The 57,671-nt window shown below is 48.2% G+C and carries 55 protein-coding genes, 1 pseudogene and 1 riboswitch (2 of these 57 only partly in view); of the genes and pseudogenes, 37 read left to right on the top strand and 19 right to left on the bottom strand.

Translation table 11 applies throughout. The features are described 5' to 3' along the window. The 3 genes in view from JNUCC22_RS18690 to JNUCC22_RS18680 are tightly spaced (each overlapping or abutting the next) and all read left to right on the top strand, a layout consistent with a single transcriptional unit that may run on beyond the window. A protein-coding gene (locus JNUCC22_RS18690; protein WP_216061998.1) for a xanthine dehydrogenase family protein molybdopterin-binding subunit crosses the window boundary here: on the top strand, positions 1-266 show its final stretch. The gene continues 2,065 nt to the left of window position 1, outside the view; the window shows 266 of its 2,331 coding nt (coding positions 2,066-2,331); its start codon lies beyond the left edge, outside the window; its stop codon occupies positions 264-266. Further along, the gene (locus JNUCC22_RS18685) at positions 253-1,095 is read left to right on the top strand and encodes an FAD binding domain-containing protein (protein WP_191974000.1); all 843 of its coding nucleotides are present in this window, start codon (positions 253-255) and stop codon (positions 1,093-1,095) included. Before JNUCC22_RS18690 ends, JNUCC22_RS18685 begins: the two co-directional genes overlap by 14 nt. Beyond that, on the top strand, positions 1,088-1,546 hold the full coding sequence (locus tag JNUCC22_RS18680; RefSeq protein WP_015418586.1) for a (2Fe-2S)-binding protein: 459 nt from the start codon (positions 1,088-1,090) through the stop codon (positions 1,544-1,546). Before JNUCC22_RS18685 ends, JNUCC22_RS18680 begins: the two co-directional genes overlap by 8 nt. A gap of 39 nt (positions 1,547-1,585) precedes the next feature. On the opposite strand, the gene fbp is transcribed toward JNUCC22_RS18680, so the two are convergent. After that, positions 1,586-3,511: a fructose-1,6-bisphosphatase gene (gene fbp, locus JNUCC22_RS18675; protein WP_007407862.1), complete on the bottom strand. Its 1,926-nt coding sequence runs from the start codon at positions 3,509-3,511 to the stop codon at positions 1,586-1,588. 298 nt (positions 3,512-3,809) lie between these two features. Beyond that, positions 3,810-3,890: riboswitch (glycine riboswitch) on the top strand. A 145-nt stretch (positions 3,891-4,035) separates the two neighbouring features. On the opposite strand from fbp, the gene JNUCC22_RS18670 reads away from it, so the two are divergent. Together JNUCC22_RS18670 and JNUCC22_RS18665 are read left to right on the top strand one after the other, a co-directional pair. Next, positions 4,036-5,382: an amino acid permease gene (locus JNUCC22_RS18670; protein ID WP_007614904.1), complete on the top strand. Its 1,347-nt coding sequence runs from the start codon at positions 4,036-4,038 to the stop codon at positions 5,380-5,382. A 140-nt stretch (positions 5,383-5,522) separates the two neighbouring features. Then, complete coding sequence (locus JNUCC22_RS18665; RefSeq protein WP_038464495.1) at positions 5,523-6,755, top strand: Fic family protein; 1,233 nt, start codon at positions 5,523-5,525, stop codon at positions 6,753-6,755. Positions 6,756-6,799: 44 nt separating this feature from the next. On the opposite strand, the gene ahpF is transcribed toward JNUCC22_RS18665, so the two are convergent. Beyond that, positions 6,800-8,329: an alkyl hydroperoxide reductase subunit F gene (gene ahpF / locus JNUCC22_RS18660; RefSeq protein WP_007614902.1), complete on the bottom strand. Its 1,530-nt coding sequence runs from the start codon at positions 8,327-8,329 to the stop codon at positions 6,800-6,802. A 13-nt stretch (positions 8,330-8,342) separates the two neighbouring features. Then, complete coding sequence (gene ahpC, locus JNUCC22_RS18655; protein ID WP_004393188.1) at positions 8,343-8,906, bottom strand: alkyl hydroperoxide reductase subunit C; 564 nt, start codon at positions 8,904-8,906, stop codon at positions 8,343-8,345. A 298-nt stretch (positions 8,907-9,204) separates the two neighbouring features. Here ahpC and JNUCC22_RS18650 point away from each other — a divergent pair, with 298 nt between their 5' ends. Further along, complete coding sequence (locus JNUCC22_RS18650; protein ID WP_064108017.1) at positions 9,205-9,891, top strand: VOC family protein; 687 nt, start codon at positions 9,205-9,207, stop codon at positions 9,889-9,891. 36 nt (positions 9,892-9,927) lie between these two features. Here JNUCC22_RS18650 and JNUCC22_RS18645 read toward each other — a convergent pair whose 3' ends face one another. The 3 genes from JNUCC22_RS18645 to JNUCC22_RS18635 all read right to left on the bottom strand — a co-directional run bounded on the left by JNUCC22_RS18645 (position 9,928) and on the right by JNUCC22_RS18635 (position 12,009). Further along, complete coding sequence (locus JNUCC22_RS18645) at positions 9,928-10,383, bottom strand: RDD family protein (protein WP_014419310.1); 456 nt, start codon at positions 10,381-10,383, stop codon at positions 9,928-9,930. A gap of 69 nt (positions 10,384-10,452) precedes the next feature. After that, positions 10,453-11,619 carry an MFS transporter gene (locus tag JNUCC22_RS18640; RefSeq protein WP_216061997.1) on the bottom strand — a complete coding sequence of 389 codons (1,167 nt, stop codon included), beginning with the start codon at positions 11,617-11,619 and terminating at the stop codon, positions 10,453-10,455. A gap of 78 nt (positions 11,620-11,697) precedes the next feature. After that, on the bottom strand, positions 11,698-12,009 hold the full coding sequence (locus JNUCC22_RS18635; RefSeq protein ID WP_042635642.1) for an ArsR/SmtB family transcription factor: 312 nt from the start codon (positions 12,007-12,009) through the stop codon (positions 11,698-11,700). A 142-nt stretch (positions 12,010-12,151) separates the two neighbouring features. Here JNUCC22_RS18635 and JNUCC22_RS18630 point away from each other — a divergent pair, with 142 nt between their 5' ends. Continuing rightward, complete coding sequence (locus JNUCC22_RS18630; protein ID WP_216061996.1) at positions 12,152-12,571, top strand: DUF5391 family protein; 420 nt, start codon at positions 12,152-12,154, stop codon at positions 12,569-12,571. Between the two features lie 130 nt (positions 12,572-12,701). Then, positions 12,702-13,922, top strand: a complete 1,221-nt coding sequence (locus JNUCC22_RS18625) for an outer membrane protein assembly factor BamB family protein (RefSeq protein ID WP_216062340.1) — start codon at positions 12,702-12,704, stop codon at positions 13,920-13,922. A gap of 37 nt (positions 13,923-13,959) precedes the next feature. Here JNUCC22_RS18625 and JNUCC22_RS18620 read toward each other — a convergent pair whose 3' ends face one another. Then, positions 13,960-15,297 carry an aldehyde dehydrogenase family protein gene (locus JNUCC22_RS18620; RefSeq protein WP_038460485.1) on the bottom strand — a complete coding sequence of 446 codons (1,338 nt, stop codon included), beginning with the start codon at positions 15,295-15,297 and terminating at the stop codon, positions 13,960-13,962. A gap of 141 nt (positions 15,298-15,438) precedes the next feature. Here JNUCC22_RS18620 and JNUCC22_RS18615 point away from each other — a divergent pair, with 141 nt between their 5' ends. The 4 genes from JNUCC22_RS18615 (at position 15,439) to JNUCC22_RS18600 (ending at position 19,743) form a co-directional block, all read left to right on the top strand. Continuing rightward, positions 15,439-16,596: a TetR/AcrR family transcriptional regulator gene (locus JNUCC22_RS18615; protein ID WP_216061995.1), complete on the top strand. Its 1,158-nt coding sequence runs from the start codon at positions 15,439-15,441 to the stop codon at positions 16,594-16,596. Between the two features lie 246 nt (positions 16,597-16,842). Beyond that, on the top strand, positions 16,843-17,892 hold the full coding sequence (locus JNUCC22_RS18610) for a Delta(5) desaturase DesA (RefSeq protein WP_150941584.1): 1,050 nt from the start codon (positions 16,843-16,845) through the stop codon (positions 17,890-17,892). A gap of 118 nt (positions 17,893-18,010) precedes the next feature. Continuing rightward, entirely contained in the window at positions 18,011-19,147 is a 1,137-nt protein-coding gene (locus JNUCC22_RS18605) for a sensor histidine kinase (RefSeq protein WP_025285539.1), read from the top strand. After that, a complete protein-coding gene (locus tag JNUCC22_RS18600) occupies positions 19,144-19,743 on the top strand; it encodes a response regulator transcription factor (RefSeq protein ID WP_122504292.1) in 600 nt (199 codons plus the stop codon). The genes JNUCC22_RS18605 and JNUCC22_RS18600 overlap by 4 nt, the downstream gene beginning before the upstream one ends. Before the next feature lie 56 nt (positions 19,744-19,799). On the opposite strand, the gene JNUCC22_RS18595 is transcribed toward JNUCC22_RS18600, so the two are convergent. Further along, positions 19,800-20,621: an SDR family oxidoreductase gene (locus JNUCC22_RS18595; protein WP_007407847.1), complete on the bottom strand. Its 822-nt coding sequence runs from the start codon at positions 20,619-20,621 to the stop codon at positions 19,800-19,802. Between the two features lie 128 nt (positions 20,622-20,749). Between JNUCC22_RS18595 and JNUCC22_RS19580 the strand changes: the two genes are divergently transcribed. Then, entirely contained in the window at positions 20,750-20,998 is a 249-nt protein-coding gene (locus JNUCC22_RS19580; RefSeq protein WP_007614882.1) for a hypothetical protein, read from the top strand. Positions 20,999-21,169: 171 nt separating this feature from the next. After that, positions 21,170-23,050: a molecular chaperone HtpG gene (htpG, locus tag JNUCC22_RS18590; RefSeq protein WP_216061994.1), complete on the top strand. Its 1,881-nt coding sequence runs from the start codon at positions 21,170-21,172 to the stop codon at positions 23,048-23,050. Between the two features lie 42 nt (positions 23,051-23,092). Here htpG and JNUCC22_RS18585 read toward each other — a convergent pair whose 3' ends face one another. The 3 genes from JNUCC22_RS18585 to JNUCC22_RS18575 form a co-directional block, all read right to left on the bottom strand. Beyond that, positions 23,093-24,481, bottom strand: coding sequence for a sugar porter family MFS transporter (locus JNUCC22_RS18585; protein WP_007614880.1), 1,389 nt, complete (start codon positions 24,479-24,481; stop codon positions 23,093-23,095). Positions 24,482-24,602: 121 nt separating this feature from the next. Continuing rightward, positions 24,603-25,535 (bottom strand): aldo/keto reductase, encoded by a 933-nt coding sequence (locus JNUCC22_RS18580; protein ID WP_216061993.1) that lies wholly within the window; start codon positions 25,533-25,535, stop codon positions 24,603-24,605. Between the two features lie 77 nt (positions 25,536-25,612). After that, the gene (locus JNUCC22_RS18575; RefSeq protein WP_007614879.1) at positions 25,613-26,368 is read right to left on the bottom strand and encodes a DeoR/GlpR family DNA-binding transcription regulator; all 756 of its coding nucleotides are present in this window, start codon (positions 26,366-26,368) and stop codon (positions 25,613-25,615) included. Between the two features lie 444 nt (positions 26,369-26,812). Here JNUCC22_RS18575 and iolA point away from each other — a divergent pair, with 444 nt between their 5' ends. The 15 genes from iolA to JNUCC22_RS18500 all read left to right on the top strand — a co-directional run bounded on the left by iolA (position 26,813) and on the right by JNUCC22_RS18500 (position 42,985). Continuing rightward, entirely contained in the window at positions 26,813-28,276 is a 1,464-nt protein-coding gene (gene iolA / locus JNUCC22_RS18570; RefSeq protein ID WP_014419295.1) for a methylmalonate-semialdehyde dehydrogenase, read from the top strand. 74 nt (positions 28,277-28,350) lie between these two features. Further along, entirely contained in the window at positions 28,351-29,166 is an 816-nt protein-coding gene (iolB, locus tag JNUCC22_RS18565) for a 5-deoxy-glucuronate isomerase (protein ID WP_216061992.1), read from the top strand. Positions 29,167-29,189: 23 nt separating this feature from the next. After that, positions 29,190-30,182, top strand: a complete 993-nt coding sequence (gene iolC / locus JNUCC22_RS18560) for a 5-dehydro-2-deoxygluconokinase (RefSeq protein ID WP_042635638.1) — start codon at positions 29,190-29,192, stop codon at positions 30,180-30,182. Positions 30,183-30,206: 24 nt separating this feature from the next. Beyond that, positions 30,207-32,120 carry a 3D-(3,5/4)-trihydroxycyclohexane-1,2-dione acylhydrolase (decyclizing) gene (gene iolD / locus JNUCC22_RS18555; protein WP_216061991.1) on the top strand — a complete coding sequence of 638 codons (1,914 nt, stop codon included), beginning with the start codon at positions 30,207-30,209 and terminating at the stop codon, positions 32,118-32,120. A gap of 15 nt (positions 32,121-32,135) precedes the next feature. Beyond that, entirely contained in the window at positions 32,136-33,032 is an 897-nt protein-coding gene (gene iolE, locus JNUCC22_RS18550; protein ID WP_216061990.1) for a myo-inosose-2 dehydratase, read from the top strand. A gap of 12 nt (positions 33,033-33,044) precedes the next feature. After that, positions 33,045-34,340, top strand: a complete 1,296-nt coding sequence (locus JNUCC22_RS18545; RefSeq protein ID WP_216061989.1) for an MFS transporter — start codon at positions 33,045-33,047, stop codon at positions 34,338-34,340. Positions 34,341-34,362: 22 nt separating this feature from the next. Next, a complete protein-coding gene (locus JNUCC22_RS18540) occupies positions 34,363-35,397 on the top strand; it encodes a bifunctional inositol 2-dehydrogenase/D-chiro-inositol 1-dehydrogenase (RefSeq protein WP_007614868.1) in 1,035 nt (344 codons plus the stop codon). A 19-nt stretch (positions 35,398-35,416) separates the two neighbouring features. Next, positions 35,417-36,286, top strand: coding sequence for a sugar phosphate isomerase/epimerase family protein (locus JNUCC22_RS18535; protein ID WP_216061988.1), 870 nt, complete (start codon positions 35,417-35,419; stop codon positions 36,284-36,286). 87 nt (positions 36,287-36,373) lie between these two features. Continuing rightward, positions 36,374-37,216 carry a 2-keto-myo-inositol isomerase gene (gene iolI / locus JNUCC22_RS18530; protein WP_038460454.1) on the top strand — a complete coding sequence of 281 codons (843 nt, stop codon included), beginning with the start codon at positions 36,374-36,376 and terminating at the stop codon, positions 37,214-37,216. 2 nt (positions 37,217-37,218) lie between these two features. Beyond that, complete coding sequence (gene fba / locus JNUCC22_RS18525) at positions 37,219-38,091, top strand: class II fructose-1,6-bisphosphate aldolase (RefSeq protein ID WP_038460451.1); 873 nt, start codon at positions 37,219-37,221, stop codon at positions 38,089-38,091. Between the two features lie 107 nt (positions 38,092-38,198). Then, the gene (gene yxdJ / locus JNUCC22_RS18520; protein WP_038460449.1) at positions 38,199-38,888 is read left to right on the top strand and encodes a two-component system response regulator YxdJ; all 690 of its coding nucleotides are present in this window, start codon (positions 38,199-38,201) and stop codon (positions 38,886-38,888) included. Beyond that, complete coding sequence (gene yxdK, locus JNUCC22_RS18515; RefSeq protein ID WP_038460446.1) at positions 38,885-39,862, top strand: two-component system sensor histidine kinase YxdK; 978 nt, start codon at positions 38,885-38,887, stop codon at positions 39,860-39,862. Before yxdJ ends, yxdK begins: the two co-directional genes overlap by 4 nt. Positions 39,863-40,007: 145 nt before the next feature. Continuing rightward, on the top strand, positions 40,008-40,781 hold the full coding sequence (yxdL, locus tag JNUCC22_RS18510) for an ABC transporter ATP-binding protein YxdL (protein ID WP_007614823.1): 774 nt from the start codon (positions 40,008-40,010) through the stop codon (positions 40,779-40,781). After that, positions 40,756-42,624: an ABC transporter permease YxdM gene (yxdM, locus tag JNUCC22_RS18505; protein ID WP_038460444.1), complete on the top strand. Its 1,869-nt coding sequence runs from the start codon at positions 40,756-40,758 to the stop codon at positions 42,622-42,624. Before yxdL ends, yxdM begins: the two co-directional genes overlap by 26 nt. Positions 42,625-42,637: 13 nt before the next feature. Then, positions 42,638-42,985 carry a YxeA family protein gene (locus JNUCC22_RS18500; protein WP_012118831.1) on the top strand — a complete coding sequence of 116 codons (348 nt, stop codon included), beginning with the start codon at positions 42,638-42,640 and terminating at the stop codon, positions 42,983-42,985. A 40-nt stretch (positions 42,986-43,025) separates the two neighbouring features. Here JNUCC22_RS18500 and JNUCC22_RS18495 read toward each other — a convergent pair whose 3' ends face one another. Further along, positions 43,026-43,988, bottom strand: a complete 963-nt coding sequence (locus JNUCC22_RS18495) for an iron-hydroxamate ABC transporter substrate-binding protein (RefSeq protein ID WP_150941523.1) — start codon at positions 43,986-43,988, stop codon at positions 43,026-43,028. Between the two features lie 129 nt (positions 43,989-44,117). Here JNUCC22_RS18495 and JNUCC22_RS18490 point away from each other — a divergent pair. Continuing rightward, positions 44,118-44,509, top strand: a pseudogene (locus tag JNUCC22_RS18490) (hypothetical protein). 50 nt (positions 44,510-44,559) lie between these two features. Here the strand turns inward: JNUCC22_RS18490 and JNUCC22_RS18485 are convergent. Together JNUCC22_RS18485 and JNUCC22_RS18480 are read right to left on the bottom strand one after the other, a co-directional pair. Beyond that, on the bottom strand, positions 44,560-44,922 hold the full coding sequence (locus JNUCC22_RS18485) for a hypothetical protein (RefSeq protein ID WP_007407823.1): 363 nt from the start codon (positions 44,920-44,922) through the stop codon (positions 44,560-44,562). Positions 44,923-45,082: 160 nt separating this feature from the next. Further along, positions 45,083-45,469, bottom strand: coding sequence for a hypothetical protein (locus tag JNUCC22_RS18480; RefSeq protein WP_007407822.1), 387 nt, complete (start codon positions 45,467-45,469; stop codon positions 45,083-45,085). 110 nt (positions 45,470-45,579) lie between these two features. On the opposite strand from JNUCC22_RS18480, the gene JNUCC22_RS18475 reads away from it, so the two are divergent. The 7 genes from JNUCC22_RS18475 (at position 45,580) to JNUCC22_RS18445 (ending at position 51,768) form a co-directional block, all read left to right on the top strand. Next, on the top strand, positions 45,580-45,999 hold the full coding sequence (locus tag JNUCC22_RS18475; RefSeq protein WP_007407821.1) for a lipocalin family protein: 420 nt from the start codon (positions 45,580-45,582) through the stop codon (positions 45,997-45,999). Next, positions 45,989-46,513, top strand: a complete 525-nt coding sequence (locus JNUCC22_RS18470; protein ID WP_007407820.1) for a hypothetical protein — start codon at positions 45,989-45,991, stop codon at positions 46,511-46,513. The genes JNUCC22_RS18475 and JNUCC22_RS18470 overlap by 11 nt, the downstream gene beginning before the upstream one ends. Positions 46,514-46,581: 68 nt before the next feature. Beyond that, entirely contained in the window at positions 46,582-47,394 is an 813-nt protein-coding gene (yidA, locus tag JNUCC22_RS18465) for a sugar-phosphatase (RefSeq protein ID WP_015240895.1), read from the top strand. Positions 47,395-47,464: 70 nt separating this feature from the next. Beyond that, positions 47,465-48,406, top strand: coding sequence for a DNA-binding transcriptional repressor DeoR (locus tag JNUCC22_RS18460; RefSeq protein ID WP_007407818.1), 942 nt, complete (start codon positions 47,465-47,467; stop codon positions 48,404-48,406). A gap of 90 nt (positions 48,407-48,496) precedes the next feature. Continuing rightward, positions 48,497-49,165, top strand: coding sequence for a deoxyribose-phosphate aldolase (gene deoC, locus JNUCC22_RS18455; protein ID WP_004393277.1), 669 nt, complete (start codon positions 48,497-48,499; stop codon positions 49,163-49,165). Positions 49,166-49,257: 92 nt separating this feature from the next. Next, a complete protein-coding gene (locus tag JNUCC22_RS18450) occupies positions 49,258-50,439 on the top strand; it encodes a NupC/NupG family nucleoside CNT transporter (protein WP_004393280.1) in 1,182 nt (393 codons plus the stop codon). A gap of 27 nt (positions 50,440-50,466) precedes the next feature. Further along, positions 50,467-51,768, top strand: coding sequence for a pyrimidine-nucleoside phosphorylase (locus JNUCC22_RS18445; protein ID WP_216061987.1), 1,302 nt, complete (start codon positions 50,467-50,469; stop codon positions 51,766-51,768). Positions 51,769-51,807: 39 nt separating this feature from the next. On the opposite strand, the gene JNUCC22_RS18440 is transcribed toward JNUCC22_RS18445, so the two are convergent. The 5 genes from JNUCC22_RS18440 to hutH all read right to left on the bottom strand — a co-directional run. Beyond that, the gene (locus JNUCC22_RS18440; protein ID WP_007407815.1) at positions 51,808-53,226 is read right to left on the bottom strand and encodes an amino acid permease; all 1,419 of its coding nucleotides are present in this window, start codon (positions 53,224-53,226) and stop codon (positions 51,808-51,810) included. Positions 53,227-53,296: 70 nt separating this feature from the next. Continuing rightward, the gene (hutG, locus tag JNUCC22_RS18435; RefSeq protein ID WP_108654949.1) at positions 53,297-54,247 is read right to left on the bottom strand and encodes a formimidoylglutamase; all 951 of its coding nucleotides are present in this window, start codon (positions 54,245-54,247) and stop codon (positions 53,297-53,299) included. After that, positions 54,240-55,505, bottom strand: coding sequence for an imidazolonepropionase (gene hutI / locus JNUCC22_RS18430; RefSeq protein WP_216061986.1), 1,266 nt, complete (start codon positions 55,503-55,505; stop codon positions 54,240-54,242). Before hutI ends, hutG begins: the two co-directional genes overlap by 8 nt. A 1-nt stretch (position 55,506) precedes the next feature. Then, positions 55,507-57,171 carry a urocanate hydratase gene (hutU, locus tag JNUCC22_RS18425; RefSeq protein WP_216061985.1) on the bottom strand — a complete coding sequence of 555 codons (1,665 nt, stop codon included), beginning with the start codon at positions 57,169-57,171 and terminating at the stop codon, positions 55,507-55,509. Further along, on the bottom strand, positions 57,168-57,671 hold the 3' end of the coding sequence (gene hutH / locus JNUCC22_RS18420) for a histidine ammonia-lyase (protein WP_039063838.1). The gene runs 1,035 nt beyond the window's last position; only the last 504 of its 1,539 coding nucleotides appear in the window; its start codon lies off the right edge, out of view — the gene reads right to left on this strand; the stop codon is at positions 57,168-57,170. The genes hutU and hutH overlap by 4 nt, the downstream gene beginning before the upstream one ends.

Below are 57,671 nucleotides of genomic sequence, written 5' to 3'. Positions count from 1 at the left end.
ATGGCAGAGTATTAAATCCTCAGCTTAGAACATACCGCCCCCTTCACTATGGAGAGCAGCCTGAATATATCATTGAATTTGTTGAAACCCCGCATGTGATTGCCCCTTATGGAGCGCGCGGAGGCGGGGAACAAGGACTGTTGGGGATGCCGGCAGCATTGGGAAATTGCCTTTCCGCCGCTTTAGGTGTCCAATTGAATCAACTTCCTCTCATTCCCGAACGATTATGGAGGACGCAAGAGGGGTGGAAAGATGATACCGTTTGATTTCGACTATTTTAAACCGAAGACCATTCAAGAAACAATCAATCTATTTCACTCGCTTGCGGCCGAGAAGAAAACACCAATGTATTATTCCGGCGGCACGGAAATTATCACGTTAGGAAGGCTGAATATCATCTATACGGATGCGGTGATAGATCTGAACGCGCTTCCGGAATTTCAAACCATCCGCTTTTATGAAAATGATCTGGTGATCGGAGCGGGCGTGTCATTAACGAAACTGGAGGAAGAAAATCCATTCCCGCTATTAAGTAAAACAGTCAGTGAAATAGCCGATCGGACGACTCGAAATAAGATCAGCATGGGCGGAAACATTTGCGGGGGCATCTATTACCGTGAGGCCGTGCTGCCGTTGCTGATTTCTGATAGTTTGATAGGGATTGCAGGGAGAGCGGGGATTCATTACCGTCCCATAAATAAAGTATTTAACAAGGAAATACAATTGCAAAAAGGTGATTTTTTATTTCATGTCGTTGTCGATCGAGCGTACGTTGACCTGCCATTTGTCAGTATCAAAAGAAGACAGCAGTGGAATGTCGGATATCCATTGGTGACAGTCTGTGCGCTGAAAAAAGATGATGAGATCAGAATGGCCTTCAGCGGCGTATGTCCATTTCCGTTTCGTTCTGCTGAAATGGAGGCTGTGCTTAACGATAAAAACCGATCAGCAGAAGAAAGAGTGCGCAGGTCTTTACAGTATGTACCCAAACCCGTTCTTGATGACGCAGAAGGCTCAAGTGAATACCGAATATTTGTCTTGCAAAATACAATTTTAGATGCCTTACGGGAATTAGAAGGAGGTCCAAATGTCTGATCCTATTACGTTGAAAGTAAATGGCGAGGAAAGACAGATTACGGTCAGGCCGGCTGATACTTTGTTATTTGCTCTTCGTCTTCGTCTCGGATTAACTGGTGCAAAGCCGGGCTGCTTAAATGGGGATTGCGGCGCCTGTACGGTATTAACGGACGGGGTGCCGATGAAATCTTGCTTAATGCTTGCGGCAGAAGGGGAAGGAAAGGACATTACGACAATTGAAGGACTGATCAATACGCCGATTCAAAAGGCTTTTATTGAAAAATTCGCGTTTCAATGCGGTTATTGCACACCGGGTTTTCTCATGAATTGTCATGCTTTAGTGAATACTGAGCCGAATGCAAGTGATGACACGATAAAAAATTGGCTGGAGTCCAATATTTGCAGATGTACGGGTTATAGGGAGATTGAAGAAGCGGTTAAATCGGTTTTACATACAGGGAAACCGTAAAAAAAGAGCCCAGAGAATCATCCCTGAACTCCATATTCTTCACTTCATATACCGATACTCCCGCAGTTTCTCCAAAATCGCCACTTCTTTCATCAGTTCTTCACCGACGTTTGTTTCTTTCACTTTCTTCCGCTCCAGCTCTTTGTCGACTAATCGTTTCACTGTTAAGACGTCGGTTCCGGTGCTCAGCACTTCGGCCTTGGAGTTAAAGTGTTTATGGGCGACGAGCTGCATGCCGTAGGAGTTGTATAAGAGCGTGTAGCCGGCGATGCCTGTTGTGGATTGGTAGGCTTTGGAGAAGCCGCCGTCGATGACGATCATTTTTCCGTTTGCCTTGATCGGATCTTCGCCTTCGATTTCTTTTACCGGTGTATGGCCGTTGATGATATGGCCGTGATCCGGGTTGAGGCCGAATTCCTTCAGGATGTTTCGGCAGGCTGCTTCGTCTTCACGCAAATAGTAATACGGGTTTTTCTTTTCTTTATGCGTTTCCTTCTCTTTAATGAAATACCGCTCAAAGGTTGTCATGGCGCGTTTTCCAAAGAGGGAGGAGTATTCGCCTGTCCATAAGTACCACGTCATATCTGTCGCCAGATCATCGGTTTCTTCCGGATGGGCAAACGCTTCACGTAAGAACCGTTCAAATACATCGAGCAGCTCACGGCCCGCATAAGCTTTATCCTCTATCATCATCGTTTCCATGCTGCCGTTTTCATCGACGGGAATACAGCCGTGAATCAGCAGGTTGCCGTTATATTTTAAATAAAGGCTGCCTTTTTTCATCATAAAATTCATATGTCGGCCCAGTTTTTCGGAGTTCTGAACAGAGAACAGCAGCTTGTCCATGACTTCTGCTTCTTCCTCTAACAGCTCGTCAGGCTGTTTGGGATTCACCGTCGCAAAGCAGGTGTTTTCCAGTTGATATGTTTTTCCGTTCAGCGTGATTTCATTGCGGTCATAATCGATCTTTTCCAGTAACAGCCGTTCCTCCATATTAAAGTTCGGCCGTCTCTTAATAATCGGGCTCTCAAGCTTAAATTGGATCATCGCAATCGCCTGATGAATTTTTGTGATTTGTTTAATCTCATCTTCCGGTCTGTTTTCGTCCGCTTTCGGGCGGAAAGACGGGTTATCATCGTAATATTTTTCAGCAAGGTTCAATAGCGGTCTCAGATTGATGCCGTAAACGTCTTCAATAATATCCAGATTGTCATAGCGGGCACAGATGCGGATAATGTTTGCCAGGCATACTTTTGAGCCGGAATAAGCGCCTATCCAGAGAACATCATGATTCCCCCATTGAATATCCACTGAATGATAGTTGATCAGTTCTTCCATGATCTTATCCGGCTGCGGTCCGCGGTCGTAAATATCGCCGACAACATGCAGATGGTCGACCACCAAACGCTGCGTGCTGTAGGCAAGGCCGGTGATCAGCTTATCGGCCTGGCCGAGCGCAATGATCTGTTCTATGATTTCGGAGTAGTATTGTTCCTTGTTGGCGGCTTGTTCTGTTTTGTACAGCAGCTCTTCAGAAATATAAGCAAATTGGGCGGGCAGCGCTTTGCGCAATTTGGAGCGGGTGTACTTGGAAGAACAATAAGAAACGAGCTTAATCATCCGGTGAATCGTTTCTTTATACCACTCGTTTAATGCCTCTTTCGTATCAAAGTCATGTTTGATCAGCTGCAGTTTGTCCTCAGGATAATAGACTAAAGCCGTCAGTTCATCAATTTCTCTATCGTAAATGACGCCGCTGAAAATATCGCGGATCTTCTCTTTTACCCTTCCTGAACCGTTCCGCAGCACGTGCTGGAATGCCTGATACTCCCCGTGCAGATCACTGACGAAATGCTCGGTTCCTTTCGGCAGGTTCAGTATCGCTTTCAGATTAATGATTTCCGTGACCACTTTTTCTTCACAATCGTATTTTTGTGCGAGCAGATCTAAATATTTCGTTTCCAATCTCGTCCATCCCCTTTTTATTTACGAGCAATTGTATGGTAAGGTGAATTTAAAGTATGACATAATGTTTATTTCATTAGACCTTATATGATAGTACCGCATAACGCCTTTTTGAGACAATGAAAACGGAAAATACGCGCTTCAGGCATCAAAAATTGGACCGGGATAACGCCGTGCAGCTCATCCCTCTATTGACAATGCATTCAACTTCCATTAAAATAAAAAGTTAGCTGATAGGTATTTCTATCAGAAACTCAATACGTAGCAGGCTATGATTGCTGTGGGTCGAACTACAGCAGGAGCGGCTTCTGGAGAGACCGCGGGTTTTCCGCGGCGCCGAAGGGTTCACAATCTCAGGCAAAAGGACAGAAGAGTACCGAATATGTATTTGTCATGCTGTTGATTGTCAGCGGCGCAGATATAATTTGATATTCTTATGACCATGAGATTGGAGGGCATCCAATCTCTTTTTTTATTGGCTTTTTTTGCTCGTCGTTCACTAGAGAGGTAAGGAGGAGTCAGATGTGGAGCAGCGAGAGCTAAAGAGGGACTTATCGAATCGGCACGTGCAGCTGATCGCCATTGGCGGCACGATCGGCACCGGATTGTTTTTAGGGTCCGGTAAGGCGATTCAGCTGGCGGGTCCTTCTATCATCTTTGCGTATTTTATTGTAGGTATTGCGCTTTTTTTCGTCATGCGGGCGCTGGGAGAACTGCTGTTATCTAAAGCGGGCTACCAATCATTAACGGATATTGCCGAGGCGTATTTAGGGCCGCGTGCAGCGTTTGTCACCGGCTGGACCTACTGGTTTTGCTGGATTATGACGGCTATGGCGGATGTGATCGCCGTCGGTGTGTATGTGAAATATTGGTTTGATATTCCGCAGTGGATTCCGGCACTTATCTGTTTGCTCATTTTATTAGGGCTTAATCTGTTAACGGTTAAGATTTTTGGAGAATTGGAGTTTTGGTTCGCCTTAATTAAGGTAGTCACGATTCTCGCGTTAATTGTCATCGGTGTCGTTCTGCTGGTGATTGGGTTCAAAACGCATACCGGAACGGTTTCAGCGGCGAATCTGTGGGAGCACGGCGGCTTGTTTCCGAACGGATTTTCAGGCTTTTTGCTTTCGTTCCAGATGGTGATCTTCGCCTATGTCGGTGTGGAATTAGTGGGTGTGTCGGCGGCGGAAACGTCAAATCCGAAAAAAAATATTCCGTCCGCTATCAATAAAATTCCATTGCGGATTTTATTTTTCTACGTCGGGGCATTGCTCATTCTTTTATGTATTAATCCGTGGATGCAGCTGAATGCGGCGGAAAGTCCTTTTGTAAAGACCTTCAGTCTGGTCGGCATTCCGTTAGCCGCGGGAATCATTAATTTTGTCGTATTAACGTCTGCCGCTTCTGCTTGTAACAGCGGGATGTTTTCAACAAGCCGGATTTTGTATAACTTAAGCAAAACGAAACAGGCGCCTGCAAGTTTTGCGAAGCTGAATAAAAATCATGTGCCGAGCCGCGCATTATGGATATCGGTTATTGTGCTGTCAGCTGGCGCTCTTTTAAGCAAATTGATACCGGAAGCGGCCTTTGGCATCGTGACCACCATCAGCGCGATTTGTTTCATTTGGGTGTGGGGCGTGATTCTGGTCTGTCATATCAGATACAGGAAAACCCGTCCGGACTTACACGCAAGCTCGTCTTTCAAGGCGCCGTTTGCGCCGTTTATCAATTACGCCGTGCTGGCGCTGTTTGCCGTCATTCTGGTGATTATGCTGTTTGCGGATGCAACGCGCCCGGCTTTGCTGCTGACGCCGCTGTGGTTTATTGGATTATTTCTTATCTATCGGGCGAGAGGGAGAAAGACAGATTGAATTGCTTCAGACGGTGTACTGCCATGCAGTATGCCGTTTTTTGTTTTGATTGGAAAGCGAGAATATTTGTTAGAAATCAGGCTATAATGATTGTATAATTTAAAAAAATTGTGTAATTTTAAATTAAGCGAGGTGATAATATGAAGTATGAGAAGTTATCTAAGCTTTTTTATAAAATGGATGCTGATTCATATGAGAAAGAATTTAAAAAGAGAACAAGCAGCTATGGCAGTTATTCAACATCATTAAACATACGGGGGTTCCGAAAAGGCCGACCCACGGAAGATTCATTTGAGCTATTTTATGTGAATACACATAAACTCATGAAGCTGAATAATGAAGTGTTGTTAAACAGTTCCAAAATTTCATCCCTTATCAGTCAGCTCCCTGAATTTGCTGTCAAACCTTATTTTGATAAATTAATTATTAATGAAGCACAAAGTAATAATGAAATTGAAGGAATCCGCAGTACAAAAAAAGAATTGAAAGAGGCTCTTAAAGCGTTAGAACAATCCGAGCCCTCACATAAGCGGTTTGTCGGATTGATGAAAACATATCAATTTATAGACCGAATTCCGTCGTTTACAAGCATTCATGACTTTAGGGAATTATACGACGAGCTGGTTGCAGATGAAATCGGAGCGGAAGATGCGCCGGATGGTGAGCTATTCAGAAAAGGCTATGTTGAAGTGAACGATGGGAACATGACCACCCATATCGGCGTCAATTCTGAACAGAAGATAACAGAAGCGCTTGAGGCTTTAATTGCTTATCTTCATGATGAAACACATCCCCAGCTGTATCGTTACATGACAGCTCATTACTACTATGAATACATTCATCCTTTTTATGACGGCAATGGAAGAACAGGACGCCTTATCGTTGGGAGTTATTTGTCCCGATACTTAGAAAAATATTCAGCCATCACTTTTTCTTACGCAGTTAATAAGAATAAAGATAAGTATTATAAGGCATTAGAGGAAATTCCCGCACCTTTAAACCGGGGAGAGCTGACTTTTTATTTAATGGATATGCTGGAATTGCTTCTGTCAGGACAAAAAGGAATTATTGAGGATCTTGAATTTAATTTAATGAAACTGAAACGAATTAGGAACTATATTGATAGCGATCAATGGGCTGATTATAAAGATGAACGTGATATTTTTAATATCATTATCACGATTAATGTATTTGTAAATGATCAGGTTACGCTGTCGGTGCAAGATTTAATGGAGCTCTCAAATAAATCGAGACATAAAATTAACAGAGTAATGGATTATTTAGAACAGCAAGGATTTGTTGAGCTGGTAAGCAGAAGGCCAAAATCTTATAAAATCAGCGAGGATTGTTTAGAGGAAATACTGCCTTCTTAATTAGTATATTTAAAAAAGCCGCCATTCATATGGCGGCTTTCACATTAATTCCGGATCAAATAATCAAATGCGCCTAAAGCGGCAGTTGCACCTGATCCCATGGAGATAATGATTTGGTTGTACGGGCCGTCTGTGCAGTCCCCTGCGGCAAATAGGCCGGGAACGCTTGTCGCGCCGCTCTTATCAACGATGATTTCGCCGATGCGGTTGCGTTCGACCGTTTCGTCTAACCATTCTGTATTAGGCACGAGGCCGATTTGGACGAATACACCTTGGAGTTCAACGTGTTTTTCTTCGCCTGTTTCACGGTCAACGAACGTAATGCCGTTTACGTTTTGGTCGCCTGTGATTTCTTTCGTTTGTGCATTTTTGTGCACAGTGACGTTTGGCAGGCTGTAAAGACGTTTTTGCAGGACTTCGTCTGCTTTCAGTTCAGGCGCGAATTCCAGCACAGTCACGTGATTGACGATACCTGCAAGGTCAATCGCCGCTTCGATTCCGGAGTTTCCGCCGCCGATAACGGCTACGTCTTTGCCTTCAAACAATGGTCCGTCACAGTGCGGGCAGTAAGCGACACCTTTGTTTTTGAACTCTTGCTCACCAGGTACGTTGACATTGCGCCAGCGGGCACCTGTTGAAAGGATCACTGTTTTACTTTTCAGTACAGCGCCGTTTTCAAGTTCAAGTTCGAAGAGGTCTTTTTTCTCAAGGCGTTTCGCGCGCTGAAGGTTCATGACGTCAATATCATAATCTTTCACGTGCTCTTCAAGGCTTGCAGCGAGCTTCGGTCCTTCAGTCGCTTTGACGCTGATGAAGTTTTCGATGCTCATGGTGTCGAGTACCTGGCCGCCGAAGCGTTCAGCGACGACACCGGTGCGGATGCCTTTACGCGCCGTGTAGATCGCCGCGCTTGCGCCGGCAGGTCCGCCGCCGACAACAAGAACGTCAAACGGCTCTTTGTCGGCAAACTCAGACGCATCTGCGCCGCTGCCCATTTTTGCGAGAATCTCTTCGATGGTCATACGGCCGCTTCCGAAAGATTCACCGTTTAAGAATACAGTCGGAACAGCCATAATGTTTTTGCTTTCCACTTCTTCTTTGAATGCCGCGCCGTCAATCATTGTATGAGTGATATTCGGGTTGAGCACGCTCATCATGTTTAATGCTTGGACGACATCAGGGCAGTTGTGGCACGTCAGGCTGATATAAGACTCAAAGCGGTATTCTCCGCTAATGTTCTTAATCTGGTCAATGACCTTTTGATCAGCCTTAGGCGCTCTGCCGCTGACTTGAAGCAATGCCAGCACTAATGATGTAAATTCGTGGCCGAGAGGAACACCGGCGAATGTAACGCCTGTGTCTTCTCCGGTACGATTAACGCTGAAGCTCGGTGTTCTGTTTAATTCAGTTTTTTCAACTGAAATTTTAGATGACATGGAAGCCAGCTCGTCAACGAGAGCCAGCATGTCCTTAGAAGTGTCATCGTCACCGGCGCTTACTTTGAGAACAATGTCGTTCTCAATTAGCTGCATGTATTGATTTAATTGTGCTTTGATATTTGCATCAAGTACCAATGGAATGCACTCCTTAGATTTTACCTACCAAATCAAGGCTAGGTGTAAGTGTTTCGCCGCCTTCTTCCCATTTAGCCGGGCAGACTTCACCTGGGTTTTGACGAACGTATTGAGCTGCTTTTACTTTGTTTACAAGGTTGCTTGCGTCACGGCCGATACCGCCTGCATTGATTTCAACTGTTTGGATAACGCCATCAGGATCGATGATGAATGTTCCGCGGTCAGCAAGACCAGTTTCTTCGTCAAGAACGTCGAAGTTGCGGGAGATCGTTTGAGATGGGTCACCGATCATTGCGTAAGTGATTTTGCCGATTTTTTCAGAGCTGTCATGCCAGCCTTTGTGTACGAAGTGAGTATCTGTAGAAACAGAGTATACTTCAACACCTAATTCTTTCAGTGCAGCGTATTGTCCTTGAAGATCTTCAAGTTCAGTCGGGCAAACGAAAGAGAAATCCGCTGGATAGAAGCAGAAAACGCTCCATTGACCTTTCAAATCTTCGTTTGTTACATCGATGAATTCACCGTTTTTGAAAGCTTTTGCTTCGAATGGCAGTACTTCTTTTCCGATTAAAGACATAATATCTTCCTCCTGAAATGTGATTTGAAATATATTAAAAAGACAAAGCATTCACTTTATCTTTCAATAATAATTCTAATTATATATAGATTATTAAATAACATTTATTTTTTGTCAAGCTATATGGGGTATTATTTTCTGCTTTTTTTGCTTTAGACGTTTAAAAACGCCTGGTATAAGCGGTTTGGCGCTGTTTGTCATGTTTAGCGCCGGGCGAAAGGAGGATTCTCAATTGGTGAATCGAAACAGTAGGAATCAACCCTTCTATATGGCAGTATAAACCAAAGGGGGTATGATCATGCAAATAAATAACATTACTTTGTACAGTTGTGCGTTGGAGGAGACGAAACACTTCTATGAACGGGTGTTAGGTTTTCCTTTAATTGATGAGTCCGGTGATTCGTTTACCATCAAGGCGGGGGAAAGTGAGTTGGAATTCAGGCGCGCCGATTCTCACTCTCATCCGACGTATCATTTCGCGTTTAACATTCCGAATAATCGTTTTGATGAGGCGAAGGCGTGGATAAAGGATAAAGTCGTTTTTCAAACGGAAGATGGGGAGGATGAGGTGTATTTCTCTCATATTCAGGCGCGTTCCTTTTATTTCAAAGATCCGTCCAACAATCTGGCGGAATTCATCGCGAGAGAAACATCGCCGCCAAGCGCGGAACATTTTTCGATTGAGTCCGTTCTGAATATCGGCGAGGTGAATCTGACGGCTGCCGAAGTCGTATCAACCGGGAGGGAGCTGCAGCGTTTCGGCATTCCGGTGAGAAAGCATGCGCCTCTTAGGGAAAATGGGTTTCATTTTATGGGTGATTACAATGATGGGGCGTTTTTGCTTTTAGGGCCGAGCGGCCGCCGCTGGATTTTTTCTGATCAGCATGCGGAGTTCCATCCGCTGTCTGTCATTGTGAACGGGACGATCCGCATTGAGGCTGACGGAAAGGGCGGCATTGACATCAGGCGGGCACAGCCGTCATAAAAAAGCCCGGGCTCAAAAGGCCCGGACTTGAGGTCGTTATTTATAGACAACACGGGTGCTGCACATGATGTCGTGCAGCGTTTTTTTCTCTCCGAAGGCGCCCATGATGAATCCGATATAAAGAATGAGCTTAGATATGATATATGCGAAAGCGCGTCCGAAGGCCTGGCCGATGGAAATCCGTCCGCCATCTTCATTGACGACCTTAAGGCCGAGCAATGCTTTTCCCAGGGTCCCCTGCATCTTTGAGGCCGTGAGCAGGCTGAAATATAAGATACTGATCACAAAAGAGCTCGCAAGAATCGGGATGACGCCGAACACCAGAAAAGAGATGTTAAACTGATTTTCGGTCATGAAGGGGTCAGCCGCCGCAACGCCTGCCGCAAATAAAAAAGAGACCATAAATTGAATGATAAAAATCGGAATTCCTATGATGATTTGATCAATGACGTAAGCCAGAAACCGAATCCAAAATCCTGCCGGTCTTTCCATGTATCTTTTTCTCTCCCTTGCTTTAATCTGGAATATTATACGTAATCATTCCGGATTTTGCAACGGAGCTTAAGCTTCTGCGAGCAGCCTCTTTCCCCATGCCAAGCGTCCCATGATCAGCCCGAAAGCCAGAAGGGCAAACATGATGCCGCACCACATCAGCTGATGGATTCCCAAATGTGAAATAAACCAGCCGCCCGCCGCCGTTCCGATGGTGATGCCGAGGTTGGAAAAAGAGACAAACAGGCTGTTGCCGAATTCGGGCGCCTCCTTTGCTTCCGCAGTAAGCCATGTCTGGCTGACAATGAGACCGCCGGAATGAACGGCGCCCCATACGAAGACGAGAACGGCCATCGGCGCGAAAGACGTCCCAAACCCGTATATGAGCAAGTAGGCGGCTGTATAAAGAAGCGGAAACAGGATGACGGTCTTTTTCATATTTTTATATAACAAAGCGCCGAAGACGAAATTCCCGGCTATCATAATCACCCCGAAGCTCATCAGCATGAAGCTGACCCATGTGCCGTTCATATGGGACACCCGTCCGAGGTACTCCGCAAAATAGCTGTAGACAGAAAACATGGCCGCAAAGAGACAGGTGACGGCAGCGATATTGAGCCACAAAGCCGGTTTGCGAAGGATGCCGAGCTGACTTCTGAAAGACATTTTTTCTGTGACCGGCATGGATGGCAAAAAGAGAAGAATGCCCGTGAATGCGATGAGACTGATGATAGCGCCGAATAAGAAGGCGGCTTCAAGGGAGAGACGCTCCGCCAGATAAGACGTGAAAGGCACGCCGAACGCAAAGCCGGCGGTGATGCCTGAAAAGACTTTCGTTACGGCTTTTCCGGATTGGCCGGCGGGGACAAGCCGGGCCGCGGCCGCAAGCGCTACAGAAAAGAACACCGGGTGGCATAAAGCCGGAATGATCCGAAACGCCAGCATGACACTGAAATGCGCCGTATACGCGTAGACCGCATTTGAAACGGCAAACATCAGCACCGCCAAAAGCAGAATGACTTTCCGGTTTATGCCTGAAGCAAGCAAGGTCAAAAACGGTCCCGACACAGCGACGATGAACGCGAAAATACTGACAAGCCACCCCGCTTTTGAAGCAGAAATATGAAATCTGTCCGCCACTTGCGGAAGAACCCCGATAATGCCCATCTCGGTCGTAATAATCCCGAAAACCCCTAATGCCAAAAATAGAATGAAGACGGAACTGCTTTTTTTCATTGTTATGTATGCCTCCTTTTATAACTACATATACAGAAAAATAGATATGTTATAACAAAAAAAGCCCTCCTTTCATGGTTATAGCTGGTGCTGAACATAGTCAGCAAAGGCTTTAATTTGTTTTTCATTCCTTCTGTAATAGGTCCACTTTCCGATTCGTTCGGATTCCAGCAGGCCGGCTTTTTGCATCGTCAGCAGGTAGCTGGAGATGACGGACTGCGCAAGCCCCGACTTTGCCTGAATATCACCGACGCAAATTCCGGTGCGGAAACTGAGTCCCTGATCAAGATAAGGTCTTTCATCAAAATGGTCTTTCGGGTGTTTAAGCCACGTCATAATATCACTTCGTGTTTTGTTAGATAGCGCTTTATGAATCAATATCGGTTCCATAACGTTTATTATATCTATTTTTCTGGATTTGTAAATTCGTTTTTAACAAAACATTCTCAAAGTAACTAAATATCGTGCTAAAATATAACATATTATCAGATTACCGGTAAAAAAGCCGGGTTATTGTCAGGAGGATATTCACATGAATCAAAAGAAAAAAGGTGCGGTTGCGATGACCTTGCTTTCCGCTCTGCTGTTTTGTTTATTGCCGGTCCTCGTCTCGCTTTCTCCGCTTGCGGAAACGGGGCCGAACGCGAATCGTTTTAATTCCGCGGGCATGTGGGCCGCCGTCGGCCAGATCTTTGTTATATATGCGGTCCCGCTCATTATATATATTCTCGGTATTCGTGTCATGAAAATCATCATGGCCGTTTTTTGCGGAATCGGGCTTATCATTTGCGCGGCTGTCTTGTTGGTGGCGTTATTGACCGCAATTTCCTTAGGGCAGGAGCTGTCTCTTTATTACGGCCTTCTCGTTTGGTCAGGCGCGGCTTTTATCGTCAATGTGGTATGGTATATTGCCGCGTTTCGATCATCCCCGAAGCATCAGCAGGCTATGTGACATTTGTTCTATAAATCTACCGAAAATACAAATATTTCATAGGTTAATTATGGTATGATCGAAGTGATATAGCAGCTTTTAATAGAAACGGGAGGAACTGACATTGAAAAAAAAGACAGCTTCATTGCGAATGAAAACATTGGCGGCCGGCGCTGCGGTTGCTGCGGCTTTATCTGTGGGAGCGGTTTCTGATCTGCCGGGGGCAAAATGGCTGCATCCGGCGGCTGCTCAAGCTGCGGAAACGGTATTTAAACAAAATCATGTGGCATCCGGTTTCTTGGCGGGACGGTATGACGCGCAGGCGATGTCTCCGACGATGTTCAACTGGTCAAGAGAAAGCCGGTTTACAAGCACTGCCGATGGCGCATTAAAATGGGAAAAGAATGTCCCGGCCACCCCTCAAAACGGTGCGGGAGCCGCGGTTGACGGGGACGGCACCGTATTTATTCAATCAAAAGACGGGAAGCTGACGGCGTATCATCCGGACGGTACTATGAAATGGGTGACGGAAAACATCGGGACGACCTATACGCTGACTCCGGTGCTCGGAACAAACGGTGTCATTTATCTTCCTTCTCACGATAAAAAACTGTATTTCATCGACAAAGAAACCGGAAACATTTTAACATCGGTTCCGCTGAGCGGAGCGCCGAGTTCCGATGCGGCTATCGGCTCTGACGGCACGCTGTATGTGTCGACGCTGGATAACTATATCTATGCGATTAAACCGACGTCGCCTTCGACATGGACGCAAAAGTGGAAGTTTAAAACAAACGGCGTGGTCGGCTCCGCTCCCGTGTTAGCGTCAAACGGCACTCTGTATACGGCAACGTACAATAATATCTTTTACGCGATCAATTCCGGAACGGGCCAAGTGAAATGGTCAAAAACGACGTCCAACGGGTTTAAAGGCTATCCGGTTATTGATAGAGACGGCACCGTTTACGCCGGAAACCAGGACGGCAACTTATACGCCTATACATCAACGGGTGCTGTAAAGTGGACGTTCCCGTTAAACGGTTTCTCCAGCTCTTCATTAGCGATCGACCATAACGGCAATGTGTATATCGGTTCCGGAAGCGGCGAGCTGTTTTCCATCAGCAAAACCGGTAATATGAACTGGTCTTTCTATACGGACGGGCCTGTGAGAACGGCGCCGCTGATTGATGCGGACGGCAATGTGTACTTCGGTTCTGACGATAAAAATGTCTATGCGGTTGACGCTGACGGTAATGAAAAATGGCGCTATCAAACAGACAGCAATGTCATTTCCTCCCCGGTTCTGGCTGAAGACGGCACGCTCTATGTCGGTACTTATACGAAACTGCTCGCATTCGGGGCAAAAAAATAATTAAAAAGAATCCGCGTCATCTGCGCGGATTCTTTTTTTATTTAGAGGCTTGAATAAATACGCCTTTTTCATGAGAGAATTCTTTAAAGCCGTACACACCGTGATATGAACCGATCCCGCTCGTATTGACACCGCCGAACGGAAGGTTGACGTCAGTGAAATGAACGACGACATCATTGACAGAAGCATTGCCGGACGTCGTATGCTGCAGCACATAATCGATCAGCTCCTGATTATGGCTGAATACATACAAGGCAAGCGGCTTGTCCCGTTCAGTGATGTAATCAACGGCTTCACTGATATCTTCGTAATTCATAATCGGCAGAATCGGTGCGAAGATTTCTTCCTGCATGATCTTCATATCAGGCGTGACGTTTGTCAGCACGGTCGGAGAAATCGTGCGGTCATGCGCATCGAATACGCCGCCGAACGCCGTCTTCGCCCCTTTTTCAATGGCGTCATCATACAGGGCTTTGACACGGTTAAAGTTGCGGTCGTTGACAATCTGCGTGAATTTGTTGCGGTCAACCGTATGATCATCCTCCATAAAACCTGCATTGACAATGGTTTGCAGGAGATCTGTAAAGGTGTTCTGCACTTCTTTCTTCATAAGGAGATAGTCAGGTGCGATACATGTTTGCCCCGCATTGACAAATTTGCCGACGGCGATTTTTTTCGCCGCGTCCATCAAATCATAGCCGCTGTCGATGATCGTCGGGCTTTTTCCGCCAAGCTCAAGCGTGACGGACGACAAATGCTTCGCCGCTGCCGTCATGACGATTTTACCGACATTCGTGCTTCCGGTGAAGAAAATGTGGTCAAACGGCTGGTCGAGCAGTTCTGTGGCGACATCGACCTCACCTTCAAAAATGGCGACTTCTTCTTCGTGAAATGCCTCGCGAATAACTGTCGCGGCGATATGGCTCGTCTCCATCGTAAAATCGGACAGCTTCACAATCGCGCTGTTGCCGGCCGCAATGGCAGCCGCAAGCGGAGCCATCGTCAGCATAAACGGATAATTCCATGGGCCGAGAATTAAGGTAAGGCCTTTTGGCTCGTACATTAATACGCCGTCAGCGTCGGGACTGACGGATGAGCCGACGCGTTTCGGCGCCATCCAGGTGTCGAGATTGTTCATATTATCTTTAATCGCCTTAATCGTTCCCTGCGTTTCCGCTCTTTTTACCTCATGATAAGGCTTGCGGACGTCCCGTCTGATCGCCTCGATGATTTCTTCTTCATGTGCGGTGACGGCATCTAAAAAGCGCTGAAGCTTTTCTCTGCGCTGCCCGGCTGTTGAAGCACGCAGTGTTTTTTGATTTTTTTTCTGAAGCGCAAAGACGCGTTTGATGTCTGCTTTTATATGCTGATCCATCGGTCTTCCTCCTCTGGTTGCTTTTTTGTTTCTTCAGGGCCTATTATAATGTGATGTGTTTTTGCGGCAAAGACAGCGTAAACACATCTATACGTTACCGTACAAATTGCGGTGATCTGTCTAATGAAAGGAGTGTCTCTTATGCCGGATTCTGTGACAACTGACATCAAACAAGCGCTTTTGGCCATGCTTGGAGAGCGGGATATCCGCCGTGTGACCATGAAGGACATCGCCGAACGGGCGCGTGTGAGCCGGGGGACACTGTACCTTTATTACGAAGATAAATATGCGATTTTAGAGGATATAGAGGAAGAAATGAAAGACGGACTGAGCGAAGCGCTGTATGATTCGCTGAAGAATAAAGATGTGCTTCATTTACATGGCGGATGGCAAAAAGTGCATCCGACCCTGTCTTTTGTTGACCGGCATCGGGTGTTTTTCCAAACGATGATGGATCGCAATAAAATGCCCTATTTTCACTTTCATGCTTTTTTAAAAGATGTGTTCCGGCATGATGTGCTGCTGTCACCGGTCAATGCGGATTTCTCACCGACTGAACAGGATATGTACATTCATTACCGCGCTTTATACACGTATGCCATTGTGTTGTACTGGCTGAATGAGGAGCCCGGGGCATCCCCGGAAGCGATCAGCGGACAGGTGTGGGATTTGATTTCTCAAAAACGGTTTTACTGGCTGTTTGGCCGCCGGGTGCCGGAACAAGAAGAAAAAAAGCCCGCCGACCGCCGGGTGACAAGGACGAGGCAGGCCTTGCAAGAAGCCATGATCGGCTTAATGGCAGAAAAAAAAGAGTACGCGGCGATTACGATTTCCGATATTGCCCGTCAAAGCAACCTCCGCCGTGCCACTTTTTATGACCATTACGCCAACAAAGAAGCATTGCTGAAAACGATCATCCATCAATCATGCCGGGATCTGATCGGATTATTGACGGTAAAAGGAGAGCCTGCCGATTGCTCCATGGAAGAAGCGGAAGCCGCGCTCGTCGGTCTCTTTTCGGCACTGTCGGAAGGCCTGCCGCTCGTCCATTTTCTGAGAGAGGGCTCCGGAGTGCCTGACGTCATTCCGGAAATGTTCAGAGCGCTGCAATCGTTTTATCTTCATCAGCCCCTGCACATTCAGGCGGGCAAAAAGCTCTATGCATACTATGTCGCGTCCATGCTTGTCGGCTTGATTCAATATCGCCTTCATGAAGGAAAAGACCACGCGCCGGACATGCTGGCCCGGGAGTTTCTGCAGTTTTTGGATGTAAAGAAGTATCGGGTGATTTTGCTGTGAGGATGATGAAAAAGAACTCAGCCGAAAACAGGCCGGGTTCTTTTTTGCTGTTTTTTTTGAGAAGTGCCGATATGAAGTGTCCGGCTTTATCCCATAAAAAAGATACCTTCCATATGACGCCTGATCAGCATTCTGCCGCCAAACATGACAAATGTCATATTCGGGGCATGATGGCTGCTACTACAAAAGCGTCTGGCGCCCCGTTATACTTGGGATCATAATGAAAAAAGAAGGGACATGACATTCATGATCAATCACGCCGCAACTCAAAAACAAGCATCTTTAAAAAAGCAGGTTGCCGCATTTTCCGGCGCCGATACAAAGCATAGTGTCATTCAGCTTTTCAACACGTTTGTGCCGTTTTTTGCCCTTTGGTTTCTTGCTTACTTCAGCCTCAATGTCTCCTATCTTCTGACCCTCGCCTTTACTGTTATAGCAGCGGGATTTTTGACAAGAATCTTTATTATTTTCCACGACTGCTGCCACCAATCCTTTTTCAAACAAAAGAAACTGAACCGGCTGTTCGGGTTTATTTCAGGTGTGCTGACACTGTTTCCGTTCCTTCAATGGCAGCGTAGCCACTCCATTCATCATGCGACAAGCAGCAACTTAGATAAACGGGGCACCGGCGATATTTGGATGATGACCGTCAAGGAATACAACGAAGCGTCAGCTTGGACAAAAGTACGCTACAGACTTTATCGCAATCCGTTTATTATGTTTATTCTCGGCCCGATTTACGTATTTCTGATTCAAAACCGTTTCAATGTAAAAGGCGCCCGCCGCAAGGAGCGCTGGAACACCTATTTCACGAACGCGGCGATTGTCTTATTGGCTGCTGCGACGTGCCTACTTGTCGGCTGGGAAAACTTTTTGCTTGTTCAAGGTCCGATTTTCCTTATTTCGGGGTCAATCGGCGTCTGGCTCTTTTATGTTCAGCACACGTTTGAGGATTCTTATTTTGAAGCCGATGAGCATTGGGACTATGTGCAGGCCGCGGTAGAAGGAAGCTCCTTTTACAAGCTTCCGAAGCTTTTGCAATGGCTGACAGGCAATATCGGCTACCATCATGTCCACCACTTAAGCCCGAAAGTGCCGAACTACAAGCTGGAAGCCGCTCATGAGGGGCACGAGCCTTTAAAAAACGTACCGACCATTACGCTTAAAACAAGTCTTGAATCCATGAAATTCCGTCTGTGGGATGAGGACGAAAAGCAATTTGTCACCTTTCGGGAGGCGCGGAAAAAACCGTCGCCCCATCCGGTGCCGAAAGAACCTTTAAAGAAAAATGCCTGATATGGCGCGCGGCTCTTTCTCTTATCAGAAAGAGCCTTCTCTTCATGCGTGAGGATGCAATGAAGGGGGTGTTTTGATAAAGTGATGGTAGACACAAGCAGCAGAAGGTGGAACAAAGATGAAGAAGTATTTTAAATTTCAAAAACTGAATGGGATTTCTCCTTATATATGGATGATTTTTTTCATCTTGCCTTTTTATTTTATTTTTAAAAGCTCTTCTACCTTTGTCATCGTGGCCGGCATCATTTTCACACTTGTTTTCTTTGGCGCATACCGCTTCGCATTTGTTGCAAAAGGCTGGCCGCTTTACTTATGGGCGCTTCTTCTGATCGGCATTTCGACCGGCTCAGTTATGCTGTTCAGCTATATTTACTTCGCCTTCTTTATCGCCTACTTCATCGGCCATATCCGAGACAAAGTTCCTTTTTACATCTTATATTACATTCATATCATCAGTGCGGCGGTTGCCGTCAACTTCAGCCTTGTTCTGAAAAAAGGGTGGTTTTTGACACAAATTCCGTTTATCGTCATTACACTGATCAGTGCCATCCTGCTCCCGCTCAGCATTCGAAGCAGAAAAGCACGGGAGCGCCTTGAGGAGAAATTAGAATATGCAAATGAGCGAATCGCCGATCTTGTGAAGCTGGAAGAAAGGCAGCGCATCGCCCGGGACCTTCACGATACACTTGGACAAAAGCTCTCCTTAATCGGGCTGAAAAGCGACCTCGCCCGAAAGCTGATATACAAGGACCCCGAACAGGCCCGCACTGAGCTGAAAAGCGTGCAGCAGACGGCCCGCACCTCCTTAAATGAGGTCAGAAAAATCGTCTCATCGATGAAAGGCATCCGATTGAAGGATGAGCTCGGCAATGTTCGGCAAATTCTTGAAGCGGCAGGAATTGAATTTGTGTATGAAGAAAAAGAAGCGCCAAAACATATCTCTCTGCTGAACGAAAACATCGTCAGCATGTGCATTAAAGAAGCCGTCACCAATGTCGTGAAACACAGCGGCGCCAAAGTATGCCGCATCACCATTCAGCAGCTTTGGAAAGAGGTTGTCATTACGGTAGAAGATGACGGCAGCTTTCAATGCAAAGAAGACCGCTTTTTTTCAAAGGGGCACGGCCTGCTTGGAATGAGGGAACGTCTTGAATTCGCAAACGGCAGTTTAGCCATCGATACAGCCGCCGGAACAAAGCTGACCATGAGAATCCCGAATGATTCAAAATCAAAAGAAAAGGATGGTAGCAGATGATCAACATCTTCATTGCCGAGGATCAGCAAATGCTGCTCGGCGCACTCGGTTCGCTGTTGAATTTAGAAGAGGATATGACGGTTGTCGGCCAAGGCACAAGCGGCCAGGATGCCATCGATTTCGTGGAAAAACATGCGCCCGACATCTGTCTGATGGATATCGAAATGCCCGGGAAATCAGGTCTTGAAGCGGCAGAAGAGCTCAAGGCCAGCGGTGTGAAAATCATCATTTTGACGACCTTTGCCCGCTCCGGCTATTTTCAGCGGGCGCTAAAAGCAGGCGTCAGCGGGTACATGCTCAAGGACAGCCCGAGCGATGAGCTCGTCAGCGCCATCCGCAGCGTCATGAAAGGAAGACGCGTCTACGCACCTGAATTAATGGAGGACATCTATAGTGAAGAAAACCCGCTGACCGAACGGGAAAAAGAGGTGCTCGAGCTTGTCGCAGACGGAAAAAACACGAAAGAAATCGCAAACGCCCTCAGCATCAAAAGCGGCACAGTCCGCAATTACGTTTCGATGATCCTGGATAAATTAGAAGTGAAAAATCGAATTGAAGCCATTACCAGATCAAAGGAAAAGGGCTGGTTTAAGTAACCCGCCCTCAGCTTGTTCAGCCAGTGTTTTTGCACTGGCTTGTTTCTTTTTCACCGTCACTCCGTCTCTTCCTTCCACTTCTTATCAATCAGCATTTTTCCCGGCCAAGTGTATGCCATGATGCCGCCGTCTGCGGTGATGTCTTCTCCCGTGACGTAAGAGCTGTCGTCTGAAGCGAGGAAGAGCGCGACGGCTGCCATTTCTTCCGGTTTTCCGAGCCGGCCGAGCGGCGTGATCCATTTGTTGGCTTCACGGAACGCTTCGCCCATTTCGTCTTCTGTCGTGCCTGCCAATTTATCAATGAGCGGCGTTTCAATCGTCCCCGGCGATAAGGAATTGACGCGGATTCCGCTTCTGGCGTAATCAATGGCCATCGCTCTCGTCAGGTTCGTGATTCCGCCTTTTGCGGCGTTATAGCCTGAGCGGTCAAGGTCTGCGGCCCGGCCGGACATGGAGGAGGTGTTGATGATGGAGCCTCCTTTTTCGAGCATGAGCGGAATCAGGTATTTGCTGCAAAGAAATGTGCCGCGCAGATCGACGGCGATGATCCGGTCAAACAGGTCGACCGGGTATTCATGAACTTTTCCGCCCTCTTGGTCAACACCGGCATTGTTAAACAGAATATCAATTGTTCCGTACTTTTGCTGAATGCCGTCCGCAAAAGACTTTACGTTTTCTTCGTCTGATACATCAAGGTGAAAGGCTTCTGCTTCTCCGCCGTTTTTTCTGATGGCGCTGACGGTTTCATTCAGTTCGCTTTCATTGATGTCACCGCAGATCACGCGGGCGCCTTCATCGGCGAAAACCCGTGCCGTCGCTTGTCCGATGCCTGTCGCGGCCCCTGTGATGATTGCGGTTTTGTCTGTTAATCTTCCCATATTGCGATTCCTCCTTTTTTTATATCTGTTCCCGCTGAATAGGGGGATAAACATACGGAGGTCTGTTTCTAAATACCTATTAAATATGTTAATATTATGTATATACATCATTGGGAGGTTTACATATTTTGAAGATACAGCATAAGAAGGAGATAGCGTTTTATTGTTATGCCATTGTTCCTATGGGATTTGTGATTTACACCGTTATCTCTATTCTATTTCAGGACATCATATTTCCTCTCACTGTAAGAAATGTTCTGCATGAGTCTTTGCGAAACTTGGGATCTCTTATCTTATTTAGTTTGTTTTTCTACCCGTCATACATATGGATGAAGAAGGAATTCGGCCGCCGGAAAGAAGCAGAGAGGAGAGGATGATCAACATTCTCTCTTTTTTATTGATAAAATGGGTGAAATGAATCCATTAACATGTTAAATTTACAATATATGCATCTGCTAATCCTAGTTGACAATTGTCACTGTATATGATAAATAGATGCTGAAAAGATTTTACATAACATCAAAGCATAATTAAAGGAGAGATCTGAAGTGCGGAAAAAAAAGTTTAAAGCAGAATCCAAGCGATTGCTGGACATGATGATTAACTCCATTTACACGCAGAAGGAAATTTTTCTCCGCGAGTTAATTTCCAACGCGAGCGATGCGATTGACAAAATCTATTACAAGGCGTTAACCGATGATTCATTAACGTTTGATCAAGACAATTACTACATAAAAGTGACGGCGGACAAAGAAGCGAGAACGCTCACCGTCACAGACACCGGTATCGGGATGACAAAAGACGAGCTTGAACAGCATCTCGGCACAATTGCGAAAAGCGGTTCACTCGCTTTCAAGCAAGAAAATGACTCGAAAGACGGCCATGACATTATCGGCCAGTTCGGCGTCGGATTTTATGCGGCATTTATGGTGGCTGATAAAGTCACGGTGAAAAGTAAGGCGCTCGGCAGTGACGAAGCGTATGTATGGGAGTCGGAAGGGGCTGCCGGCTACACGATCGCGCCGTGTGACAAGGAAACCGTCGGTACGGAAATCACCCTGCAAATAAAAGAAAACACGGAAGATGAAAGCTATGATGAGTTTTTAGAAAACTACCGCATCAAAGCGATCGTGAAAAAGTACTCTGATTTTATCCGCTACCCGATCAAAATGGAAGAGACGGTCAACAAGCCGAAAGAGGGCAGCGAGAACGAATTTGAAGAAGTTCAGGAAGAACAGACGGTCAACAGCATGGTGCCGATCTGGAGAAAAAACAAAAGCGAGCTGACGGATGAAGATTACGAGGCTTTTTACGCCGAGAAGCATTACGGTTTTGATAAACCGCTGACCCATGTGCATATCAGCGTCGATGGAGCGGTGCGCTACAATTCGATTTTGTTTATTCCGGAGAACATGCCGTTTGACTATTATACGAAGGAATTCGAAAAAGGATTGGAGCTGTATTCCAACGGCGTGCTGATCATGAACAAATGCGCCGACCTGCTTCCGGACCATTTCAGCTTTGTAAAAGGCATGGTGGATTCTGAGGATCTGTCGCTGAACATTTCCAGAGAGATGCTGCAGCACGACCGCCAGCTGAAGCTGATTGCGAAAAACATCAATAAAAAAATCAAAGCCGAGCTCAAGAGCCTGCTGAAGAACAAAAGGGAAAAATACGAATCTTTCTATGAATCTTTCGGCAGACAGCTGAAATTCGGCGTCTATAATGATTTCGGCGCGAATAAAGACGTATTAAAAGATCTGCTTCTCTTCTATTCATCTAAGGAGAAAAAGCTCGTCACTCTGGACGAATATGTGTCCAGAATGCCTGAGGATCAAAAATATATCTATTACGCGTCCGGCGATTCATATGAGCGGATTGAAAAGCTGCCGCAAACTGAAATGGTGGCGGACAAAGGCTACGAAATTTTATACTTCACGGAAGATATTGATGAATTCGCGATCAAAATGCTGACAAGCTATGAGGAAAAAGAGTTCAAATCCGTATCAAGCGCCGACTTAGGCATCGACAGTGATGAGGATGAAAAGCAGACTGAAGCCGAAGAGAAAGAATATAAAGACCTGTTCGAAAGCATGAAAGAGATTCTTGCGGATAAAGTAAAGAACGTCAGAGCGTCGAAACGTTTAAAATCCCATCCGGTCTGCTTTGCGACAGACGGCGAAGTGACGATCGAAATGGAGAAAGTGTTAAACGCCATGCCTGACAGCCAGCAGGTCAAAGCGGAAAAAGTGCTGGAAATCAACCCGAATCACGAAGTGTTTGAGACGTTAAAGAACGCCCACGGACAAGATCGGGAAAAGCTTGCATTATACACAAACCTGCTGTACAATCAAGCGCTTCTGATTGAAGGGCTGCCGATCCATGATCCGGTCGAATTTACGAATGACATCTGCAAAGTTATGGTATGACGCCAAAAAGGAATCGCCCGGCGGGGGCGATTCCTTTTTTTATTACAGCGTGCGCTGTTTAAGAATTTGATTTTGTTTGCTGCGCTTCTTTAAGGAGAACCGTTTTTTCAAGTGCGTTTCGATTTCTTCTAAACTTCTGCCCTTCGTTTCAGGAACGATGTAAGCGGCAAAGAAGAAAGATGAGAGGCAGATGACTGAGAATATTCCGAACACCCAGCCGATGCCCATGGCGCTTAGCATAAGCGGGAATACCAGTGAAACGACCAGGTTTGTTGCCGACAGAATCAATGTCGTAAATCCGGTTGCGGCTCCGCGTGCGTTTGACGGGAACAGCTCCGGCATCAGAACCCATACGACGGGACCCCATGTCGCCTGGTAGAAAACGATATAGATGCCGAGAAACAGCACGGTCAGCCATGCCGTTGAAGCTGACAGGCCGGCCAGAAGGAGAATGGCTGATAGTGACGCCAGGCTCAAGGTAATGCCGACACTTCCCCACATCAGCAGTTTTTTCCGGCCGATCCGGTCAATTAAGATCATGGCGGTGATACACATGATGACGTTTAAGACACCGATGCCCATCGTGCCGAGAACGGACGCCGAAGTGCCGAGTCCGGCCTTTGTAAAGATGGTCGGCGCATAGTAAATCACCGTGTTGATACCAACCGCCTGCTGGAAGATGGCAAGGCCGATCCCGATCAGCAGCATAGGGCGGATCCATTTGGCTTTCAGCAAGCCGAGTGTAGATTCTTTTTTCTCGGCTTCACCTTGTTTCATTTCCGCCAATTCAACGGCGATATCCTCTTTGTCGTGAGTCATTTCCATGACTTGTCTGGCTTCCTTCTCACGGCCGCGTTTGACGAGCCATCTCGGAGATTCCGGCATAAACGCGATTCCGATTAATAAAAGCGCCGCCGGTACTGCGGCGAGACCGACCATCCAGCGCCAAGCTTCAAACGGGGTGAATATGTAATTCACAATATATGCGAGTAAAATTCCGGTTACAATCATTAAGTTATTCAATGTGCCGAGCGTTCCGCGTATTTTTGTCGGCGCCATCTCAGATAGATAAACGGGAACCAGCGCCGTTGAGCCGCCGACGGCTAACCCGAGAATGACACGGGAGATAATCAGCATAGTGACGGTTTGCGAAGCCGCACAGGCAAGCGCGCCGATAATAAAAATGAGTGAAAGGACGAAAACCACTTTTCTCCGGCCCCATCGGTCAGAGCATGTCCCGCTTAATGCGGACCCGAAAATCGCACCGAGCAGCAGCATGCTGACGACCAATCCCTCGGTCAGCGTGTTTAAAGGAATATCATTGTTAATAAATAACAAAGCCCCTGAAATCACACCGGTGTCATAGCCGTAAAGCAGCCCGCCTAATGCTCCGAAAAAGTAAATCAGGTATTTTTTGGTGTTTTTCTTCACAGATGATCCTCCTCATCTTTTGGAACGCATAATAGTTTATTTAGATAACTATTTCATTCCCCGAAGAGAAAAATATAAACATAAAAAAACACGCCCCTTTTAAAAGGCGCGTGTTTTTTTCTTAGGAAAACAGCTTGTCGATAAACGCGATTTCTTCAGCAGATAGCGTAATGGAGGCTGCTTTCATGTTGTCTTTTAATTGATCCGCGCGTTTGGCGCCCGGAATCAGGATATCGATTTCAGGTCTCGCCAAGTACCAGGCAAGCACGATATGCGCCGTATCGGCATTGTGCTTTTCGGCAATCGGTTTGAGCTGGTTGACTTTTTTGATGTTCTCTTTAAACTGCTCCCCTTGGAAATGCGCCTGGTCATTGCGCAGGTCGCCTTCAGGGAAGGTTGTGTTCTCGTCGTATTTGCCGGCCAGCAGTCCGGATACGAGCGGGAAGTACGGAATGAATGAGATGCCGTGTTCTGTCGTATAAGGGAAGAAAGTCTTTTCCGCCTCACGGTTCAGCAGGTTGTATTCTCCTTGAATCACGTCGACTAAGCCGTCTTTATTGGCTTCTTTCAGCTGCTCCAAAGAAAAATTGGATACGCCGATTGAACGGATTTTTCCTTCTTTTTTCAGCTCATTCAATGCTTGAACGGCTTCGTCCTTCGGCGTGTGCTCATCCGGGAAATGGATGTAGAATAAATCAATGTAATCAGTCTGCAGGCGTTTCAGGCTGTCTTCGACCGATTGTTTCAAAAAGGCCGGTGAGTTGTCGAAAACAAAGTCATCGCCTTCTTTTCTGTGAGCGGCTTTTGTGGCGATGAAGACATCCTCGCGGTTGCATTCTTTCAGCACCTCGCCGATTAATTCTTCAGAACGGCCCACACCGTAAATATAGGCGGTATCTAACATGGTAACGCCGCTGTTAATCGCTTCCCGGACCAATTCTTTTCCCGTTTCTTCATTCAGATTCGGATAGAGATTGTGTCCGCCGACCGCATTTGTTCCCAAACCGATCGGAAATACCTTTAGGTCAGTTTTGCCGATTGTTACTTTGCTCATGTTTTCGCCCCCTGAAAAAATTGGATATCATAGCGGCTGCCGGAAAAATACGGCAGCGTTCTCTATTAACTATAACGCTATGCCAAGTGAATGTCGATTTGATGCTCTTGGCAATACTTCGTATATTCCTCATCGAGCTGCTGAGAAGTGACGATGCTGTGAAGCCGATCGAAAGGCGCGTATGTCAAAAGCGTGGATTTGCCGAATTTGGAATGGTCCGCGAGCAGATACACTTCGTTCGCCTTTTCGGAAATTCTCTTTTTCACCTCGTATTCCAGTAAGTCGGAATTCGTCAGACCGTGGGTGATCGTTGTCCCGGTAGCGGACATGAACGCCTTGTTAATGTTGTATTTATTGAGTGTGCTCGGATCATCAATGCCGACAAACGACCTTGTCTTCCGTTTGTAGTTATTGCCGATGATGATCAGGTCGATATTTTTCATGGATGAAGCGGCGTTAATAATATCAAGGCTGTTCGTCAAAACCGTTACATTCTTATCGGGATCAAGCGTCTCCAGCATCGATTTGGTCGTCGTGCCGGAATCAATAAATACAAGATCGTGATCCTCGATAAACCGTGACGCATAGCGGGCGATTTTGATTTTTTCGTCCTGATGTTGAATGGTGCGGTTTTCAAAAGGGACGAGCACAGATTTTTCGGCTGACGTCACGCCGCCGTACACCTTTTTGATAACCCCTTTTTCCGCAAGCTTATTAATATCGCGTCTGACCGTGTTTTTAGAGACGTTGAATACCTCGCACAGCTCATCCAGCGAAGTGGCTCCGTGTTTGAGAATGTATTCTTCCATCTCCTGAATCCGCATCAGTTTCATAAAAAAACTCCTTCTAGAATTCTTAAAGTAATTAAAATATATAATAAACACCAGAAGTTAATCAATAGTTACTTAACAAATGATAAAAAAGAGAGTTCACGCCGTACGATTCGACACGGTTCTCCAAGTTCCTGTTTTCCCGATCAAAAAAAGTATGATAAAAATAATGAAAAAATTTTGATTTTTTAGATTGACTTGAAGATGTGTTGGGCTTACAATGTAACCAAGAAATGACCAAAACATAACCTGTAAAATCAAAAGTGAAAGATGTAACCGTTTGCTTTTTCCGGTACATGACCAACTTTTACATGGAAAGATTGGGAGTCACCATCATTTTAGCATTTGTAAGCGTTTAATTCATGTCTTTTATATGTAAAAGATGAATATATTCATCCGTTATTATCCAGCTGAACAGGATGTTTACTATTTAAGGAGGCAATGAGAATGGCAGAGATCAGAAAACTGAAAAACTACATCAATGGTGAATGGGTTGAAAGTAAGACAGATCAATATGAAGACGTTGTCAATCCGGCTACAAAAGAAGTGATGTGCCAGGTTCCGATTTCTACGCGGGAGGATGTCGAATACGCCGTCCGCTCAGCGTCAGAGGCGTTTCAAACATGGTCAAAGACGGCAGTGCCGCGCCGTGCGAGAATTCTATTTAACTATCAGCAGCTTCTCCAGCAGAACAAAGAAGAGCTTGCCCGTCTGATCACTTTGGAAAACGGTAAAAACACGACGGAAGCACTCGGTGAAGTGGGACGCGGAATTGAAAACGTCGAATTCGCAGCGGGAGCGCCGTCACTCATGATGGGCGATTCACTTGCCTCTATCGCGACGGATGTAGAGGCGGCAAACTACCGCTATCCGATCGGGGTGGTCGGCGGTATCGCACCGTTCAACTTCCCGATGATGGTTCCGTGCTGGATGTTCCCGATGGCGATTTCATTAGGAAACACTTTCATTTTGAAGCCGTCTGAGCGCACGCCGCTGTTAACAGAAAAACTGGCAGAGCTGTTTGAACAGGCCGGTCTGCCGAAGGGCGTCTTCAATGTCGTGCACGGCGCGCATGACGTCGTAAACGGCGTTCTTGAACATCCGGATATTAAAGCCATCTCATTCGTCGGTTCAAAACCTGTCGGCGAGTATGTTTTCAAAAAAGGCAGCGAACATTTGAAACGCGTGCAGGCGTTAACGGGCGCGAAAAACCATACGATCGTGTTAAATGACGCCCACCTTGAAGATACGGTGACAAACATTATCGGTGCGGCATTCGGTTCGGCGGGAGAGCGCTGCATGGCATGCGCGGTTGTGACGGTTGAAGAGGGAATCGCCGATGAATTTATGGCGAAATTACAGGAAAAAGCAGCGGACATCAAGATCGGAAACGGACTGGATGACGGCGTGTTCTTAGGCCCGGTCATCCGCGAGGACAACAAAAAACGCACGCACAGCTATATTGAAAAAGGCATCGAAGAAGGAGCGAGACTTCTTTGTGACGGGCGTGAAAACGCAACGGAAGACGGCTATTTCGTCGGACCGACGATTTTTGACAACGTGACGACGGATATGACGATCTGGAAAGATGAAATCTTTGCGCCCGTTCTGTCGGTCATCCGCGTGAAAAACTTAAAAGAAGCGGTGGACATCGCCAACCAGTCTGAATTTGCGAACGGCGCGTGTCTGTTCACTTCAAATGCGAACGCGATCCGCTACTTCCGTGAGAATATTGACGCGGGAATGCTCGGAATCAACCTTGGCGTGCCGGCGCCGATGGCTTTCTTCCCGTTCTCTGGCTGGAAGTCTTCTTTCTTCGGCACATTGCACGCAAACGGAAAAGACAGTGTCGACTTCTATACACGTAAAAAAGTCGTGACGGCACGATACCCGTCTCCTGACTTCAATTGATCTGACAGCCGGCCCGGACGGCTTTGTGATTTTCGTCCGGGTTTTCTTTTACCATCAATTAAGGAGGAATAAACATGAGTCATTTGCTGCGCAAACCGCAGGCCGATGAGATTTCTCAAGGCGTGAACATCATACATGACGTCACTTCAGCCAATTCAGACCTCAAATACGTCGGATTTAAAGTCGTTGACCTCACTCCCGGTTCCACATATACAGAAGATTTGAAAAAGACGGAGTGCTGCATCGTTGCGGTAACGGGAAAAATCACCGTCACTGATTATGATCAGACATTTGAAAGCATCGGCACCCGTGAAAGTGTATTTGAAAGAAAACCGACGGACAGCGTTTATGTGTCCAATGACCGCTCTTTTGGAATCACAGCCGTCAGCGGGGCGAGGGTCGCGCTGTGCTATTCTCCGTCCGAACGCCAGCTTCCGACAAAGCTGATTAAAGCGGAAGACAACGGTGTGGAACATCGCGGCAAGCTGGCAAACAAACGAACCGTTCATAATATTCTCCCCGATTCAGATCCATCGGCAAACAGCCTTCTCGTTGTTGAAGTTTACACGGACAGCGGCAACTGGTCGAGCTATCCGCCTCATAAACATGACCAAGACAATCTGCCGGCTGAATCCTTTTTAGAAGAAACCTATTACCATGAAATTGACCCGCCGCAGGGGTTTGTCTTCCAGCGTGTGTACACGGACGACCGCTCGATTGACGAGACGATGACCGCAGAAAATGAAAACGTTGTCATCGTGCCGGCGGGCTATCACCCGGTTGGTGTTCCGGACGGGTATACCTCTTACTACTTGAATGTAATGGCGGGACCGACACGAAAATGGAAGTTTCATAATGATCCGGCCCATGAATGGATCTTGGAACGCTAACCAGTGAGGAGTGGCAGATAACGATGAAATATACGTTTAATGAAGAAAAAGAGTTTGATATTGTCGCGATCGGACGCGCGTGTATTGATTTGAACGCGGCGGAATACAACCGGCCGATGGAAGAAACGATGACGTTTTCTAAATATGTCGGCGGCTCCCCGGCAAATATTGCGATCGGCAGCGCCAAGCTCGGATTAAAAGCCGGTTTTATCGGCAAAATTCCGGATGACCAGCACGGCAGATTCATCGTTTCCTATATGCAAGAAAAGGGCGTTGATACGTCACAAATGACCGTTGACAGAGAAGGGCGCAAAGCCGGGCTCGCTTTTACGGAAATTCTCAGTCCCGAAGAGTGCAGCATTCTGATGTACCGGGATGACGTGGCGGATTTGTATCTTGAGCCGTCCGAAGTCAATGAAGGCTACATCGCAAACGCGAAAATGCTGCTCGTATCAGGTACGGCGCTTGCGAAAAGCCCGTCGCGCGAAGCCGTCTTAAAAGCGGTGCATATCGCAAAAAAACATGACGTAAAAGTCGTGTTTGAGCTCGACTACCGTCCGTATACATGGCAATCGGCAGAAGAAACAGCCGTGTACTACACGCTGGTGGCGGAACAATCCGATATCGTCATCGGTACGCGTGACGAATTTGACGTAATGGAAAACCGCAGCGGCGGAGATAACGATGAAACCGTCCGCCATTTGTTTGCGCACTCCGCTGACCTTGTCGTCATTAAGCACGGCGTTGACGGATCATACGCATACAGCAGATCGGGAGAAGTTTTCCGGGCGCATGCCTATAAAACAAAGGTGCTGAAGACCTTCGGAGCGGGTGATTCCTATGCGTCAGCCTTCATCTACGGACTTGTCAGCGGCCGGGATATTGAAACGGCTTTAAAATACGGGAGCGCTTCCGCTTCCATCGTCGTCAGCAAACACAGCTCCTCAGAAGCAATGCCGGCTGCCGGTGAAATCATCGAACTGATTGAAGCGCAGCACAGTCTTAACGGTAAATAGAACGTATAAAAGGTGGGATCGTTTGTGGGTAAGACAATTCGCTTAACGACAGCACAAGCGCTGATTCAATTCTTGAACCGGCAGTACATTCATGTTGACGGAAAAGAAGAGCCGTTCGTTGAGGGCATCTTCACGATTTTTGGCCACGGAAATGTGTTGGGGATCGGGCAGGCGCTTGAGCAGGACGCCGGGCACCTGAAAGTCTATCAAGGCAAAAACGAACAAGGCATGGCGCATGCCGCGATGGCATACAGCAAGCAGATGCTGAGAAGAAAAATTTACGCGGTATCGACATCGGTCGGTCCGGGTGCTGCTAACTTGACGGCTGCCGCGGGTACGGCGCTGGCCAATCATATCCCGGTGCTGCTGCTTCCGGCCGATACCTTTGCGACGAGGCAGCCTGACCCGGTGCTTCAGCAGGTGGAGCAGGAATACAGTGCCGCCGTCACGACAAACGATGCGTTAAAGCCCGTGTCCCGCTATTGGGACCGCATCACCCGACCTGAGCAGCTGATGAGCAGCTTAATCCGGGCATTTGAAGTGATGACAGATCCGGCAAAAGCGGGCCCGGCGACCATCTGCATTTCTCAGGATGTAGAGGGAGAAGCATTTGATTTTGATGAAAGCTTCTTTGAAAAACGCGTTCATTACATGGACCGGATGCAGCCGAGCGAGCGTGAGCTGAAAGGCGCCGCGGAAAGAATTAAGGAGAGCAGCCGTCCCGTCATTTTAGTGGGCGGAGGCGCGAAGTACTCCGGCGCGCGTGAGGAATTAATCGCGCTTTCTGAAACATACGGCATTCCGCTTGTCGAAACGCAGGCCGGCAAGTCAACGGTTGAAGCTGATTTCGCCAACAATCTGGGCGGCATGGGCATCACGGGCACACTCGCCGCAAACAAAGCCGCCCGCCAGGCTGATCTGATCATCGGTGTCGGCACACGGTACACGGACTTTGCGACATCCTCGAAAACGGCGTTTGATTTTGACAAAGCAAAATTTTTGAATATCAATGTCAGCCGCATGCAGGCTTACAAGCTTGACGCATTTCAGGTCGTAGCTGATGCGAAAGTGACGCTCGGCAGGCTGCACGGCTTATTAGACGGATATAAAAGTGCGTTCGGCACGGCGATTAAAGACTGGAAAGATGAATGGCTGGCTGAACGGGACCGGCTCGGCAAGGTCACTTTTACACGTGACGCGTTCAAACCGGAAATTAAAAACCATTTCTCACAGGACGTGTTAAACGAGTATGCCGATGCGCTCGAGACTGAGCTGCCGCAGACAACGGCGCTGTTGACCATCAATGACACGATTCCTGAAGACAGCGTCGTCATCAGCTCGGCGGGGTCTCTTCCGGGAGATCTGCAACGGCTGTGGCATTCCAATGTCCCGAATACGTACCACCTCGAGTACGGCTATTCCTGCATGGGATATGAAGTATCAGGCACGCTCGGCCTCAAGCTGGCTCATCCCGACAAAGAAGTCTATTCACTCGTCGGCGACGGAAGCTTTCTGATGCTGCACTCAGAGCTGATTACCGCGCTTCAATATAACAAAAAAATCAATGTCCTGCTCTTTGACAACTCGGGATTCGGCTGTATCAACAACCTGCAGATGGATCACGGGAGCGGCAGTTATTTCTGCGAGTTCCGCACAGAGGACAATCAGATTTTAAACGTTGATTACGCGAAGGTGGCAGAGGGCTACGGCGCTAAAACATACAGAGCCAATACGGTTGAAGAACTGAAAGCGGCGCTTGAAGATGCGAAAACGCAAGACGTATCCACTTTAATTGAAATGAAGGTTCTGCCGAAAACGATGACGGACGGCTATGACAGCTGGTGGCATGTCGGCGTGGCGGAAGTGTCGGAGCAGGAAAGCGTTCAGCGGGCATACGAAGCGAAAGAGATGAAGCTGAAGTCTGCGAAGCAGTACTAGAGGGGAGGCATCACGATGGGCAAACAAGATATTCTGTGGGGCATCGCTCCCATTGGGTGGCGCAATGACGATATGCCGGAAATCGGAGCCGGGAATACGCTGCAGCATTTGTTAAGCGATATTGTTGTCGCCGGCTTTCAAGGTACGGAAGTGGGAGGGTTTTTCCCTGAACCCGCCGTCCTGAATAAGGAGCTGGCTCTCCGGAACTTGCGGATTGCGGGGAAATGGTTCAGCAGCTTTATCATTCAAGACGGTATTGAAAAAACGGCTGAACAATTTACAGAACACTGTGATTATTTGCAGAAAGTCGGAGCGGATGTCGCCACCGTTTCTGAACAGACGTACAGTGTTCAAGGCTTGGACATTGATGTATTTAAGGAAAAACCGCACTTCTCAGATGAAGAATGGAATACGCTGTGCCAAGGCTTGAACCGTCTCGGGAAAATCGCTGACGAATACGGGCTGGATCTCACGTTTCATCATCATCTCGGCACAGGCGTCCAGACGGCGGAAGAAGTTGACCGGCTGATGGATGGAACGGACCCGCGGTATGTCCATTTACTATATGATACCGGCCATGCCTATATCTCGGACGGAGACTATATGACGATTCTCAACAAGCATATGGATCGGATCAGACACGTTCATTTCAAGGACGCGCGGTTTGACATTATGGAGCGGTGCAGACAGGAAGGCAAGTCATTCAGGCAGTCGTTTTTACAGGGCATTTTTACGGTTCCCGGAGACGGATGCATCGATTTTACCGAAGTGTACCGAACGCTCGTCCGTCATGATTATTCAGGCTGGATCGTCATCGAAGCCGAACAAGACCCGGCAGTCGCCAATCCGCTTGAGTACGCGCTGATTGCGAGAAAGTACATCGACAGTGAACTGCTTGATCCTGCAAATTAGAGGGGGACTTATATGAATAGTGCCAAGGCGGAATCAGCTTTCAGCAAAAGGACCATCGCCGCAGCATTAGCAAATTACATTGATGCAGGTTCCATTGTGGCAGGATCAGCGGGTTTATCTATGTGGGTCAGCTATTTAAAGCTGTCCGACAGTCAGATCGGATTGCTCGGCGCCTTCAGCGCAAATGCGATATCAGCGGCCGTCGGAGCGCTGCTCGGCGGGTATTTGGCTGATAAGGTCGGCCGAAAAGCTGTATACACAAACAGTATGCTCGTCTACGCCTTAGGAATTTGTTTGGTTTTGTTTGGATTCAACTTTCCCATGCTGTTATGCGGATACATGATTGTCGGGATTTCTGTAGGCGCGGATATTACGGCTTCATGGACCATTATCGCGGAAAACGCCCCTGAGAAAAACCGGGCGAGGCATTGCGGAGTGGCGCAGGTGGCGTGGGCCGCCGGAGCCGTTGTGGTTCTGCTGTTATCCGTTTTGGTCGGTGACCTCGGGCTTTTAGGAAATAAAATTGTCTTTGCGCATCTATTGGTGATCGCCCTGATCACATATGTGATAAGAAAGCGTTTACCTGAGTCGGATGCCTGGAAAAACAGTGAAGAGCGGCCTGCCGCCGTGAAAAAAACATCTTATTTTGACCTGCTTCAGCCGAAATTTTTCAAGAACATTTTGTTTTTAATGGGTGTGTTTCTCGTATGGAATCTCGCAGCGGGCGTCATGGGATTCTTCATGCCGTACATCTACCAGCAGGTCGGCGGCGTATCCGCAAATACGGCCAACATTCTGCAGATGGCCCTGTTTATCTTCACCGGGCTCGGCGTCGCCTGTATCTTCATGCCTTTTGCAGATAAATATCGGAAAACGGTGTTCGGAATCTGCGCATGTATGGCCGTTGTCGGCTGGTCGCTGTTTTTACTGCCGTTTCAGGGGCTTCCGATGCTGCTTTTGTTTGTCTTCGCGATCGGCATCAATAACGGAGCCGGCCAGCAGGCGAACTACCAGCTGTGGGCAAGCGAGCTGTTCCCGACAGAACACAGAGCGTCAGCACAAGGGCTCATGTTCTTTCTGGTCCGTATTTCAATCGGCATTTGGAGTTTATTTGTGCCGGTCATCATGTCACAATTCGGCATCGGTTTTATGGCCGGTATTTTGCTCATATGTGTGACGGCCAGTATGATCATCGGGCTTGTCTTCGCACCGAATACGTCCGGCAAGTCGCTTGAACAGATACAGGAGGAACTGTACGGCGCTCCTCAGGACGGCAGCGAGAAAAGAAAGACGAGAACCATTATTTGATTATCAGAAGGAGTGGCGATCAATGAATTTACGTATAGGTGTTATCGGAACCGGTGCTATCGGAAAAGAGCACATCAACCGCATCACAAATAAGCTGTCCGGAGCGGAAATTACCGCTGTCACAGATGTGAATCAGGAGGCCGCGCAGCAGACCGTTCAGGATTTCAATTTGAACGCCTCCGTTTACCCTGATGACGACAGCCTCCTCGCTGCTGAAAATGTGGATGCCGTCTTAGTGACAAGCTGGGGCCCGGCTCATGAGTCCAGCGTTTTGAAAGCGATTCAGCGCGGCAAGCACGTGTTTTGTGAAAAGCCGCTTGCGACAACGGCAGAAGGCTGTATGCGCATTGTCGAGGAAGAAATGAAGACGGGAAAACGATTGGTGCAGGTAGGTTTCATGCGCAGATATGACAGCGGTTACGTTCAGCTGAAAGAAGCGATTGACAACCGCGTGGTCGGCGAGCCGCTGATGATTCACTGTGCGCACCGCAACCCGACAGTCGCATCGAATTATTCAACGGACATGGCCGTCGTCGATACGCTCGTTCATGAAATTGATGTCCTCCACTGGCTCGTCAATGACGACTATGAATCCGTACAGGTGATCTATCCGAAGAAATCAAAAAATGCGCTGCCGCATCTGAAAGATCCGCAGATGGTCATCATCGAAACAAAAGGCGGCATCGTCATCAATGCCGAAATCTACGTGAACTGTAAATACGGCTACGACATTCAATGTGAAATCGTCGGGGAAGACGGTGTTATCAAGCTTCCGGAACCGTCAAGCATCAGCTTGAGAAAAGAAGGGACATTCAGCACCGATATCCTGATGGATTGGCAGCGCCGATTTGTGGCTGCGTATGATGTGGAAATTCAAGACTTCATTGATTCGATCCGGAATAAAGGCGAAGTCAGCGGTCCGACAGCATGGGACGGTTATATTGCCGCGGTGACAACTGACGCGTGCGTAAAAGCTCAGGAATCCGGGCAGAAAGAACCTGTGGCGCTGCAAGAGAAACCGGCATTCTACCAATCATTTACGACTGTGAACAAATAATAGATCGGGAGTGAAAGAAATGAAACTGGCCTTAGATCCATCCATGTACCGCGATGATTTAACGTTAGAAGAAATGGTCTATAAAACGGCGGAACTCGGATACGAATATATCGAACTGTCTCCGCGCGAGGATTTTTGTCCTTTCTATAAATATCCGAAAGTCGATTCAGCAAAAATCAAACAATTGAAGCGCCTTTTAAAGGATACAGGTGTGAAGCTGTCCTCTCTTCTTCCGCTTTACCACTGGGCGGGTCCTGATGAAGACCGCCGACAGGCCGCCGTGCGCAACTGGAAACGGGCGATCGAAATTGCGGTTGAACTTGAAGTGGATTTGATGAACAGTGAATTCAGCGGTTCAAAATATGATCCGTTGACAAGTGAAGAAAAATTTATCAAATCCATGGATGAACTGCTGCCCGTTTTTGAAAAAGAAGGCGTTAAACTCAATCTGCAGGCTCATCCATACGATTTTATCGAAACGCACAAAGGCGCGATGGATATGATCCGCGCGCTTGACAAGGATTGGATCAATCTTGTCTACTCGACTGCGCATACGTTCTTCTATGATGACGGCAAAGGCGATATTGCGACCATGTTTGATGAAGCCGGCGACCGCCTCACACATGTTTTATTTGCAGATACTTTTAATCATAAAGCGGCGCACGGTCTGCGCTACATCGTCAACCCGCCTGACGCGAAAGTAACGGTTCACCAGCATTTGGACATCGGGCAAGGCGATGTCGATTTTGAGACGATTTTCAGAAAGATGAGAGAGATGAAATTCGACGGAATTGCGACGAACGCCGTTTTTGCTTGGGTCGGCGAAAGAGCGGATGAATCAAGCCGGACCACGCTTAAGAAATTAAAGGAAGAACTGGGTATGGCATAAGCTGAGTATGGAGTTCGGCGGAACGGGGCAAACAAGCCCTCCAGCCGGACTCCCTTCATATCGAAAACGCGGATGGGAGAGGCTGACATGAAACTTTGCTTTAATGAAGCGACTACGCTGGAGAATTCAAACCTGAAACAGGATTTAGAGCTGTGCGAAAAGCATGGCTATGATTATATTGAAATCCGCACAATGGATAAGCTACCGGAATACTTAAAAGACCATTCACTGGCCGATCTGGCGGAATATTTTCAAACACACCACATTAAACCGCTTGCCCTGAACGCACTGGTTTTCTTCAACAACCGTGATGAGAAGGGCTATAGGGAGATCATTTCGGAATTCAAAAGCATGATGGAAACCTGCAGGACGCTCGGCGTGAAATATGTGGTGGCCGTGCCGCTAGTGACAGAGCGGAAAATCTTGAAAGAAGAGATCAAAAAGAGCAGTGCAGAGGTGCTGACTGAGCTTTCGAACATCGCGGAGCCGTACGGCGTAAACATTGCCCTTGAATTTGTCGGCCACCCGCAATGTACGGTCAATACATTTGAACAGGCGTATGACATCGTGAACGCTGTCGGCCGCGATAATGTCGGACTGGTGTTTGACAGCTTCCATTTCCACGCGATGGGCTCCAATATTGAGAGCTTGAAGCAGGCGGACGGAAAGAAAATTTTCATCTATCATATCGACGATACAGAAGACTTCCCGATCGGCTTTTTAACGGATGAAGACCGCGTCTGGCCTGGACAGGGTGCGATTGACTTAGACGCCCATCTGTCAGCGTTAAAAGAAATCGGATTCAATGATGTTGTCTCCGTAGAGCTGTTCAGACCTGAATATTATAAGCTGACTGCGGAGGAAACGATCAAAACGGCAAAGGAAACAACGGAAGCCGTCGTATCAAAATACTTCATGAAGGAGGCGTGAACATGGCTTTTGTCACCATGAAACATCTTCTTGCAGAAGCGAAACGGGAGCATTATGCAGTCGGCCAGTTTAATATCAACGGCCTCCAATGGACGAAGGCGATTCTGCAGGCGGCGCAAAAGGAGCAATCGCCGGTCATCGCCGCGGCTTCCGATCGTCTGGTCGACTATTTAGGCGGATTTAAAACGATTTCCGCCATGGTCGGCACGTTAATGGAAGAAATGACGATTACCGTTCCCGTCGTGCTCCATCTTGATCACGGAAGCAGTGCGGAACGCTGCAGACAGGCCATTGACGCGGGATTCAGCTCAGTGATGATTGATGGCTCCCATCATCCGATTGATGAGAACATCGCGATGACAAAAGAAGTTACCGATTATGCGGCTAAGCACGGCGTCTCAGTAGAAGCAGAAGTCGGCACGGTCGGCGGCATGGAAGACGGGCTGGTCGGCGGTGTCCGCTATGCCGATGTCGCCGAATGTGAGCGGATCGTCAAAGAAACCAATATCGACGCGCTGGCCGCCGCCCTCGGCTCCGTCCACGGCAAATATCAAGGTGAACCGAATCTCGGATTTAAAGAAATGGAGGCTATCTCCCGCATGACTGATATTCCTCTCGTTCTTCACGGAGCATCCGGGATTCCTCGGGATCAGATCAAAAAAGCCATCACGCTCGGCCACGCGAAGATCAATATCAATACGGAATGTATGGTAGCCTGGACAGACGAAACACGCCGCATGTTTCAGGAAAACGGCGATCTGTACGAACCGCGCGGCTACATGACACCCGGTATTGAAGCCGTGGAAGAGACGGTGCGAAGCAAAATGAGAGAGTTCGGATCAGCCGGAAAAGCCGTAAAACAGCAGGTCGGCTGATGAGAACGGAAACCGCCAAGATGGCGGTTTTTTTGTGCGGTATTGCGCCCGTACGCCCGAAACGATTATGATGATGGCAGCAGTGTAAGAAACGGGAGTGGTTCAGTTTGAATAAAATCATGATTGTGGAAGATAGTGAAGACATTCGCGGACTATTGCAGAATTACCTTGAAAAATACGGATATCAAACCGTGGCCGCCGCGGATTTCACGGCTGTTCTTGATGTTTTTTTGCGGGAAAAGCCTGATGTGGTGCTGCTTGATATCAATCTGCCGTCTTATGACGGCTATTATTGGTGCCGCCAGATCCGCCAGTATTCTACAAGCCCGATCATTTTCATCTCAGCCAGAAGCGGGGAAATGGATCAGGTGATGGCGATTGAAAACGGCGGAGATGATTATATCGAAAAACCGTTTTCTTATGATATTGTGCTGGCGAAAATCAAAAGCCAGATCCGCAGGGCATATGGAGAGTACGCCGCCAAGCAGGGAGAGAAAGTGGTTGAATATGCCGGTGTGCAGCTCTTTGTGGAACGGTTTGAACTGCGTTTTCAGGACGAAAAAAGCGAGCTTTCTAAAAAAGAAAGCAAGCTTTTGGAAGTGCTGCTGGAGCGGGGAGAAAAGGTGACGGGAAGAGACCGGCTCATGGAAAAAACGTGGGACACCGACATTTTCGTCGATGATAATACGCTTAACGTGTATATCACGCGGCTCAGAAAAAAACTGCGGGAGCTGAATGCGCCTGTTTCCATTGAATCGGTGCGGGGCGAAGGCTACCAGCTGAGGGCGCTGTCATGAAGCTGTTTCTCCGGTCTCATGCCGTGCTGATTCTGCTTTTTCTCCTTCAAGGGCTGTTTGTCTTCTTTTATTACTGGTTTGCGGGTCTTCATTCTTTTTCCCACCTGTTTTACATATTAGGCGTGCAGTTTCTTATTTTAGCGGGGTATCTTGCCTATCGCTGGTACAAAGACCGCGGTGTGTACCATTGGCTCAGCTCGGAGCAGGAAGGGACGGACATCCCATATCTCGGTTCTTCTGTGTTCTGTTCAGAGCTGTATGAAAAGCAGATGGAGCTGATCCGGCTGCAGCACCAGAAGCTCCATGAGACCGAAGCCAAGCTTGACGCGCGGGTGACGTATATGAACCAATGGGTGCACCAAGTAAAGACGCCGCTGTCGGTCATTAATTTAATCATTCAGGAAGAGGATGAGCCCGTCTTTGAACAAATCAAAAAAGAGGTCCGGCAGATTGAATTCGGGCTGGAGACGCTTCTTTATTCTTCAAGGCTCGACCTGTTTGAGCGGGATTTTAAAGTTGAAGCGGTTTCCTTATCAGAGCTTCTCCAATCGGTCATTCAAAGCTATAAACGATTTTTTATTCAATATCGCGTTTATCCGAAAATGGACATTCGCGATGATCATCAGATTTACACCGATGCCAAATGGCTCAAATTTGCGATCGGCCAAGTGGTCACAAATGCGGTCAAGTATTCGGCAGGCAAGAGTGACAGACTGGAGCTGAATGTCTTCCGCGATGAAGACAGGACGGTGCTTGAAGTCAAAGATTACGGTGTCGGCATACCCTCGCAAGATATCAAGCGGGTGTTTGACCCTTATTACACCGGCGAAAACGGACGGCGTTTCCAAGAATCTACGGGAATCGGCCTTCATCTCGTCAAAGAAATTACGGGCAAGCTCAATCATACGGTGGACATCAGCTCGTCCCCCGGTGAAGGGACATCGGTCCGATTTTCATTTCTTACAAAAATGTAAGGCTGCGTTAAGAAAACAACATAGCTCGTTTTGTTTCCCCTTGATAACATGGATTTATGTCAAGGGGATTTTTATGTTAAATGCCCCGGCTCACTACATGAAAGCAGCCCAGACCAACAAGAATAAAACCATAAGGAGGATTTTCATGGCGAATATGCTTGAAGTCAAACATATAAATAAAACCTATAAAGGACAAGTGTCCTATCAAGCTTTAAAACAAATTTCGTTTTCAATAGAAGAAGGCGGGTTCACGGCGGTGATGGGACCGTCCGGCTCCGGAAAAACAACGCTTTTGAATATCATTTCAACGATCGACCGGCCGGATTCAGGCGATATCCTGATTCATGGAGAAAACCCGCACCGGCTGAAGCGGACAAAGCTCGCTCATTTCCGCCGCAAGCAGCTCGGATTTGTGTTTCAGGATTTCAACCTTCTGGACACACTGACAATCGGTGAAAATATCATGCTGCCGTTAACGCTTGAAAAAGAAGCGCCGTCTGTCATGGAAGAAAAACTGCACGGCATCGCGGCAAAGCTCGGAATTGAAGACCTGCTCAACAAACGGACGTTTGAAGTATCCGGCGGACAGCGCCAGCGGGCCGCCATCGCAAGAGCGGTCATTCATAAGCCGTCACTCATTCTGGCCGATGAACCGACGGGAAACCTTGATTCCAAAGCGTCAAAAGACGTCATGGAAACGATGCAGAGCCTGAATCAGGATGATCATATCACGGCTTTGATGGTGACCCATGATCCGGTTGCGGCAAGCTACTGCCGCCGCGTCATCTTTATAAAAGACGGCGAACTGTTTAATGAGATTTACCGCGGGGAAAACCGCCAAGTCTTTTATGAGCAGATTCTTGATGTGCTGTCTATGCTGGGGGGAAACGCAAATGACCTTTCTTCAGTTCGCTTATAAAAACGTCACGAGAAACAAAAGGGCCTATCTTGCTTTCTTTTTAAGCAGCGCTTTTTCCGTTTTGATTTTCTTTACCTTTGCGATGTTCCTGTTTCATCCGGCACTAAAGGAAGGCTACCTGAATAACATCGCCAGAAAAGGCTTAACCGCCGCGGAATGGATGATCTTTGTTTTTTCTTTCTTATTTGTTCTGTATTCGGTTAACGCATTTTTGAAATCGAGAAATAAAGAATTCGGCATCCTGCTGATGCAGGGCATTACGCCGGTGCAGCTGAGAAAGCTCATTACGGCGGAAAACATGATCATCGGCGTCATGTCGATCGCAGCGGGGATTATCGGAGGCTTCATTTTTTCAAAAACGTTCTTTACGGTCGGCGCTTATATTTTAGAAATGGACGCGCTGCCTCTGTACATGCCTTGGAAAGCGCTCGGCATTACGGCCGGGGGATTTCTGCTCTTATTTTTCCTTTTATCGCAGTTCACGATCCTTTTTGTCAGATCAAATACGGTGATCAAATTAATAAAGGGCACTGACAAGATCAAGCCGGAGCCGAAGCCGTCCGTGCTTCTGTCTATATTCGGCATCGCCTGCCTGTGCGGCGGGTACGGCATGGTTCTGAAAGGCAATGTCCACGGGACTCAACCGTTCATCATTTTACTGCTTACCGTCATCGGCACGTATTTCTTTTTCAGCCAAAGCAGCATCTGGATTCTGCGCGCGCTGAAGAAGTGGAAAACCTTTTATCTGCGCGGGAAAAATGTCATTTGGGTTTCTGACCTTGTCTATCGTTTAAAAGACAACGCCCGCCTGTTCTTTATTGTCAGCATTATTTCCGCGGTAGCGTTTACGGCGACAGGCGTGCTCGCGATGTACAAATCGACCGTCGGGGCGGAAGAGTCCGCTTATGAGATGGAGTATTTATCTTACAGCGGCAACCCAAAAGAACAGACTCATTTGAAAAAAATTGACCATGAACTGAAAACACACGGCTTTACGTATAAGAAAGACAAAATAAATGTTTCCTATGTCCGCTATCAGGAAGGAGATACTGTTCCGCCTGTTTACATGATCAGCGAATCGGATGTGTCAACATACTTCCATGTCAAGCTGAACGGCCTGAAACATGATGAGGCTGTCTATTTCCCGGGCACGTATGACCGCAATTTCAAAAACGAAGCGCCGGATCAGCTGAAGCTGCTGAACCAAAAAGGCAAGCCGTCTGACCAAAAACTGACGGTAAAAGAAGTCGAAAAACCGCTGATTTCATTAAATGCCGTCATTGCGGTGAACGATCAAACCTTTGATCAGCTTAAATCACTCGGTGAAAAAGCGTCATTATACGGCTACAGCTATGATCATTGGAAAGACAGTCTTGGGATCAGCCAATCCTTGAAAAATGAGATTTGCGGCAACTATATCGACGTGCATTCTGATTTTATGGCAAAAGCCGGGACGTACTATGATACGGTGCAGCTGCCGAGCCTGAGTTTATTTATCGGCCTGTTTATCGCAATTGTATTCTTTGTCGCGGCAGCAAGTTTCTTATATTTCAGGCTGTTCACTGATTTAGATGAGGACCGGGAGCGCTACCGTTCACTGGCTAAAATCGGCCTGAGTGAGCGTGAAATGGCACAAAGCGTGACGATACAATTGGCGATTCTCTTTTTCTTTCCTTTCGTCATTGCCGTCATGCATACACTGTTTGCCTTGAGAACATTGGCCGTGGAAGGCTATTCCGATGTAGCGGGGCCGCTCAGTTTCACTATCGGAGGGTTTTTCATTTTTCAGCTTCTGTTCTTCCTCACAGTGCGGTCAAGCTATTTGAAAAAAATGAACAAGTAAGGGGAGTGCACAGATGAAAAAAGCATTGGCAATCCTGGCCGTCTTGGCGGCCGCTGCCGTCATATACGGACTTCTCTTTTTTCATAACGATGTTACAGACAGATTTAATCCGTTTATTCACCAGCAAGACGTCTATGTGCAGATTGATCGAGATGGCAAACATCTTAGCCCGGGCGGTACTGAGTATACATTAGACGGATACAACGCATCCGGGAAAAAAGAAGAAGTGACCTTTTACGCCGCGAAAGACCTTCGGAAGAACGCGTATTTGAAGGTGAAGGCGAAAGGAAAGTATGTCGAGACCTGGGAAGAAGTCAGGTTTGAAGATATGCCGGGCTCCGTACAGTCAAAATTAAAGTGAACAGGAAAAGCGGCACAGTGTCATGACTGTGCCGCTTTTTTTATTTTTTATTTTCTTCAGCCCGTTTGATCAGCATGTCGGTGATGATATCCATCTGTTTGCTGACGGCAATCGGGTCATAAGGATAGAAGGTGTTGAAATCGTTGATAAAGACACGATTGTTTTTTACGGCATCGAGATTTTTCCAAACGGATGAATCTTTCAGACGCTCAAATGTTTTGCTTTCTCCATTCGGATTGTAATCGGTAATGAACATATAATCAGCCGCATATTGAGGGATGACCTCTTGGGAAACCTGTTTCATGGCGCCCGTTTTCATGATGTCTTTTTCAATTTTGGCCGGCGCTTTCAATCCGAGCGCGTTATAAACGGCTTGGCCGCCGCGGCCGGAATTGTCATTGAAAATCCAGATTTCGCCTTTATCCGTCGTTTCATAAAGGCCGACTGTCTCGCCTTTGCCGATCACGTTTTTGAGGCGCTTTTGATTCGCTTCGGCTTTTTTGTTGAAGTCTGCCATAAAGCTTTTGGCTTTATCCTTCGCCCCGGCAATGTCGCCGAATAGGCTGACCGTATCTTTCGTATTCTTTGCGGTGTTAAAAGGAATGACAATCGTCGGTGCGATTTTCGATAGTTTCTCGTATTGGTCATCCTTCATCAGCACGATTAAATCAGGCTTCAGCTGCATCACTTTCTCCACATTGACGGGATTGCCGATGTCCGTGATGTTTTTCAGCTGTTTTTTGATAAACGGATTTTTGAAAGCCCATGAGCCCGCCCCGACGACATTTGCGTCAACGGACAGCAGCTCACCTGCATAAAAGTCAGTGACGATCCGTTTCGGATGTGCGGGTATGTCAATATTTCCTTTTGTTGATTCATATGTACGCATGTCTGTCTTTCCTTTGCCTGATGCCGATCCGTTGTTTTCCTTCGCGCCGCTGCAAGCGCTTAATGCGAAAACAAGCAGAAGTGCCAGGCCGATCAGCCATGATTGTTTCTTCATAATGATCCCCCTATTTCAGTGATAATGATTATCATTATTAATATAGCAGGAAGACGTCATTCCGTCTATGTTTTTTATAGAAAACCTTCCTTGATTATCCATGTTATAGTAGTAAAGGAAGAGGAATGAATGTTGATTACGAAAAGAGGGACTTGGTGGGAAGTGCTGCACAGCTGGTGGCTGCTGCTGACTTTTGCGCCGTTTGCGCTGACCGCTTTCTTGGCCTTTTTCTATATCGGCTACCGGGCTAAGAACAAAAAATGGCTGAAATACGGACTTATTATTTTATTATTTTAGCAATTGCTTTTGTGCTGCCGAGCACGCCGGGCGTGTATATCGTGCTGCCTTTATGGGTCATCTCCATCATTCACGGGCTGAAAGTGCGGGCGGCTTATTTGATACAGCTTGATGTGTTTAAACAAAACGTCGAAGCAAGAGCGTTTGAAGCGGTAAGGCATGAGGCGGAAGCAAAATTCGGCGGAAAACCCGCTCATCGCATTGATCTGACAAAACAGAGATAAAAACAAATGACAAAGCCGGTATCTCGCGCTTTGTCATTTGCATGACCGGCCTATTGCTGGTATGAATGCTGCTGAAACGGTGTGTGATGCTGTGTTTGCGGGAATGAAGAAACATTAGCGTTTGCCATCGGTGCAGGCATGTGTCCGCTTACTTCCTGCTGAAGCTGATTGCACACATTCACGATTTGCTGGCATTTCTGAATGGCCGCTTCATGCCCCTGCAGCGCTTGCTGAATGGTATGAACGGCATGCTGTTCATGGTTAAGCATCTGCTGAAGCATTTGAATGTTTTGCTGTTCCTGCTGGAGCATTTGCTTGTACTGCTGACTGCTTTGCTGTGTCTGCTGAATAAGCTGCTGTGCTGTTTGGCGGCATTGCTGCAGCTGATTTCCGCTGTATTGGTTTTGATACATCATGAAAACCTCCTGGAGTGATTGATTTTACACATTTATCATGTGAAAGAATAGGAGAGGCATTCATGCAAGAAAAGGATTCAAATATTTACCTGTTATGTACAGAGCGGAATACAAGGCTCGGGATGGCCTGTCGAGCTTTGTATTCCGGCCCTTTTTCTCAGAAGCCGCCTTCTGTAGCGTGAAAAGGAATATTGAGTCTGTTTTCGACTGCGCGCAGGCGCTGATTCAAACGGTTTAAGCGGCGGGTATGGATTTCAATGGACTGGCTCAGCCGTCTGATCTGCTCATTCATACGCGTGATTTCCCGGTTTTGGCGCTGGTCTTCTTGTGAGAGGCGGGTGAGCTCTCTCGTTTGCTCGGCGTTTTGTCTTTCAAGCTGGGCGACTCTCCGTTCTAAACCTGTCGGCTGCCGCTCTTCGGACTGAGGGGGCGCATAATAATAGCTTTCCTGCTGCTGATACGGCTCATACTCAACGCGGTTCACTTCGTATTCCTGCTGCTGAGGGAAATAGGCAGGCGGGGTGTAGTACTGATATGGGTTCATTCATCATTCTCCTTATCTAGTGAAGTCTTTATACACTATGTAGTCAATTGCACAGTGCCACGGCATCCGCCTAAGTTACAGGCGTAAAAAAGCTTCAAAGGAAGGTGATCATGTTGCGGAACATACGGATTTTCATCATGACGGTTCTTGTTTTCGGATGCGTCATGATAACAGGCTGCTCGCAAAAGAAAGCAGACGATACCCCTTTTTATTACGGGACATGGGATGCAGGGCTGAAGCCGGGCCCGATGGACGGGGTCAGATCTGAAACCGTCACGTTTACGAAAGACAGCGTGCTGACAAAGCAGGTCATTCAAGGCCGCGGCGAGGTTGCCATGCCCTCAGATGTGTACAAGGTGATCTCACAAAACACGGACGGGACGATCGAGATTGAATACCTCGGCCATCCGCACCCCGTCAAAAGCACGTTGAAAAGAGGAAAAAACGGTACGCTCATTTGGAAGATATACGGAGAAACAAAAACAATGACAAGAATAAAAACCGGCGGGGAGGATGCACATGAGAAATAAGGCTGCCGACAGACTCGTTTTGACGGGTGTCATCGTACATATCATTCAATGGTTTTCACTGTTATGGTTATTTTTTATGCTTTTTGATCAGTTCGGGCGTTTTACCATTTACAATCCCAATGTCGTCAACGGAAGCATGCAGTCTTTTTCATTCTTTGATATGATGCGCGCTCTTCTGTTTTCCGGCACGCTGCGGAATACGCTCCTGCTGTTTCTGTTTGCGGCAATGCTCATTTACTTGTGGGTGAACGCTCTGTTTATCCTGCTGGAAATCGTTTCTTATATCATGATCAGGCGGAACAGCCGTTCATTATGGGCATACTTTCCCGCAGCGATGGGAATAAAGCTTGCCCTTCTGGACATAGCGGCCGTCCCTTTCTTTGCGGCGGGGCTGATGCTCTTGAAGCAGAAAACAGATGACGGCGGCGAACAAGCTGACAAGGGGAAAAGACGGCCCCGCATCCGGAGGCAGGCCCGGTTTACGAAGAGAAGGCGGAGAAACTCGTCCGTTTGATTTTTCATTGAAACGAAAAAACGATATGATGAAAGCATAAGAAGAAAAGGATACAAAGGAGATGCAGGATGTACAAGTTAATCGCAATAGATATGGACGGAACACTACTAAACGATCATCATGAAGTGACGGCTGAAGTCCGCGGGGCGCTTGATGCCGCCAAAGCGGAAGGGGTCAATATCGTCCTGTGCACGGGCCGGCCGATCGGCGGCGTGCGTCGGTATTTGGAAGAGCTGAACTTACAGGAAGAAGGCGACTTTGTGATTGCCTATAACGGCGCACTCGTCCAAAATACGTATACAAACGGTGTCGTGGCCGAGCAGTCATTAGGTTATGAGGATTTGAAGTCGCTTTACGAGCTGAGCTTACAGCTGGATACTCCGATGCATTACTTTGACACAGCCAATCTGTACACGCCGAACCGGGATATCAGTGAATACACGGTATACGAATCATACATTACGAAAGTGCCGCTTCATTTCCGCACGATCGATGAAGTGCCGAAGGATATTCTGATTCCGAAAGTCATGTTCATTGACGATCCGGACAAGCTGGAGAAAGCGATCGCTTCCATTCCGGAATCATTCAAGGAAACATACACAATGGTCAAAAGCGCGCCATTCTTCCATGAGATTCTTCACCCGAAAGTCAGTAAAGGAAACGCAGTCAAGCTGCTGGCCGAAAAACTCGGCATTGAACAGAAAGACGTCATGGCAATCGGCGATAACGGCAACGACATGTCCATGATTCAGTGGGCCGGCTGCGGTGTGGCAATGGCCAATGCCATCCCGGAAGTAAGGGAGATAGCTGATTTTGAAACGAAATCAAATAACGAACACGGCGTGGCGCATGCGATTCAGGAGCTTGTGCTGAAAAAATAGGCACCCCATCAGAGGGTGCTTTTTTACCGCGTGTTTTGGTGATATGATAAGCGGAGAGGGGAGGCGCGACATGGATCGTGAAAAACAGCAGCTCAGCATAGAAGCGGCAAAACTATATTATCAATCAGATTACAGCCAGCAGCAGATCGCCGAACGGCTTGATCTGTCACGCCCCACCGTTTCAAGGCTGCTTCAGTACGCAAAGGAAAAAGGGTATGTTCAAATTCGCGTCATGGACCCGTTTGAGGATCTGGACGAACTCGGCGCGAAGCTGGAAGAAAAATACGGGCTGCTTGAGGCGCACGTCGTCTTTTCTCCAAGCGACGATTACCAGGCCATTACACATTACTTAAGCCGCTATGGCGCAGACTATATGCATAAAACCGTAAAGGACGGCGATATACTCGGCGTAAGCTGGGGGACGACGATGTACCAGATCGCAAGCCGCATGGAGCCGAAGCAGGTAAAGAGCGTTGAAGTCGTGCAGCTGAAAGGCGGCATCAGTCATTCCAATGTCAATACGTACTCGTCAGAAACGATTCAGCTGTTCGCCGAAGCATTTCAGACCATGCCGAGGTATTTACCGCTGCCGGTTATATTTGACAGCGCCGATGTGAAACAGATGGTCGAGCGGGACAGACATATTAAGCGGATCATTGAAATGGGCAGACAAGCCAATATCGCCCTGTTTACGGTCGGAACCGTCCGGGATGAGGCGCTGCTTTTCAGACTCGGCTATTTCCGGGAAGAAGAGAAACAATTGCTGAAAGCACGCGGAGTCGGCGATATTTGTTCGCGCTTTTTTGACGAGGAAGGCAGGATTTGCAGCAGCAGCATTAACGGCAGGACGATCGGAGTTGAGCTCAGCGACTTGAAAATGAAAGAGCGTTCGATTCTGGTGGCAGGCGGCAGCAGAAAATGCAAGGCCATTCACGGTGCCCTGAAAGGAAAGTACGCCAACGTTTTGATTACCGATCAGCATACGGCCAAAAAACTCATTCAAGAATTGTGACAATTCATGAACATAATTTCAATTACCAATTTACATATGTTCAAAATTCGGTTATTCTAAACGTATCCTAGGAAAAAGGAAGTGCATACAATGTCAATTGCAAGTCAAATAGACCATACTGCTTTGAAACCGCATACACAAAAAGCGGATATTTTACAACTGATAAAAGAAGCAAAAGAATATAAATTCGCTTCCGTTTGTGTAAACCCGACTTGGGTCAAACTCGCAGCGGAGGAACTGAAGGGCACTGGAGTTGACGTTTGCACCGTTATCGGATTTCCTCTCGGCGCAACGACATCGGAAACAAAAGCATTTGAAACGAAGGATGCCATCTCAAAAGGAGCCACTGAGGTTGACATGGTCATCAATATCGGCGCATTAAAAGACGGCGATGATGAAGCGGTTGAAGCTGATATCCGCGCGGTAGTTGAAGCAGCTGATAAAAAAGCGCTCGTCAAAGTGATCATCGAAACATGCCTTTTGACAGATGAAGAAAAAGAGCGCGCGTGCCGCTTGGCGGTATCCGCAGGCGCAGATTTCGTCAAAACGTCTACCGGTTTTTCTACAGGCGGGGCAACGGCTGAAGATATCGCTCTCATGAGAAAAACAGTCGGACCGGACATCGGGGTCAAAGCATCAGGCGGCATCAGAACAAAAGCTGATGTTGACAGCATGATCGCTGCGGGCGCGAGCCGGATCGGCGCAAGTGCGGGCGTCTCTATCGTGAGCGGCGGAGACAGCGGCAGCAGCGACTATTAATCAGCAGTGCGGAAGCCGAAAGCTTCCGCCATCCTCTTTCTTTGTTGATGCATAAAAAATTGTAAGCGAATACAAATAAAAGGAGAACACATATGAAGTATCTCATCGGAATTATCGGAATCATTGTGTTTTTAGGTCTTGCCTGGCTTGCCAGCAACGGCAAAAAAAGAATCAGAATCCGGCCGATCGCCGTCATGCTCGTGCTGCAGCTGATTCTCGGTTATATTCTCCTCAACACCGGTATCGGGAATTTTCTTGTCGGCGGTTTTGCAAAAGGATTTAACTACTTGCTGGAATATGCATCAGAAGGGATTAACTTTGTATTCGGCGGGCTTGTGAATGCGAAACAGACGACGTTCTTCATGAGCGTGCTTCTGCCGATCGTCTTTATATCCGCTTTAATCGGAATTCTGCAGCATTGGAAGGTCCTCCCCTTCATCACGAAGTATATCGGTCTTGCGTTAAGCAAGGTGAACGGAATGGGGAAAATCGAATCTTACAACGCTGTCGCATCCGCGATTTTAGGGCAATCAGAAGTCTTTATCAGTTTGAAAAAACAGCTCGGTTATCTTACTGAACAGCGCTTATATACGCTTTGTGCGTCCGCAATGTCGACGGTCTCAATGTCGATCGTCGGTTCTTACATGATGATGCTGAAGCCTGAATACGTCGTGACGGCGCTTGTGCTGAACTTATTCGGCGGATTTATCATCGCTTCTATCATCAACCCGTACACCGTCAGCAAAGAAGAGGATTTGATCGTCGTTCCTGAAGAAGAAAAGCAATCCTTTTTTGAAGTGCTCGGTGAGTATATAATGGATGGATTCAGAGTCGCCGTCGTCGTAGCGGCGATGCTGATCGGATTTGTCGCACTCATTGCTCTGGTCAACGGCGTTTTTAATGCGGTCTTCGGCATTACATTCCAGGCGCTGCTCGGATATGTCTTCGCGCCGTTTGCGTTTTTAACCGGTATTCCGTGGAATGAAGCGGTGAGCGCCGGAAGCATTATGGCGACGAAAATGGTATCGAATGAATTTGTGGCGATGCAGACACTCTCATCCGGCGATTTCCATTTCAGTGCGCATACACAGGCAGTGGTATCTGTATTCCTTGTCTCATTCGCGAATTTCTCCTCTATCGGAATCATTACCGGTGCGGTGAAAGGGCTGCATGAAAAACAAGGAAACGTCGTCGCGCGGTTCGGGCTGAAGCTGCTGTACGGCGCAACGCTCGTCAGCTTCCTGACAGCGGCGATCGTCGGATTGATTCACTGAACATAAATGAAGGACAGGTGATAGATCATGAGAATGGTAGATCTTATTGTAAAAAAACAAAATGGAAAAGAACTGACAACAGAAGAAATTCAATTTTTCGTAAAAGGATACACGGACGGAAGCATCCCTGATTATCAGGCAAGCGCGCTGGCTATGGCGGTTTACTTTCAGGATATGACAGATCAGGAGCGCGCCGATCTGACAATGGCGATGGTGAATTCAGGGGAAACGATTGATCTCTCCGCCATTGAAGGCATTAAGGTCGACAAGCACTCTACGGGCGGGGTCGGCGACACGACAACTCTCGTACTCGCACCGCTCGTCGCGGCGCTCGGCGTTCCCGTCGCTAAAATGTCCGGCCGCGGTCTCGGCCATACGGGGGGAACCATTGATAAGCTGGAAGCGATCGAAGGCTTCCACGTGGAATTATCAAAAGATGAATTCATCAAGCTTGTGAACCGCGACAAGGTAGCCGTCATCGGACAAAGCGGCAATTTGACGCCTGCCGATAAAAAGCTGTATGCGCTGCGTGATGTAACGGGTACGGTGAACTCCATCCCGCTGATCGCAAGCTCAATTATGAGTAAAAAAATCGCCGCCGGAGCAGATGCCATCGTGCTTGACGTCAAAACGGGAGCCGGGGCGTTTATGAAAACGGATGAAGACGCCGTGAACCTCGCCAAAGCAATGGTGCGCATCGGAAACAACGTCGGCCGCCAGACGATGGCCGTGATTTCTGACATGTCGCAGCCGCTCGGTTTTGCGATCGGGAATGCCCTGGAAGTACAAGAAGCCATTGATACATTAAGAGGGGAAGGGCCTGAAGACTTAAACGAACTCGTCCTCACGCTCGGCAGCCAAATGGTCGTATTGGCGAAAAAAGCTGAGACATTGGAAGAAGCGAGAACAAAGCTTCAGGAAGTCATGAAAAACGGCAAAGCGCTTGAAAAGTTCAAAGAGTTCCTGAGCAATCAGGGAGGAGACGCTTCTGTCGTTGACGATCCGTCCAAACTTCCGCAGGCGGCGTACAAAATTGACGTTCCGGCAAAAGAAGCGGGTGTCGTTTCAGAAATCGTCGCTGACGAAATCGGCGTCGCAGCGATGCTGTTGGGCGCGGGACGTGCGACAAAAGAGGACGAAATCGATCTTGCCGTCGGCATTATGCTCCGCAAAAAAGTCGGTGACAACGTCGAAAAAGGCGAACCGCTCGTCACCCTTTACGCCAACCGCGAAAACGTTGAAGACGTGACCGCCAAAGTCTATGACAACATCCGCATCTCAGAAAAAGCGGAAGCGCCGAAACTGATTCATACGCTGATTACGGAATAAGAGAAGAAAGGCACATACCTCATCAGTATGTGCCTTTTTTTATGGCATGGTTTTATCCAAATGAATGTCACGGACGGATTGTTTCGGCTGTTTCTTTCTCAAAAAACGAATGAGATAGCACAGGATCATACAAGGAATTCCGCAGAAGAGGGCGATTCTTTGATTAGGATCAAATGCAAGGCCTACGCATGAAGCGAAACATAAGATCACAGCGGCGATCGGAACGAGAGGGTATAACGGTGTGCGGAAGGTCAGATCCGAGACGCGTCCGCCGTTTTTCACATAATGTTTTCGAAATAACAGCTGAGACAGGGCGATGCTCATCCACACCACGACGCCGGCAAATCCGGCTATTGCCACGAGCACCACGTAGACCGTGCCCGGGGCGGCGATGCTTGAGATCAAGGATATGCAGGAAACGGCCATGCTGGCGAGCAGAGCATTCAGCGGAATGCCTTTTGGCGTGACTTTTTTGAACCGGGCGCTGATCATGTTTTCATTCGCAAGAGACCACAGCATCCGGGTGGAAGCGTACAGTCCGGAGTTGGCGACCGAAAGCAAAGCCGTTAAAATCACGAAATTCATGATATCTGCGGCGTATGGGATACCGATTTGGGAAAAGACCGCGACAAACGGGCTTTCAATCACACCAGCTTCCTTCCAGGAGATCAGTCCGGACAGCACAAAAATGGCGCCGATAAAAAAGATGACCGTTCTCCAGGCGACATTTCGGATCGAACGCGGAATATCTTTTGCCGGATTGGCGGTTTCACCCGCTGTAATTCCGATCAGCTCCGTCCCTGAAAAGGCAAAGCTTACGGAAATCATTGCAATGAAAACCGCAAGAAAGCCGTTCGGAAACAGTCCGCCGTGCGAGGTGAAATTCGACAGCATCGGAGCTTCACCCGAACCGTGCAATGAAATCAAACCGAACATCGCGGCGCCGCCTAAGATGATAAATAAAAGGATGGTAACGATTTTGACGCTGGAAAACCAAAACTCTGTTTCTGCAAACAATTTAACGGAGAATGCATTGGCGGCAAAAAGGAGAGCCGCGAAAATCGCGCTCCACATCCAGACGCTGCTGTGGGGAAACCAGCGCTGCATAAGGATACCGGAAGCTGTAAACTCCGATCCTACCGTCACCACCCAATTCACCCAATACATGATACCGACCATAAAGCCCGTGGACGGCCCGATAAACGTTGTCGCATACGTTTGAAATGAACCGGTCACAGGCATGGCTACTGACAATTCTCCGAGACACTGCATGACAAGATACATCATCAAGCCGCCGATCAGGTAAGCGGCGATCGTCCCGCCCGGCCCGGCCTGGCTCAATGTATACCCTGTGCTCAAAAACAGCCCCGTGCCGATGACCCCTCCCAATGAAATCATAAATAAGTGCCTGCTTTTCATCGTGCGCTTTAGTTGATTGCCGCCTTGATCAACATCCATCGTGATCTCCCCCTTTTTGCGTGGCGTGAGAATCTTCCGGCAGCCGAGAGCACGCGTGCCGAATTTGACTTTAACGTGACAATTTAAATCCCTTTAATGCATGTAAAATGACGTGTGCGGCTGCCCGGCTTGTCATGTCGCGAAAATCAAGTGTCGGATCAACCTCAACGATCTCAATACCCGAGATGTCAGCCTCACTGGCTAAAAACCGGACCGCCTGAAGCAGTTCTTCGGTATACAGGCCTCCGGGGCCGATCGCGGGGCAGCCGGGCGCATGAGCTTGATCCAGCACATCCATATCAACCGAAATAAAGATGGCCTCGGCTCTTTTTTGAACGGCCGGCAAGACCTCTTGTATCGTTCGGAGGAGCCCTTTCTCCCGGATCATCTCCATTGTATGCACGTCTGCCTGCCGCTCTTTTACGTATTGTTCATATGCCAAGCTGTTGCTGAACTCCCTGATCCCAAGCTGAATCAGGTTTTGTCCGCTTATGATATTTTCATCTAACAGCCGGCGGAATGGCGTGCCGTTTGTCGGTCCGCCGTCTTCTGTGTTGCGGACGTCGTGGTGGGCGTCGAATTGAAAGACGGCTGTTGTTCCTTTCGTTTCCGCAATGGCTTTGATGGTGGAATAACTGATGGAGTTGTCGCCGCCGAGAATGACGGGCACCCAGTCAGGCTGGTCCGCCAGAATGTCATGAATGGTCCGATAAATGTGTTCGTGAGATGTGACGACATCCGTGACGTGAATCTGAATATCGCCGATATCGTACAGATGGTTAATGACATGCTCCCGCAGCTCCGCGGAATAAGCGGAAATCCCGCCGAGCGCCCGGCGGATCGCACCGGGTGCAAAGCAGGCGCCGGAATGGCTGATTGACGACTTAGAAAGCGGAACGCCGATCAAAGCCGGCCCTTTGATCGGTTGTCCCGCCCACGCTTCCGTCACATCGCCGATCCTTGTCACATGGCGGTCGTTGAAGAGGGAGCCGGCTTTTTGCAGAAACGGATACTTATCCAAGAGCGGCTCCCTCCCTTGAAACGACCGTCTTTCCGTTCTTGATGACACGGCGGACATGATTGACGCCGTAATGATACGGGATATACATGTAATTCGGCGCTTCCCAAATGACAATGTCAGCCGCCCGTCCGGCTTTAATTTGTCCGGCCTCTTCGCCTTTTCCGATCGCATACGCGGCATTAACGGTGACAGCGTGCCAGATTTCTTCTGCGGTCATTTTTAAATGAAGCGCGGCAATCGACATAATGAGCTGGAGATTTTCCGTCGGTGAGCTGCCCGGGTTGAAGTCAGTCGCCAAACTGACCCGTACGCCCGCATCAATCATCTCCCGGGCTCTCGCATAAGTGTGTTTGCCGAGATAGAAAGTCGTGCCCGGCAGCAGGACGGCGATTGTTCCGGACGCCGCTAGCTTTTCGATGCCTTCGTCAGACGCCCCCACCAAATGATCGGCAGAAACAGCATGCAGCTCTGCCGCCAATTCCGCGCCGCCGAGCGGGTCAATCTCATCAGCATGGATTTTCAGGCCGAAACCAGCTTCAGACGCCTTTTTCAGGTAGTCCCGCGACTGGCTGACGGTAAAGACGCCTGTTTCTGTGAAAATATCGGCAAATTGCGCGAAGCCTTTTTCTTTTATTTCAGGCAAAAGCTGCAGCATGCGATTCAGAAATTCGTCAGGGCTGTTCCGGTACTCAGGCGGAATGGCGTGTGCCCCCATAAAAGTTGTGACAAGGTCGATCGGCTGGCGTTCGCCCAGTTTCTTCGCCGCGGTCAGCTGTTTCAGCTCCGTGTCTTTGTCGAGTCCGTACCCGCTTTTTACTTCTGCCGTCGTGATGCCGTATGACAGCATGCGTCCGAGGTGAAAAAGCCCTTTTTCAATCAGTTCTTCTTCGGAAGCGGCTTTCGTGTCTTTGACCGTTGACAAAATACCGCCGCCTTGCGCCAAAATATCCAAATAGGACATGCCCTGAATTTTTAAATTCAGTTCTTTTTCCCGGGACCCTCCGAATACAAGATGGGTATGGGGATCGACGAGGCCGGGGGTGACGAGCCGTCCCCCGCAGTCGATGATGTCTCTTGCCTCGTATCCTTCCTCCGCTCCTTGATGTCCGGCAAAAACAATGCGCCCGTCGGAAATGCCGATGACGGCATCTTCCGTGACACGAAGATCCTGCATGCTCCCGCCTGATCGGGGGCCGCCGGATTCCATCGTCAGCAGCTGGCCGATGTTGGTGAGTATGGTATCTATTTGTTTCGGCATGTTACCGCTCCTTTTTCATCGGTATCATAATGTCTTGTTCCTCGGCGACTTGAGCCGCTTTTTCATAACCTGCGTCCGCATGGCGGATGATGCCCATTCCCGGATCGCTTGTCAGAACGCGGGAAAGCCGCTGTTCCGCAAGGATGCTGCCGTCAGCGACCGCGACCATTCCCGCGTGAAGGGAATACCCCATGCCGACGCCCCCGCCGTGGTGAAAAGAAACCCAGCTTGCGCCTGAGGCCGTGTTGATCAGCGCGTTCAGCACCGCCCAATCGCCGACCGCGTCGCTTCCGTCTTTCATCGCTTCTGTTTCCCGATTCGGAGAGGCGACAGATCCGCAGTCTAAATGGTCTCTTCCGATGACGATCGGGGCTTTCAGCTCGCCGTTTCTGACCAATTCATTGATGGCGAGCCCCATCTTTTCCCGTTCACCGTAGCCGAGCCAGCAAATACGGGACGGCAGGCCTTGGAATGTGACTTTTTTCTGTGCCATGTCAATCCAGCGGTGAAGGGCTTGATTTTCGGGAAACATCTCTTTTAATAAAGCGTCCGTGCGGTATATATCTTCAGGGTCACCCGACAGCGCGGCCCAGCGGAACGGCCCTTTTCCTTCACAAAATAAAGGCCGGATGTAGGCGGGAACGAATCCCGGAAAATCAAAAGCATCGGCGAGACCCTCATCTTTGGCAGCCTGGCGGATATTGTTGCCGTAATCAAAGACGACGGCACCTTTTTTCTTGAAGGCGAGCATGGCTTCCACATGCTTTTTCATACTCTGCTTGGAAAGCCTTACGTATAATTCAGGCTGATCCCGGCGCAGGCGGTCGGCCTCTTCAAGTGAGTATCCTGCCGGAATATAGCCGATCAGCGGGTCGTGAGCTGAAGTCTGATCGGTCACGATGTCAATATGGACGCCGCGGTTCAAAAGCTCATGATGCACCTCAGCCGCATTGCCGAGAAGGCAGATCGATAAAGGTTCTCCGGCTTGTCTGGCTGCTTCGGCCCAGCGCAGCGCTTCATCAATTGATGAGGTTTTCCGGTCGCAATAGTTTGTTTCCATCCGTTTATCAATCCGTGTTTCATCCGCTTCAACGGCGATGACGACGCCATCATTCATTGTGACGGACAGCGGCTGGGCGCCTCCCATTCCGCCAAGTCCGGCCGTCAGCGTAAGGGTTCCTTTCAGACTGCCGCTGAAATGCTGTCTCGCAAGCTCCGCAAAGGTTTCATAGGTGCCCTGCAAAATACCTTGTGAGCCGATATAAATCCAGCTGCCGGCCGTCATCTGCCCGTACATCATCAGCCCTTTTTTCTCAAGGTCATGGAAATGCTCCCAATCCGCCCATTTCGGCACGAGAACCGAATTAGCCAGCAGGACGCGGGGCGCGCGGCTGTGCGTGCGGAACAGTCCGACCGGTTTTCCGGATTGGATCAGCAGTGTTTCATCATCTTTTAACATTTTGAGGGAACGCTCAATCGCGTGAAAAGCATCCCAGTTTCGTGCGGCCTTGCCTATGCCGCCGTATACGATCAGATCCTCCGGCTTTTCGGCAACCTCCGGGTCAAGGTTGTTTCGGAGCATGCGGAGCACGGCTTCCTGCTCCCATCCTAAGCATTCAAGTTCGGTGCCGCGGCCGGCGCGGATTGATTTCTTTACATCAGTCATCTTGTAAGTCCCCCTTCATTGGTCATCAGTTTTTGGTGATGCTCATTCGGCAGAAAAGACTCCTTCTTCAGCCAGTCACTCAGATGCTCGATGTCATAAGAAAACACGCGGTCTTCTTGTATGGACGGCACGATGTTTCTCATTTCGTGATAGAGCTGTTTTGTGTACGAGGCGCAATGTTCCGCACCCCGGTACTCCACGGCCTGCAGCGCGCAAATGGCTTCAACGGCAAGCACCCGTCTCGTATTCGCAATGATCTGGTAGGCGTGCCTTGAGGCGATGGTTCCCATGCTGACGTGATCCTCCTGGTTTGCCGATGAAGGAATGGAATCGACACTGGCGGGATGGGCCAGGGTTTTATTTTCTGACACGAGGGAGGCCGCCGCATATTGCATGATCATCGCTCCGGATTGTAAGCCGGGCTGAGGGCTCAGAAAGGGCGGCAGGTCATTCAGCTGCGGATTCACAAGCCGTTCGATCCGGCGTTCAGAAATATTCGC

Source organism: Bacillus sp. JNUCC-22 (genome assembly GCF_018861275.1).
Classification (GTDB): Bacteria; Bacillota; Bacilli; order Bacillales; family Bacillaceae; genus Bacillus; species Bacillus velezensis.
Note: the sequence above shows the minus strand (reverse complement) of the source record. Positions and strands in the feature narration are given on the sequence as shown.

Bases quoted from the DNA above. Each gene is read 5' to 3' on its own strand.
- JNUCC22_RS18685 (WP_191974000.1), top strand. From the start codon at position 253: ATGATACCGTTTGATTTCGACTATTTTAAACCGAAGACCATTCAAGAA.
- JNUCC22_RS18680 (WP_015418586.1), top strand. From the start codon at position 1,088: ATGTCTGATCCTATTACGTTGAAAGTAAATGGCGAGGAAAGACAGATT.
- JNUCC22_RS18665 (WP_038464495.1), top strand. From the start codon at position 5,523: ATGAAGTATGAGAAGTTATCTAAGCTTTTTTATAAAATGGATGCTGAT.
- ahpC (WP_004393188.1), bottom strand. From the start codon at position 8,906: ATGTCTTTAATCGGAAAAGAAGTACTGCCATTCGAAGCAAAAGCTTTC.
- JNUCC22_RS18650 (WP_064108017.1), top strand. From the start codon at position 9,205: ATGCAAATAAATAACATTACTTTGTACAGTTGTGCGTTGGAGGAGACG.
- JNUCC22_RS18645 (WP_014419310.1), bottom strand. From the start codon at position 10,383: ATGGAAAGACCGGCAGGATTTTGGATTCGGTTTCTGGCTTACGTCATT.
- JNUCC22_RS18640 (WP_216061997.1), bottom strand. From the start codon at position 11,619: ATGAAAAAAAGCAGTTCCGTCTTCATTCTATTTTTGGCATTAGGGGTT.
- JNUCC22_RS18635 (WP_042635642.1), bottom strand. From the start codon at position 12,009: ATGGAACCGATATTGATTCATAAAGCGCTATCTAACAAAACACGAAGT.
- JNUCC22_RS18630 (WP_216061996.1), top strand. From the start codon at position 12,152: ATGAATCAAAAGAAAAAAGGTGCGGTTGCGATGACCTTGCTTTCCGCT.
- JNUCC22_RS18625 (WP_216062340.1), top strand. From the start codon at position 12,702: ATGAAAACATTGGCGGCCGGCGCTGCGGTTGCTGCGGCTTTATCTGTG.
- JNUCC22_RS18620 (WP_038460485.1), bottom strand. From the start codon at position 15,297: ATGGATCAGCATATAAAAGCAGACATCAAACGCGTCTTTGCGCTTCAG.
- JNUCC22_RS18615 (WP_216061995.1), top strand. From the start codon at position 15,439: ATGCCGGATTCTGTGACAACTGACATCAAACAAGCGCTTTTGGCCATG.
- JNUCC22_RS18610 (WP_150941584.1), top strand. From the start codon at position 16,843: ATGATCAATCACGCCGCAACTCAAAAACAAGCATCTTTAAAAAAGCAG.
- JNUCC22_RS18605 (WP_025285539.1), top strand. From the start codon at position 18,011: ATGAAGAAGTATTTTAAATTTCAAAAACTGAATGGGATTTCTCCTTAT.
- JNUCC22_RS18600 (WP_122504292.1), top strand. From the start codon at position 19,144: ATGATCAACATCTTCATTGCCGAGGATCAGCAAATGCTGCTCGGCGCA.
- JNUCC22_RS18595 (WP_007407847.1), bottom strand. From the start codon at position 20,621: ATGGGAAGATTAACAGACAAAACCGCAATCATCACAGGGGCCGCGACA.
- JNUCC22_RS18580 (WP_216061993.1), bottom strand. From the start codon at position 25,535: ATGAGCAAAGTAACAATCGGCAAAACTGACCTAAAGGTATTTCCGATC.
- JNUCC22_RS18575 (WP_007614879.1), bottom strand. From the start codon at position 26,368: ATGAAACTGATGCGGATTCAGGAGATGGAAGAATACATTCTCAAACAC.
- iolA (WP_014419295.1), top strand. From the start codon at position 26,813: ATGGCAGAGATCAGAAAACTGAAAAACTACATCAATGGTGAATGGGTT.
- iolB (WP_216061992.1), top strand. From the start codon at position 28,351: ATGAGTCATTTGCTGCGCAAACCGCAGGCCGATGAGATTTCTCAAGGC.
- iolC (WP_042635638.1), top strand. From the start codon at position 29,190: ATGAAATATACGTTTAATGAAGAAAAAGAGTTTGATATTGTCGCGATC.
- iolE (WP_216061990.1), top strand. From the start codon at position 32,136: ATGGGCAAACAAGATATTCTGTGGGGCATCGCTCCCATTGGGTGGCGC.
- JNUCC22_RS18545 (WP_216061989.1), top strand. From the start codon at position 33,045: ATGAATAGTGCCAAGGCGGAATCAGCTTTCAGCAAAAGGACCATCGCC.
- JNUCC22_RS18540 (WP_007614868.1), top strand. From the start codon at position 34,363: ATGAATTTACGTATAGGTGTTATCGGAACCGGTGCTATCGGAAAAGAG.
- JNUCC22_RS18535 (WP_216061988.1), top strand. From the start codon at position 35,417: ATGAAACTGGCCTTAGATCCATCCATGTACCGCGATGATTTAACGTTA.
- iolI (WP_038460454.1), top strand. From the start codon at position 36,374: ATGAAACTTTGCTTTAATGAAGCGACTACGCTGGAGAATTCAAACCTG.
- fba (WP_038460451.1), top strand. From the start codon at position 37,219: ATGGCTTTTGTCACCATGAAACATCTTCTTGCAGAAGCGAAACGGGAG.
- yxdK (WP_038460446.1), top strand. From the start codon at position 38,885: ATGAAGCTGTTTCTCCGGTCTCATGCCGTGCTGATTCTGCTTTTTCTC.
- yxdL (WP_007614823.1), top strand. From the start codon at position 40,008: ATGGCGAATATGCTTGAAGTCAAACATATAAATAAAACCTATAAAGGA.
- yxdM (WP_038460444.1), top strand. From the start codon at position 40,756: ATGACCTTTCTTCAGTTCGCTTATAAAAACGTCACGAGAAACAAAAGG.
- JNUCC22_RS18500 (WP_012118831.1), top strand. From the start codon at position 42,638: ATGAAAAAAGCATTGGCAATCCTGGCCGTCTTGGCGGCCGCTGCCGTC.
- JNUCC22_RS18495 (WP_150941523.1), bottom strand. From the start codon at position 43,988: ATGAAGAAACAATCATGGCTGATCGGCCTGGCACTTCTGCTTGTTTTC.
- JNUCC22_RS18485 (WP_007407823.1), bottom strand. From the start codon at position 44,922: ATGTATCAAAACCAATACAGCGGAAATCAGCTGCAGCAATGCCGCCAA.
- JNUCC22_RS18480 (WP_007407822.1), bottom strand. From the start codon at position 45,469: ATGAACCCATATCAGTACTACACCCCGCCTGCCTATTTCCCTCAGCAG.
- JNUCC22_RS18475 (WP_007407821.1), top strand. From the start codon at position 45,580: ATGTTGCGGAACATACGGATTTTCATCATGACGGTTCTTGTTTTCGGA.
- JNUCC22_RS18470 (WP_007407820.1), top strand. From the start codon at position 45,989: ATGAGAAATAAGGCTGCCGACAGACTCGTTTTGACGGGTGTCATCGTA.
- yidA (WP_015240895.1), top strand. From the start codon at position 46,582: ATGTACAAGTTAATCGCAATAGATATGGACGGAACACTACTAAACGAT.
- JNUCC22_RS18460 (WP_007407818.1), top strand. From the start codon at position 47,465: ATGGATCGTGAAAAACAGCAGCTCAGCATAGAAGCGGCAAAACTATAT.
- deoC (WP_004393277.1), top strand. From the start codon at position 48,497: ATGTCAATTGCAAGTCAAATAGACCATACTGCTTTGAAACCGCATACA.
- JNUCC22_RS18450 (WP_004393280.1), top strand. From the start codon at position 49,258: ATGAAGTATCTCATCGGAATTATCGGAATCATTGTGTTTTTAGGTCTT.
- JNUCC22_RS18445 (WP_216061987.1), top strand. From the start codon at position 50,467: ATGAGAATGGTAGATCTTATTGTAAAAAAACAAAATGGAAAAGAACTG.
- JNUCC22_RS18440 (WP_007407815.1), bottom strand. From the start codon at position 53,226: ATGGATGTTGATCAAGGCGGCAATCAACTAAAGCGCACGATGAAAAGC.
- hutI (WP_216061986.1), bottom strand. From the start codon at position 55,505: ATGCCGAAACAAATAGATACCATACTCACCAACATCGGCCAGCTGCTG.
- hutU (WP_216061985.1), bottom strand. From the start codon at position 57,171: ATGACTGATGTAAAGAAATCAATCCGCGCCGGCCGCGGCACCGAACTT.